The sequence below is a fragment of the Klebsiella sp. S69 genome (assembly GCF_016516145.1).
Classification (GTDB): Bacteria; Pseudomonadota; Gammaproteobacteria; order Enterobacterales; family Enterobacteriaceae; genus Klebsiella; species Klebsiella oxytoca.
Genome location: NZ_JACVUU010000001.1, coordinates 338593 through 396263 on the forward strand (window position 1 = coordinate 338593; position 57671 = coordinate 396263).

53 protein-coding genes (2 of these 53 only partly in view) are annotated in these 57671 nt (G+C 53.0%); 36 read left to right on the forward strand and 17 right to left on the reverse strand.

The window, feature by feature from the left end:
* The 3 genes from IAE27_RS29850 to IAE27_RS01685 form a co-directional block, all read left to right on the forward strand.
* A protein-coding gene (locus IAE27_RS29850) for an AP2 domain-containing protein (protein ID WP_241511166.1) crosses the window boundary here: on the forward strand, positions 1–186 show its 3' portion. 60 nt of this gene lie to the left of the window's left edge; the window shows 186 of its 246 coding nt (coding positions 61–246); its start codon lies off the left edge, out of view; its stop codon occupies positions 184–186.
* Between the two features lie 141 nt (positions 187–327).
* Complete coding sequence (locus tag IAE27_RS01680; protein WP_071829812.1) at positions 328–522, forward strand: hypothetical protein; 195 nt, start codon at positions 328–330, stop codon at positions 520–522.
* Positions 494–967, forward strand: a complete 474-nt coding sequence (locus IAE27_RS01685; RefSeq protein WP_182409925.1) for a DUF2335 domain-containing protein — start codon at positions 494–496, stop codon at positions 965–967. The genes IAE27_RS01680 and IAE27_RS01685 overlap by 29 nt, the downstream gene beginning before the upstream one ends.
* 36 nt (positions 968–1003) lie before the next feature.
* On the opposite strand, the gene IAE27_RS01690 is transcribed toward IAE27_RS01685, so the two are convergent.
* Positions 1004–1471, reverse strand: a complete 468-nt coding sequence (locus IAE27_RS01690; protein ID WP_227685209.1) for a hypothetical protein — start codon at positions 1469–1471, stop codon at positions 1004–1006.
* A 153-nt stretch (positions 1472–1624) separates the two neighbouring features.
* Here IAE27_RS01690 and IAE27_RS01695 point away from each other — a divergent pair, with 153 nt between their 5' ends.
* The 3 genes from IAE27_RS01695 (at position 1625) to IAE27_RS01705 (ending at position 5928) form a co-directional block, all read left to right on the forward strand.
* Positions 1625–2371 carry a hypothetical protein gene (locus IAE27_RS01695; RefSeq protein ID WP_128335116.1) on the forward strand — a complete coding sequence of 249 codons (747 nt, stop codon included), beginning with the start codon at positions 1625–1627 and terminating at the stop codon, positions 2369–2371.
* Between the two features lie 72 nt (positions 2372–2443).
* Positions 2444–5722, forward strand: a complete 3279-nt coding sequence (locus IAE27_RS01700) for a tape measure protein (protein ID WP_200091634.1) — start codon at positions 2444–2446, stop codon at positions 5720–5722.
* Positions 5723–5760: 38 nt separating this feature from the next.
* Positions 5761–5928, forward strand: coding sequence for a hypothetical protein (locus tag IAE27_RS01705; protein ID WP_155553320.1), 168 nt, complete (start codon positions 5761–5763; stop codon positions 5926–5928).
* Here IAE27_RS01705 and IAE27_RS01710 read toward each other — a convergent pair.
* On the reverse strand, positions 5925–6095 hold the full coding sequence (locus IAE27_RS01710; protein ID WP_004146378.1) for a hypothetical protein: 171 nt from the start codon (positions 6093–6095) through the stop codon (positions 5925–5927). The genes IAE27_RS01705 and IAE27_RS01710 overlap by 4 nt on opposite strands.
* 112 nt (positions 6096–6207) lie before the next feature.
* Between IAE27_RS01710 and IAE27_RS01715 the strand changes: the two genes are divergently transcribed.
* From IAE27_RS01715 to IAE27_RS01755, 10 genes are all read left to right on the forward strand, one after another.
* Positions 6208–6684, forward strand: a complete 477-nt coding sequence (locus IAE27_RS01715; protein WP_200091636.1) for a hypothetical protein — start codon at positions 6208–6210, stop codon at positions 6682–6684.
* Positions 6684–7154, forward strand: coding sequence for a hypothetical protein (locus IAE27_RS01720; protein WP_115239872.1), 471 nt, complete (start codon positions 6684–6686; stop codon positions 7152–7154). Before IAE27_RS01715 ends, IAE27_RS01720 begins: the two co-directional genes overlap by 1 nt.
* Positions 7151–7546, forward strand: coding sequence for an NlpC/P60 family protein (locus IAE27_RS01725; protein ID WP_115239871.1), 396 nt, complete (start codon positions 7151–7153; stop codon positions 7544–7546). Before IAE27_RS01720 ends, IAE27_RS01725 begins: the two co-directional genes overlap by 4 nt.
* Positions 7533–10010, forward strand: a complete 2478-nt coding sequence (locus tag IAE27_RS01730) for a host specificity factor TipJ family phage tail protein (protein ID WP_200091638.1) — start codon at positions 7533–7535, stop codon at positions 10008–10010. Before IAE27_RS01725 ends, IAE27_RS01730 begins: the two co-directional genes overlap by 14 nt.
* Positions 10011–10094: 84 nt before the next feature.
* Positions 10095–12455 (forward strand): tail fiber domain-containing protein, encoded by a 2361-nt coding sequence (locus IAE27_RS01735; RefSeq protein ID WP_200091640.1) that lies wholly within the window; start codon positions 10095–10097, stop codon positions 12453–12455.
* 179 nt (positions 12456–12634) lie between these two features.
* A complete protein-coding gene (locus IAE27_RS01740; RefSeq protein ID WP_064351664.1) occupies positions 12635–12898 on the forward strand; it encodes a hypothetical protein in 264 nt (87 codons plus the stop codon).
* A 70-nt stretch (positions 12899–12968) separates the two neighbouring features.
* On the forward strand, positions 12969–13208 hold the full coding sequence (locus IAE27_RS29535) for a hypothetical protein (protein ID WP_227630149.1): 240 nt from the start codon (positions 12969–12971) through the stop codon (positions 13206–13208).
* Positions 13208–13525: a hypothetical protein gene (locus IAE27_RS01745; RefSeq protein ID WP_200091668.1), complete on the forward strand. Its 318-nt coding sequence runs from the start codon at positions 13208–13210 to the stop codon at positions 13523–13525. The genes IAE27_RS29535 and IAE27_RS01745 overlap by 1 nt, the downstream gene beginning before the upstream one ends.
* A gap of 614 nt (positions 13526–14139) precedes the next feature.
* Complete coding sequence (locus IAE27_RS01750; protein WP_004111080.1) at positions 14140–14622, forward strand: hypothetical protein; 483 nt, start codon at positions 14140–14142, stop codon at positions 14620–14622.
* 198 nt (positions 14623–14820) lie between these two features.
* Positions 14821–15117, forward strand: a complete 297-nt coding sequence (locus IAE27_RS01755; protein ID WP_072031392.1) for a hypothetical protein — start codon at positions 14821–14823, stop codon at positions 15115–15117.
* A 115-nt stretch (positions 15118–15232) separates the two neighbouring features.
* Here IAE27_RS01755 and IAE27_RS01760 read toward each other — a convergent pair whose 3' ends face one another.
* Entirely contained in the window at positions 15233–17407 is a 2175-nt protein-coding gene (locus tag IAE27_RS01760) for an extracellular solute-binding protein (protein WP_154022504.1), read from the reverse strand.
* A 333-nt stretch (positions 17408–17740) separates the two neighbouring features.
* Here IAE27_RS01760 and IAE27_RS01765 point away from each other — a divergent pair, with 333 nt between their 5' ends.
* From IAE27_RS01765 to IAE27_RS01775, 3 genes are read left to right on the forward strand one after another with little or no spacing between them, the layout of a single operon-like run.
* The gene (locus IAE27_RS01765; protein ID WP_023320474.1) at positions 17741–18565 is read left to right on the forward strand and encodes an MBL fold metallo-hydrolase; all 825 of its coding nucleotides are present in this window, start codon (positions 17741–17743) and stop codon (positions 18563–18565) included.
* Between the two features lie 12 nt (positions 18566–18577).
* Positions 18578–19813 (forward strand): MFS transporter, encoded by a 1236-nt coding sequence (locus tag IAE27_RS01770; protein WP_049127595.1) that lies wholly within the window; start codon positions 18578–18580, stop codon positions 19811–19813.
* Positions 19814–19844: 31 nt separating this feature from the next.
* The gene (locus IAE27_RS01775; RefSeq protein ID WP_004111083.1) at positions 19845–20558 is read left to right on the forward strand and encodes an MgtC/SapB family protein; all 714 of its coding nucleotides are present in this window, start codon (positions 19845–19847) and stop codon (positions 20556–20558) included.
* Between the two features lie 363 nt (positions 20559–20921).
* On the opposite strand, the gene IAE27_RS01780 is transcribed toward IAE27_RS01775, so the two are convergent.
* Complete coding sequence (locus IAE27_RS01780) at positions 20922–21242, reverse strand: hypothetical protein (protein ID WP_004099830.1); 321 nt, start codon at positions 21240–21242, stop codon at positions 20922–20924.
* 639 nt (positions 21243–21881) lie between these two features.
* Between IAE27_RS01780 and IAE27_RS01785 the strand changes: the two genes are divergently transcribed.
* Together IAE27_RS01785 and IAE27_RS01790 are read left to right on the forward strand one after the other, a co-directional pair.
* A complete protein-coding gene (locus tag IAE27_RS01785) occupies positions 21882–22655 on the forward strand; it encodes a winged helix-turn-helix domain-containing protein (RefSeq protein WP_108704115.1) in 774 nt (257 codons plus the stop codon).
* A complete protein-coding gene (locus IAE27_RS01790) occupies positions 22648–23139 on the forward strand; it encodes a hypothetical protein (RefSeq protein WP_004099834.1) in 492 nt (163 codons plus the stop codon). The genes IAE27_RS01785 and IAE27_RS01790 overlap by 8 nt, the downstream gene beginning before the upstream one ends.
* 66 nt (positions 23140–23205) lie before the next feature.
* Here the strand turns inward: IAE27_RS01790 and IAE27_RS01795 are convergent, their stop codons facing one another.
* The 3 genes from IAE27_RS01795 to IAE27_RS01805 all read right to left on the reverse strand — a co-directional run bounded on the left by IAE27_RS01795 (position 23206) and on the right by IAE27_RS01805 (position 26747).
* Positions 23206–25182 (reverse strand): glycosyl hydrolase family 28 protein, encoded by a 1977-nt coding sequence (locus IAE27_RS01795; RefSeq protein ID WP_064396927.1) that lies wholly within the window; start codon positions 25180–25182, stop codon positions 23206–23208.
* A gap of 185 nt (positions 25183–25367) precedes the next feature.
* The gene (locus tag IAE27_RS01800) at positions 25368–26195 is read right to left on the reverse strand and encodes an MBL fold metallo-hydrolase (protein ID WP_004099837.1); all 828 of its coding nucleotides are present in this window, start codon (positions 26193–26195) and stop codon (positions 25368–25370) included.
* Between the two features lie 9 nt (positions 26196–26204).
* The gene (locus IAE27_RS01805) at positions 26205–26747 is read right to left on the reverse strand and encodes a hypothetical protein (RefSeq protein WP_064371862.1); all 543 of its coding nucleotides are present in this window, start codon (positions 26745–26747) and stop codon (positions 26205–26207) included.
* A 137-nt stretch (positions 26748–26884) separates the two neighbouring features.
* On the opposite strand from IAE27_RS01805, the gene IAE27_RS01810 reads away from it, so the two are divergent.
* Positions 26885–27760 (forward strand): LysR substrate-binding domain-containing protein, encoded by an 876-nt coding sequence (locus IAE27_RS01810; RefSeq protein WP_070557233.1) that lies wholly within the window; start codon positions 26885–26887, stop codon positions 27758–27760.
* A 26-nt stretch (positions 27761–27786) separates the two neighbouring features.
* On the opposite strand, the gene IAE27_RS01815 is transcribed toward IAE27_RS01810, so the two are convergent.
* Positions 27787–28653, reverse strand: coding sequence for a GNAT family N-acetyltransferase (locus IAE27_RS01815; protein ID WP_049593431.1), 867 nt, complete (start codon positions 28651–28653; stop codon positions 27787–27789).
* A 355-nt stretch (positions 28654–29008) separates the two neighbouring features.
* Between IAE27_RS01815 and cadC the strand changes: the two genes are divergently transcribed.
* From cadC to IAE27_RS01845, 6 genes are all read left to right on the forward strand, one after another.
* Positions 29009–30541, forward strand: a complete 1533-nt coding sequence (cadC, locus tag IAE27_RS01820; RefSeq protein WP_016808755.1) for a lysine decarboxylation/transport transcriptional activator CadC — start codon at positions 29009–29011, stop codon at positions 30539–30541.
* Between the two features lie 364 nt (positions 30542–30905).
* On the forward strand, positions 30906–32243 hold the full coding sequence (cadB, locus tag IAE27_RS01825) for a cadaverine/lysine antiporter (protein ID WP_004099844.1): 1338 nt from the start codon (positions 30906–30908) through the stop codon (positions 32241–32243).
* 81 nt (positions 32244–32324) lie between these two features.
* A complete protein-coding gene (cadA, locus tag IAE27_RS01830) occupies positions 32325–34472 on the forward strand; it encodes a lysine decarboxylase CadA (protein WP_004099846.1) in 2148 nt (715 codons plus the stop codon).
* Positions 34473–34532: 60 nt separating this feature from the next.
* A complete protein-coding gene (gene dtpD, locus IAE27_RS01835; RefSeq protein WP_004099848.1) occupies positions 34533–36008 on the forward strand; it encodes a dipeptide permease DtpD in 1476 nt (491 codons plus the stop codon).
* A 374-nt stretch (positions 36009–36382) separates the two neighbouring features.
* The gene (lysS, locus tag IAE27_RS01840) at positions 36383–37900 is read left to right on the forward strand and encodes a lysine--tRNA ligase (RefSeq protein ID WP_004099849.1); all 1518 of its coding nucleotides are present in this window, start codon (positions 36383–36385) and stop codon (positions 37898–37900) included.
* Between the two features lie 334 nt (positions 37901–38234).
* Positions 38235–38648, forward strand: a complete 414-nt coding sequence (locus IAE27_RS01845) for a hypothetical protein (RefSeq protein ID WP_016808759.1) — start codon at positions 38235–38237, stop codon at positions 38646–38648.
* 162 nt (positions 38649–38810) lie between these two features.
* Here IAE27_RS01845 and IAE27_RS01850 read toward each other — a convergent pair whose 3' ends face one another.
* On the reverse strand, positions 38811–39683 hold the full coding sequence (locus tag IAE27_RS01850; protein ID WP_063864552.1) for an extended-spectrum class A beta-lactamase OXY-2-6: 873 nt from the start codon (positions 39681–39683) through the stop codon (positions 38811–38813).
* A 161-nt stretch (positions 39684–39844) separates the two neighbouring features.
* Here IAE27_RS01850 and IAE27_RS01855 point away from each other — a divergent pair, with 161 nt between their 5' ends.
* Positions 39845–40876 carry a Gfo/Idh/MocA family protein gene (locus IAE27_RS01855; protein WP_004111092.1) on the forward strand — a complete coding sequence of 344 codons (1032 nt, stop codon included), beginning with the start codon at positions 39845–39847 and terminating at the stop codon, positions 40874–40876.
* 43 nt (positions 40877–40919) lie between these two features.
* Here IAE27_RS01855 and IAE27_RS01860 read toward each other — a convergent pair whose 3' ends face one another.
* Entirely contained in the window at positions 40920–41927 is a 1008-nt protein-coding gene (locus IAE27_RS01860; RefSeq protein ID WP_200091643.1) for a Gfo/Idh/MocA family oxidoreductase, read from the reverse strand.
* 103 nt (positions 41928–42030) lie between these two features.
* On the opposite strand from IAE27_RS01860, the gene IAE27_RS01865 reads away from it, so the two are divergent.
* The 4 genes from IAE27_RS01865 (at position 42031) to IAE27_RS01880 (ending at position 46974) form a co-directional block, all read left to right on the forward strand.
* On the forward strand, positions 42031–43050 hold the full coding sequence (locus tag IAE27_RS01865) for a LacI family DNA-binding transcriptional regulator (RefSeq protein WP_004099857.1): 1020 nt from the start codon (positions 42031–42033) through the stop codon (positions 43048–43050).
* A gap of 449 nt (positions 43051–43499) precedes the next feature.
* Positions 43500–44423: a sugar ABC transporter substrate-binding protein gene (locus IAE27_RS01870; RefSeq protein WP_004099858.1), complete on the forward strand. Its 924-nt coding sequence runs from the start codon at positions 43500–43502 to the stop codon at positions 44421–44423.
* Positions 44424–44447: 24 nt separating this feature from the next.
* Positions 44448–45932, forward strand: coding sequence for a sugar ABC transporter ATP-binding protein (locus IAE27_RS01875; RefSeq protein ID WP_135800047.1), 1485 nt, complete (start codon positions 44448–44450; stop codon positions 45930–45932).
* Positions 45933–45951: 19 nt separating this feature from the next.
* The gene (locus tag IAE27_RS01880; RefSeq protein ID WP_024273870.1) at positions 45952–46974 is read left to right on the forward strand and encodes an ABC transporter permease; all 1023 of its coding nucleotides are present in this window, start codon (positions 45952–45954) and stop codon (positions 46972–46974) included.
* Between the two features lie 45 nt (positions 46975–47019).
* Here IAE27_RS01880 and IAE27_RS01885 read toward each other — a convergent pair whose 3' ends face one another.
* Genes IAE27_RS01885 through IAE27_RS01915 form a run of 7 tightly spaced genes read right to left on the reverse strand, consistent with a single transcriptional unit; the run spans position 47020 to position 53489 of the window.
* Positions 47020–48264 (reverse strand): Zn-dependent hydrolase, encoded by a 1245-nt coding sequence (locus IAE27_RS01885; protein ID WP_004111098.1) that lies wholly within the window; start codon positions 48262–48264, stop codon positions 47020–47022.
* Positions 48261–48743, reverse strand: coding sequence for an L-2-amino-thiazoline-4-carboxylic acid hydrolase (locus IAE27_RS01890; RefSeq protein ID WP_004099867.1), 483 nt, complete (start codon positions 48741–48743; stop codon positions 48261–48263). The genes IAE27_RS01885 and IAE27_RS01890 overlap by 4 nt, the downstream gene beginning before the upstream one ends.
* A gap of 17 nt (positions 48744–48760) precedes the next feature.
* Complete coding sequence (locus IAE27_RS01895) at positions 48761–49918, reverse strand: branched-chain amino acid ABC transporter substrate-binding protein (RefSeq protein ID WP_023320490.1); 1158 nt, start codon at positions 49916–49918, stop codon at positions 48761–48763.
* 27 nt (positions 49919–49945) lie between these two features.
* Positions 49946–50665 carry an ABC transporter ATP-binding protein gene (locus IAE27_RS01900; protein WP_004111101.1) on the reverse strand — a complete coding sequence of 240 codons (720 nt, stop codon included), beginning with the start codon at positions 50663–50665 and terminating at the stop codon, positions 49946–49948.
* Positions 50658–51425: an ABC transporter ATP-binding protein gene (locus tag IAE27_RS01905; protein WP_016809094.1), complete on the reverse strand. Its 768-nt coding sequence runs from the start codon at positions 51423–51425 to the stop codon at positions 50658–50660. The genes IAE27_RS01900 and IAE27_RS01905 overlap by 8 nt, the downstream gene beginning before the upstream one ends.
* Positions 51422–52528 carry a branched-chain amino acid ABC transporter permease gene (locus IAE27_RS01910; protein WP_004111103.1) on the reverse strand — a complete coding sequence of 369 codons (1107 nt, stop codon included), beginning with the start codon at positions 52526–52528 and terminating at the stop codon, positions 51422–51424. The genes IAE27_RS01905 and IAE27_RS01910 overlap by 4 nt, the downstream gene beginning before the upstream one ends.
* A 10-nt stretch (positions 52529–52538) precedes the next feature.
* Positions 52539–53489 carry a branched-chain amino acid ABC transporter permease gene (locus IAE27_RS01915; protein WP_032705050.1) on the reverse strand — a complete coding sequence of 317 codons (951 nt, stop codon included), beginning with the start codon at positions 53487–53489 and terminating at the stop codon, positions 52539–52541.
* Positions 53490–53660: 171 nt separating this feature from the next.
* On the opposite strand from IAE27_RS01915, the gene IAE27_RS01920 reads away from it, so the two are divergent.
* The 3 genes from IAE27_RS01920 to IAE27_RS01930 form a co-directional block, all read left to right on the forward strand.
* Complete coding sequence (locus IAE27_RS01920; protein ID WP_023329391.1) at positions 53661–54590, forward strand: LysR substrate-binding domain-containing protein; 930 nt, start codon at positions 53661–53663, stop codon at positions 54588–54590.
* A gap of 210 nt (positions 54591–54800) precedes the next feature.
* A complete protein-coding gene (locus IAE27_RS01925) occupies positions 54801–56681 on the forward strand; it encodes a beta-glucoside-specific PTS transporter subunit IIABC (RefSeq protein ID WP_105889854.1) in 1881 nt (626 codons plus the stop codon).
* A protein-coding gene (locus tag IAE27_RS01930) for a glycoside hydrolase family 1 protein (RefSeq protein WP_108704113.1) crosses the window boundary here: on the forward strand, positions 56678–57671 show its 5' portion. 431 nt of this gene lie beyond the right edge of the window; the window shows 994 of its 1425 coding nt (coding positions 1–994); its start codon is at positions 56678–56680; the stop codon falls past the right edge of the window. The genes IAE27_RS01925 and IAE27_RS01930 overlap by 4 nt, the downstream gene beginning before the upstream one ends.

Consider the following 57671-nt stretch of genomic DNA (forward strand, 5'->3'; position numbering starts at 1 on the left):
TCACGGGAAGCAAAATGGATGGCAGTTGTTGCGCATAATAAGAAAAACATCCGTTTAGGTATGTTCGATTGCCCAATACAGGCGGCTCTTGCATACAATGCAGGCGCGCTGAAGTATCACGGCTCGTATGCGCAAAAGAAGGTTGACATAAACATCAAAGCGATTGAGCTTGCAAGGTCTGAATAACTTAAAAGATAGCCCGCTAAGGTGGGCTTCGTACATGCTGTCAGGCTGATATCAAGCTGATATTGCTAACCTGTAGACGCTGGCTGTATACTCATTTGACAAAGGTAAGCACTTGTAGCCCATTCAACTATCGGAGGAAGCATGAAAGCAACAGTACGCCGCTACTTACGCGCTGCCGGAAGCATTCTTGATATCGCTCCGTCAGCCAGATACACAAGGAACGTCAAAAAAACCAGCGATATGCAGGAAATCGAGAAAGATTTCTATCGCATAGGTGGTGATTTCAGGCGTTCACTTGCAATAGCAAATGCCGCAAAGCAAGAGCCAACAAGCTAGCCATCAGTCAGCCGTAACCAAGGCTGAGAGCATAAATAAGCAGCTCACCTCTAATCCCGAGGTGCTCGATGCTTTTCTTCGCAGTGAAAGTTTTCAGACAATAATAACCCAACAGACAATGCATGCTGGGCCGCTGCCTTCACCTAAAACACTCGAAGAGTATGATGCTGTTTTGCATGGTGGCGCAGAGAGAATTTTTGCAATGGCAGAAAAGGAACAGGCAGCCAGGCACAAGTACAACCAGGATGCACTGGACGGCGAAATTAACCTCGATCGCCGCGGTCAATGGATGGGTTTTTCTATCGCCATAATTATTCTTGTCATGGCTGCCGTGTTTGCATGGAAAGGGAATACTACTTTTGCAGGAACGCTGGTTGCCATAGACCTCATAGGCCTTGTGTCGGTTTTTGTTATCGGAAGACGCCAAGGTAAGAAAGATGAGTAAACCCGCTTCGGCGGGTTTTTGCTTTCTGGTACAACTTCATTGCCCGACTAGCTTTGATAACCCGGCGGTAGTAGCAGCTTGCACCACAGTTTTAAGCACTTCAGTAGACATTTCGCCGAGAGTCGACTTGGCCTTGGCCTTCTGCTCATCACTCATGTTTGAAATAGCGATGAGGTCTTCTAGCACTACGACAGCATCACGATGAAATTTTATGGTCTGCACGTTAAGGATTGCAGAAAGTCCGCCGTCCTGTTGAATGAAGTCAATGCCCTTCGCAGTGATCATGATTGCTCCGGGATTTATACTATAGCCGCTAAGATGATGCCGTAACCCGCTGTGAATCAGCTCGTGTTCTTCAAGGTAAAGCAGGTTTGCTACAAAGGTATCATCACTATCAAACATTGATTTCAACTCTACATATGCATTGTTCTGCAGATGGTTTGGGTAAGCGTTAAACAGTATCTGGAGAAGCTCTTTTTGCTTTTCCCTTTCAAGTTTGATCATCTTCAATCCCGTTAGTGTTTTTTGCTCAGGTACAAGAAAAGTCTACTATAGCTTGAATTTTGCTATAGGAAATAGCGTTCGAATGGTTGGGTTTTGTCGTATCGCTTCCCCTCTGCTACGATTGCCGCATCATTTACTGATGGGGATAGGGATATGAAAAAGGTGATTTTAGCGGCGTTAATTGGACTTTCAGGCGTGGCTCATGCCGAATGGAAGCACGAAGTTACTCAAGACAAAATGGGGAGAGGTAGCGATGAGATCGCTACCGTCGTAAGTAGCAATGCTTTATCTCTTCAGCCTCCTTATGAGGGAAAACAAAATGCAACGTTTTCATTGCGAAGTCTTAGAGGTGAAAATAATGAATTTGTTGTTGCAGTAGAAAAGGGACAAATAATTTGCGAACAAGATGGATGCGGATTATTAGTTAGAGTGGATGATGAAAAAGCATTTCGGCTTATTGGATCTCATCCTAAAGATGGAAGCTCAGATATGGTCGTTGGTTCAATTAATACAGAAGATTTAAGAAAAATAAAAAAGGCAAAATCAATTTTAATTGAATTGACTATTTACCAGAATGGCGAGCATGTACTTGAGTTTGATAGTAAAGATAATCCATTCGTCGGCAGGAAAACTTATCTTATCTCTGAGATTAGAGAGATGATTGATTCTGGAAAACCACCAAAGCGAACAAAAACATCAGAAGTTCCTATGGATATGCCTAAATTTGATATATGCAAAAAAGTAGCAAATAAAAGCTCTGAGGATGGGAAAATCACCGTCACAGAGGTGAACAAAAAGGATGAATTCACTACTGCTACGTATGGTGAAGATTCTGTTACGACGCTTGCGTGTAAGAGAGGTAGCAAAACGTCTATGCTTTCATTTTTTAGATATGATTAACTACCTACAAAGTATTTATAGGTCACATAAACCTCGCTCTGGCGGGGTTTTTTATTGCCCGGAGAAAAGTAAATGGCTGAGAGCGCTGGCGGAATTTATTACGACATTGAGATGGATGTACAAGGGCTTCTCGTTGCACAGCAGCGCGTTAATCAGCGCCTGGATATGATGGAGCGTGGTTTCGACGGCACTACACGCGCCGTGAACAACACTGAGCGTTCTATGTCCAGCCTGTCAGGCGTGGCTGTTGCTTTGGCTGCCGCTCTTTCTGTGAAGCAGGTTTCCGAATATGCAGATGCCTGGGCAACTGTAAATAACAAGCTGGCTAACTCACTGCGGCCTAACGAGCAACTTGCTGATGTAACAGAGCGCGTATTCAACATTACGCAGCAAACTCGCAGTAGTTTAGATGCAACGGCATCCCTCTACGCAAGACTAGAAAGGGCAACCAGGCAGTACGGGACCAGCGCAGATGATCTGGCGAAGTTAACCACAATCATAAACCAAGGGTTCGTTGTATCAGGTGCCACGGCGCAAGAGGCCGAGAACGCGATCATTCAGTTGTCGCAGGGCCTTGCTTCTGGAGCTTTACGCGGTGAGGAATTCAACTCTGTAAACGAACAGGGTAACCGTCTTATTGTCGCTCTTGCCGACTCCATGGGAGTTAGTATTGGCGAAATGCGGAACATGGCTGCGCAGGGCAAGTTAACAACCGACGTGGTTGTTAATGGGCTTCTATCCCAAGGATCAGTAATCGGGAAAGAGTTCGCCAATACTACGACGACGATAAGCCAGGCACTGCAGGTTGCTGGTAACAACGTAACTAAATTCTTTGGCGAAAACTCTACCGTAAAAACTGGTGCCGCTATTTTTAATGATGCAGTTGTGACTGCAAGTGAGAACATAGGCGTTCTGAGCGCTTCATTAACTGCTGCAGCGGCAATTATGGGAAGCCGCTATGTCGGCGCATTGACAATGTCTGCCGCCTCTCAGGTCCAGTCTGCCTTGGCGGCCCAGCGTCAGGCCACTGCCAATGCCCAGGCCGCTCAGTCTGCGCTAATTGCCGCCAATTCAGTGAAGAGAAAGGCGGTTGCAGACAAAGAGGCAGCTTTGTCTTCCCTCGCCTTAGCGCAGGCAGAATATAATGTGGCCAAGGGTAGCGCAGCTGAAATGCTTGCGCTGGATGCATTAGTTGCAGCCAAATCAAGAGCAAGTGCGGCATCATTGTCTTTGGCGCAGGCAGAAACTGCACAGGCCGCAGCATCTTCACGAGCAGCAGCTGCAGCAAGTGCTGCCTCGGTAGGTATAGGACTTGCTCGCGGTGCTCTTTCTTTGATCGGCGGCCCTGCTGGTGCGGCTATGTTGGCGGCATCTGCTATTTTCTACTTCTGGCAGAAGGCACAACAAGCCAGAGAAGAAGCAATCCGCTTTGCTGACAGTCTGGATAAAGTTAATGCCTCAATGAAGGCAATGAATAATACCCAGCTCAGGGGTACAATTGCCGATGCCAATAAGTCTATTCAGGCGCAAGAGGAAGATGTAAGGGATCTTGAAGATAGCATTAAGAAACTTAAAAGTGAGATTGATGACTACACCGCAAGAGGGAAGCAATTCGGAACAACAATAGAGCAAGGCAACGGATTACTAAAAATCGCATCAGATAAAACTGATGAGCTGAATCAAAAATCGCGTGATCTGGCGAACGCGCAGGATAAGTTAGCAAGAACTCAGGATACCGCAGCGGAAGCTAACAGGACCCTAACAAACAACATGCTCACCTCAATGGGGGTGCATGATGGGCTGATTCAAAAGGGTTGGTCACTTGAGCAGGCGCAGAGCGCGGTTGCGAAGGCTTTCGGCAACACTGCTGATGAAATAAACCGAGCAAACCAGGCTGGACAAAACTTCAACCCAAAAGCGCTGCAGGTTTCTCCTCCTACCGCTGATGGCGACAAAGTAATTCTTAACCTCGAAGAGCAGAACGAGTTACTGAAAATTCAGGATGAACGCCAAAGAGCAGTAACAAAAGCCAGGATGCAGGCGGCAAAGGTTACTGATAACCCAAATCAGATATCAAAAGCTGGCGATCTGGCGGGGGAAAACTTTGATCTGCAAAAATCTGAAGAGGCGCGCAAGGAGGCGCAAAGGAAGAGTGAGCAGCAGGATAAGCGTTCTGCCACCGCTGCAGAATCGGTAGCGCAGAAGCTCGATAAGCTACGAGCAGCACAGGATCTATCCACGGAGTCTGCCGAAAAGCGCCGCATCCAGGAAGCTGGCTTGCGTGCCGAGCAATCACTTGGAAGCGGAGCAACGCAGAAGCAACTGAATGAGGCAAGAGCGCTTGGTGAAGCAAATGAACGTGCCGCGCTATCCATTCAGAAGCGCAAAGAGGCTGAGCAGGGACAGAAGTACGCCAAGCAGGAGATAGCTTCCGCGCAAACTACTGTTGACCCTTCAACTGGACAGGCAGTTGATCCACTGGCACAGATTAATTTGCAGGAGCAACAAAAACTTGAGGCCCTAGCTAAGTACCAGGAAATTGATAAGCAAAACACCCAACTGTACGAGGACGCTAAAACTGCAATCATGCAGCAGGCCTCATACCAACGTCAGGCCATCCTTCTGCAGGAGCAACAGACCTATCAGCAGAATGTGAGTTCGCTTTTAGGAGAATCGTCGAATTTTGCTGGCTCCCTGGCGGATGCGATAGGTCAAGCAGCAGGGAAGTCGAGTGCGGCATATCAAGCGCTTTTCGCTATTAGTAAAGGGTTTGCGATTGCACAGGCGTCCTTGAATCTTCAGACCGCTATCAGTAATGCCATGGCTATCCCGTGGCCCGCCAATATTCCTGCTATAGCGCAAGCATTGTCTGCTGGCACGCAGATAGTTAGCGCCATAAGCGGAATAAACTATAGTGGCGGCCGTAAAAATGGTGGACCTGTATCTCCCGGTAATATTTATCCTGTCGGTGAAGACAACCTTCCGGAATTCGTGCAGACCAATAAGGGTCTTTTCATGATACCCGGTGATGATGGCCGGGTATTCAGCAATAAAGACGTTACTAGCGGATCACCCAGCATCAAGAAGGCCTCAACTGGCAGTGAATATGTATCAAGCTCGAAGGGCAGCGCATCGCAGAGTGACTCCGGTGGCGGCAAGCAGATTCAGGTTAATGTTCAGTTTTACGACCAAACCTCCGGCGGGCAGCATTCATTTGAGGCGCAGGCTATGCAGGAAGGTAATGTGGTGACGGTTGATGCGTTCTTAAACGATCTTGACCGTGGTGGACCGATGACATCTGGTATCAAAGACCGGTTCGGGCTTTCTGTAAAAGCCAACGGCGCATACTAAATCAACCCGCTTCGGCGGGTTCTTTAATGGGAGGGAATATGAAATTTTGTGAATTACCGGAGCGAGTACAGGTACAGGCAGCTGAAAGGCTTTCTGATGAACTACAGGGGATTGTGGCGTGGAAAGAAGAAGAGAGAACGGACAAAGCGAAGGCGATCGCCAAATCCGTTCGTGAAAGCTTTATTGCATTATGTGCCGATGATTAGCTCTTCTTCTCGTCGTCTTTGAAATGCTCGACAGCTTCATCATAGAACGACAACAGTCCTGAAATATTTGATGAATAAACCGGCACACGCTGGGCCCGTACAAGCTCAATTATCAGTGCATATGCAGCTTCTTCAGGGGAATCTTTTGGATTTACAAGACCAGACATAAAACCTCCTTTGTTGTAGTGATTTTATCAGCCTACCCTGGCTCATGGGTACTTTATATCCTGATATTCGAACAGTGCCGCAGCTGCGGCTTTTTTAACGCCCGGAGGACACGTGGCTACAGTTCAATACCCTCCGTTCCTGCCGCTTCCCCAGCGCGCCGATCAGAACATGACGCAGGATACAGCCTGGCAGACGACGCAGACGGCTGTCGGCCCTGCGATATTTACCCCGATCACAACCGACCTGAAAGCGACCTGGACACTGCAATGGATATTCACTCTCGCGCAGGCCGAGCGCTTTAAGTCATGGCTGCGCTCGCCGACCTATTGCGACCGCGGGCGCAACTGGTTCCAGATGCCAATCGACCTTGGGGATACACAAGGCGTACAGCAACAGACGCTTCACTTCGTCAGTATGCCGGTGCAGACCAGCAAAAACGGCAGCGTTGTAACCTGGACGGCGACGGTTATCAGCAACGGTATCGAGGATATGACCGAGGACTACGACAACTGGATTGTTGAGGCGCAGCCTGGTTATGGCTACTGGCTGGATTATCTGGTGACAGAAGTTATGCCGAGGGCCGACTGATGCCGACATTGAGAGAGTGGAAGGAGCGCCGGCCGGCGAGCGACATCAAACAGACGGTGGAGTTTTATCATCCTGCGTTTGGTTATTACCGGGTTGTGAACAACCTGTTCCGCCCTGCGACGTTTGGCGGAAACTCGTTCGAGCCTGCGCGGTTCAGCGTGACCGAGCCGGCGCAGGACGGAACGGCAGTTATATCAATGACAATAACGTTTGTCGCCGCGACGGAGCACGTCAGACAGACGCTTAAAAGCTGGCGTGGGGCTGCGCGCATGACGCCGATTCAGTGCCTTTACCAGCAGTGGAATGCGATCGGTGACGCATCATCGCTGAAAGACTGGACGCTTTACGTGAACGACATTTCAGCCGATGCCAGCAACGTCACCGTGACCGCCAGCAAGACGAATCCACTAACACTAGCCAACTCCATCATTTACACAACGAAAGACTATCCCGGGCTGATCACCGTATGACACAGAGTGAATTTATCGGGCTTGTTAACGGCAAGCCCTGGGCTAACCGCGCCTGCAGTTTTGAGCAGATGGACTGTTGGGGCCTGGTGGTTCTCTATTACCGGCATGTGCTGGGGCTGGAGCTGCACCACATCGCCGGCTACGAATCGGGCGAGGAGTTCATCACCTGCTACGAACATGAGCACGTCCACTGGCGGAGTGTGCCGGTGGCGATCACTGGATGCATCGCCGTTTTTTACCGTGGCGAAGTTCCGGCGCATGTCGGTGTGATGATCAGCCCGGTTAAGTGCCTGCATGCCCGCGGCGAATTCGGTTTCGTACGCTGCGACAGCCCGCTAGCGCTTCTTAAGGTTTACAGCAGCGTGGAGTACATGGTCCATGGTTCGATATGAGTTACAGAGGCTTCCTGGCGCGCCGCTGCAGCGGGGGAAGGTAGATTCTGGCACCACACTGATTAGCCTGCTGGATTCTCTACAGTTACACCGCGATCTGGTCGTTAAACTGAATGGCCGCGCGCTGCCGGACGACTACGATATCAGTCGGCCACTATGTACCGGTGACGTCGTGGCTGTGTTCGATCAGCCGGAGGGTGGGGTCGGAAAACTGGTAACGACGATATTACGTCCGGTCTCGAAAATCCTGTCCGGTGCGCTGAAGGTGTTCGGACTGTCAAACAAGCCGAGTGCCTCTGTATCGGTTGCGACGGGAGAATCGCCGAATAATGACTTAACTGGCCAGACGAACCGCGCGCGACTCTATAAGGGGCGTCCGAACATTTACGGCCAGTGCCGCGTATTTCCTGACCTGATTCAGGAGGCGCTTTTCGAGTTCGTCGACAATAACAAACAGCTTACGGAATGGTTCGAGGTCGGTTACGGCCGGTACACCATTTCCTCGATCCGCTACTCGGAATCGAACCTCGGCAGCCTGGCGGGCGCCAGTTCAGCGATTTATAACCCGGGTGACGTGATCGGCACGATTGAAGTCGGCTATCAGTTCGATGACGTCGATAACGAGACAGTCCCCGGCCTGAACGAAAGTCAGGACTTCCCGGCCCAGACAGCGACCACGACGGCGCCGACATCGGTGGCGATCGAAAGTAATCAGCTCAAGGCTGTTGTTCTGTCGAACGACGATAACTTTGCCTACTTTGCAGCACTGGCGGTGCCGCACCCGGTTACGTTCGTCATCAATGCCACATGGAACGACGGCGGCACAAGCGTTACTCGAAACATCACCGGCGCCGGGAATATCATCTCATCAGAGAGCTTCATCGGCGAAGACACGCTTTCGTACACGACGTTTTATATCGGCGAACTGTCGGGAGAAATTACGTCGCTGCCGGGTGACGCGGTTATCAACCCTACACTGTTCACGCTTAATGATCAGACTCCGCTTGTTATCGGACCATCTGTGTCGCCTATCGTCTCCACTCAGGTGTGGGTGCATGTGCTTGTTCAGCTCGGCGCGACCGCCGGCACAACGCAATACCGGATTAGCTTCTGGATGGTTGATGACGATAACAACCAGGTGCCTGGGACGTCAGAACAGTACGATTATTTCTTCGACAACGATTTTCAAGTCACCACACGTTACTTCCGCACGACGCATAAATTCACACCGGAGGCCGGGGCCGGGCGCTATGCGGTGACCATCGAGCGCCTGGACAACAGCAACGATGCGAACGTAGTGACGCTGATGGCGATCCACGCAGTGAATGTACGGGAAAACGTCGTTTATCCGGAAGACACGATCGCCCGTATCACGATTAAGGGGCCGAACGACAGCAACTCAAACCGCGAGCAGAAGTACAACATGCTGGCGCAGCGGCATACCATCAGCTACGACCGGGCGACCGGCGCGGTCGATTACATGCTGCGGCCGAGTCGTTCGTTTGCCGACGCTATCCTGCACGAGTGGGTTGTCGTGAGTAAGCAGGACGTAGCCAGTATTGACGTCGCGGCTTTGTATGCCATTGCTGATTCGCTTCCGGATACTCAGCTTGGGTATTTCGATTACACTTTTTCTGATGAGAAACAGCCGCTGGGTGAGCGCATAGCGACGATCGCTAATGTGGCCCGTGTAGACGGCAACAACATCGGAGATGTTCTGACGTTCTGGCGTGATGAGAAAGTGACAAATCCTGATGCTGTCTTCGCCCGCTCAAACATGTTCTGGGACGAGTACAAAGTCGCCTGGCAAATGTCTCTCCCCGGTGGTTATGACGGCGTGGCGCTGGACTACGTAGACCCGCTGACGAACAAAAAGGCGTACATATACCTGCAGATCGACAGCAGCGGTATCACTGAGGTTGAGGATGCCACGGTTAACGCGATGCAGATCAGCCTGGGCGGCTGCCGCAACTCCACTCAGGCTAATGACCGGGCGTGGCTAGAAGCGAGAAAGCTCCTTTACTCGCGCCTGACCATGACGGTGAAAGTGCTGGAAGAAACCCAGGTGGTGCGCGGTACGGTTGTTCAGTGTCCTGATATGTACGACAACTCACAGCAGACCGGCTATATCACCGGTCGTATTGGCGATGTGTTCTCGACGTCAGAGCGCATCGATTTTTCTCTCGGCGATATGTGGGTGGTTATGACTGACAGTCTGGGGAATTATCGCGGTCGCTGGAGGGCTTATCCGGTAAGCGGCAAAGCCAAGGCATTCCAGGCTGCAGCTGATACCTTCGATCTCAACATTTATGACCGCTCTACGGTACAAAACCCAAGCCGGTATTTCATCGCTACCGATTCAGAACTGAACTCCACGATCTGGCGCGTGGACAGTGCTAAACCCAACGGTGACGACACTCAAACCCTCTCACTCACTGAGTATTCAGACTCAATTTATCCGTAACACACAGCATTAACTACCAACTATCGCGCACAACACCAGATGAATTTCTGAGGTGTTCGCGCGTCTATATAGGGCAACATGCACATGGCAGAAGTTCCATTACCAACACCGACACAGGCTCCTGTTCCAAGTACTGACATTCGTAACGCTGTATTTGCAGGCGCAAAGATTGACGAAGAAGTAACCGGCTCTGGCGAATACTACACTGATCGCCTTGGTGTAAAGCATCTGACTAATACCGGTAGAAATAATCAATTCAATACAGCTCAGCAGGAAAGAGAAAGCCGATTCAATGCGTTTATCCAAAACTCGGGTTATGAAGTAATCGGTGATTACACTGCCGGTCCGTTGACGCTCACCGAGTATAACCAGATCATTCGTTATAACAACGAGTTGTATAAACTAACCGCAGCAACAGATATCCCGTTTACCACGACTGGTAATACTGACGAAACATGGATCAGTACTGACGCTGCGCATTTTGTATCTGTCGGTGATGCCGCTCTTCGTCAAGAATTGGGTTCAAGCGCGCCGGGGAATGGAGGGTCTATTATTGCTCTTGAGCAGGGCGGAACAGTCCAGGACGCAATATTCCATATTACTCCAGGCATGTTTGGCTACACTCCAGACTTCAATATTACATCTCAAACTGGCACAGATAATGGCCCAGCCTTGAGACAGGCGATTGCAAAAGCTATAGCTCTTGGATGCCAAATTGTTGAGATCCCCGCAGGCTTTGCATTGATTGATGTCTCATTGGAGGATGTTAATTTAGGTGGGCAAGGGTTTAAAGGATACCAGGGAGTTAAGCTCGTAGGGGCAGGACAAAGAAATACGAGGCTTTTCTTTCGCGGTCCTGCTGGGAGCGTTGGCATATCCAATATTGGTGGAAGTGGTTCAATATCTCAAAAATCACTACACGGTATAGGCCTATCTACAACCAATGATTCAGTAAGGAATATTAATCTGTACCTTCTGGATGGATGCTGCTTTTCCCACAACTCGGATTTATGGCTGCTTAATGGTGCAAGCGGCATTAAATATAGCAATAGTGGAACCTCGGGCAGCTTTACTGAGTTTAATACCTTTACAAATAGTAGGGTGCAAAACTGTGCCGATAATATTCTTTTTGAAGTCAACGGGGGCGATAATAGTTTCCATGGCAATTCATTTACCAATGTACAGAACCAAGTTTTAGCCGGGTCAACATTTGGGAATGGGGTCAGGGTTTATGGAATCACATCTCCAGCTTACCTTTATAACCAAACGTGGGACATGAAGTTTTTCGGTGGCACCAACTGCAGAGCGTACAAGCTAACTAATTGTAATACAGATAATCTTAGTGGAAACCTATCATTTGAAGGCAACTTAATTTGTGAAACGACCGACGCCTCTTTTTTTGAATTTAAAGGTAACTTTTCTGGAATAAGCACCCTTACATTTAATGTGGCAACCCCTACTACTGTAAGGGCTGCAAATTTCATATTTAACAATGTGCTAGATGATTTTAGTTCATTTAGTAATACAGCGCTGTCATCTTATAGCCCTAGACTGTTCAATCCGCAATTAGCAGACACGACTGATAATGGAGTCACCGCTTCTGTTTGGAGAGTGAGAAATGCAGTTGGCGATGGGTTGCTTTTTAATGTTTTCAACGGTAGTCCAGGTTGGTTTTTCTCGACAACTCAGGCCAATCAAAGAACCCAGGCTGCGACACCAAAATATTCATTAGGTCCTGATGGCAATAGCTTCACTGGTTATTCATCAACACTTTATCTTAACCCGATAAATTCGACATATGGATTGCAATTATCATCAGCTGATTCTCGATTTGCCCCCAGAACAGATAATACATTATCTTGTGGCGCAGGGGCGTTTAGGTGGACTCAGGTTTTTGCAGTTAATAGCACAATAGGAACGTCAGATAAAAGGAAAAAAACCAACCTTCGCCAGATTGATACTAAAGAAATTTCAGCGTTTTACGAAATTGGACAACTTGACTCGGTGTGGCAGTGGTTAGAAAAATATCAAACAGAGGGGGATGAAGCAAGGTTGCATTCTGGTCCGACAGTGCAAGATGCCATTGAAATCATGACGCGCTATGGTCTTGTATGGAGCGATTATTCCTGCTTTGTACATATAGAGCAAGACGCCAGTCCAGAAGAGGTAGAGACATGGGGCGATATCTATGAGATTATTCCTGATCAGTCAGCTATCTATGAGGATGATGGTGTCACGCTTCGTCAAGCAGAAGAAAAAGGCGGGCTAAAGCTAAAGACACCTGCAGGTAGTCGGGTCATCAAAGATGCACAGCCAGCTATGAGTGAATATGCATTTAGAAAAGAAGAGTTATTATTCTGGATTACAAGGGCGATTATTGCCAACCAAGATATATTATCAAAGAGACTTGATGCACTTGAGAAGATATCGCAATTGAATAAATAATGATATTCAATCAAAAATTATCAACACTTGCAACGCATTATGTATAATTGCTTTTCCATTGTAATTATTTGATACATAATCATTAGAGATGGATGCCCAAAGTGTTGTTCATCTCAAATAACGCATTTCTGCAAAATCAAAAATGCTTTGTAGCTTTATTTAAATGAAGGAAAATATCGATGATGGATTTAGGTGAAGTTGAATATGTCGTAGAAGATTCGATGTGGTTCATCAAATATAGGCATGTCATCACAGGAGGGCGCTATGATTCCCAAGAAACAGCGCAGTATGCCGCTGAGACGCTTACTGTTGATGATATGGATATTTTATGGATGGATAAGGTTATAAAAAACCCCAGCAAGAAAGGTGCTGAAGTCCTCATTTCCCGGCAAGATATAGATGAGTTTTTGTCAACCCGGCCCGTATATTCCAAAAGTGAATAAATGACAACTTGACGTGTTTAGCCCCTCAATAATACTGTATGTATAACCAGTATTATTGAGGGTATGGATCATGCTCAGACAATCAGACATCAACAACGCGTTTCGTGAATCGATTCTTCGGAATTCGAAGGGCTACCAGTACCTGCACACCAGGGATTTCGTATCTTCGCTGCAGCGGCGCGGCATCCACTTCTCAGAGCCCGAGGCAAATCGCTGGATAGAGCGCTATCAAAACTGCTTTGCTGACAAGACTCCGGACCATAGCGAGAACCGTTTGTGGATATTGAGAAACATGGGGAGGGTCATGTAATGGGCTTTCCATCTCCGGCCACAGATTATGTAGAAAGCACCCTGACAGTGAACTCTCTGTGCAATATCGGAGCAAACTCTCAAGTTATCAGCACAGATAGTGGCTTTGCTGTTCTTGATTTGTCTCTGAAAGCTAAGCAGGGGAGCACTGTCCTGATAAGGCACGCTGGGTTTATGGAGTTTGCAAAAATCTTAGGCAGGGCATTTATCACGATGGAGGGAGAAGCTATCGAAGGGGAAGCGCTGGATGAAGTGGGGGTGATCGGAGTTGTCACGTATACGATTCACGACGTGATGCAGGATAGCAGTCCTGTGTGATGTGTCGTAAATGTGGCGTAACTGAATGGTGCAATAAGGACAAGGACGCCTTACAACGACACGTAAAGACACAAAACCGGATGCGAACGCGGAAAACATATGTGTTTACAGTGTGTTATTTAACGCTCTACTTTCTTCTAAGCCGTAGGTCACAGGTTCGAACCCTGTAGGGCGTACCATTTTTTTCGTTAAGCATCCTCTGCCCAATCCTCTTCCCTTACCTTTTTACTCCCTGGAATGAGTCCTTTTCTATCACTGGCTTTATCGAAACCGACGCAGGTGTAAACGAATCAGGGCGGTGCAGAGGACTTTTACAGGCTTATTTCATGCAGGCGAATAGGGGCTCATAGCCCTCAATCCACCAAAGAAAGGATCGGCAGAGCCAAATGAGAGATAATACCAACTCATTAATGGTGGCGAATTGCATCGATTGGCTACAGCAGTAGGTCTTTCGTTGATTGAGGGATGCGCAGTAATATAAGCAGGTACAGTCTAAAATATTTGAGTTAGTATATTCGCCATTGAATCACATAACATGCCGGGTCGGATGAAATATATGAAACTATGAGGATGCTATAGCATTCAATCATGGAACATGCCGCTAAGGACAGAATATGAAGATAACTGAAGATAATCTCAATGAAATAATTGATTTGCTGAATGATTTAATTTGCGATGAAAATTTGTTAACACGCACGGAACGCCTTGATTTGGTCCGGGCTGTTGCCGCCATCGGGGCGATGAAAGCACGTGTTGCTATAGTGTCTTCACAAAAATCTTCGTCGATAAAAAAGAGTGGAGAAAAGAAAGAAAAGGTTATTGATCCACGGTTTCCAAACGCTGGCATACCCTGGAATGACAATGATGAGTCCATGCTACGGGAAGTATTAGAGCCTATTCCGGAGGAGGAGATAGGAGAGCATCTCTTCTGGCTGGCTGAAAAGCTTGGGCGCACTCCTTATAGTGTAGCTTGTAAGATAGCTCAGATAAAAAAATTACCTGCAGAATGGAAAGATAGCTTCCGTAAAATTTCCGATCGGATTCGCGATTCGAAAATGACGATTGGCGAATATATTCAAGCTAAAGGCCATGAATAGGCGCGGAATAAGATTCGAGCTGAGGCACTTTTTAGTACAGGATCTGCGTGCAAGCTGCAGGCAGATCGACTGCATAACGATTTCTTGTGACGTTACCAAAAATACTTTCAGAGATATTCGGCACTATTGAGAAAGATCAATATGCTGTTTCTTGCTGCCGCGTAATTTGAGATGTCCTCTCTCACAAGAGCAATCATTATGGCCGTTAAACGACCCGTTACCGCCGTGTTAGCGTTGCTGTGCACTTTTATCGTCGGCGCTGCTGCTGCTAAAACACCGCAATTAACTGATGATCAAGTTAAGCAGCAAATTATTGAGGCTTCTATCGCTTCTTACCCCGGTGTTTGCGCTTGTCCGTTTAATCGGGCGAGAAACGGCAGCGCCTGCGGCAGGCGCAGTGCCTGGAGTAAAGCAGGAGGCTATGCGCCAGTATGTTATAAGAAAGAAGTCACTCAAGAGATGATTAAACGCTGGCGTCAATCTCAACAAATATAGAGATTTATCTCCGCTGGAAACGCAACGGTAGTTTGCGCTGGAATCTGGTTTCAGAGAGTCCAGCAACACGCAGACTCTCTGGAAAAAGGGCAGAGGCACGCTCGCTTTCCTGGCCTCAGGCGCCGGTTTCATTTTTTATTCGCCTGTTAATGTATTCCACGGCCTGAGAGACATCCATAATCCCATTTATCGCGTTCGTCACGCCCTGGCCGATAATAATTTCTGCCTGGCGCAGGTTGAAAGGCTTACCCTGCGTACCCTGCGACTCTCTTATCCCGACCACGCCCTTTTCATTCAATAAATTAAACCATGGATAGAGGTTAAGGACGTTCTGATCGTGACAAACCCCTGACCAGGCGCAGTTTCCTCCGAGCAGAACCAGATGACGCGCAATTTCATCGGAATAAAGCCAGTTGAAGAACTGCTCAACCTGCTTTTTCTTTTTGCTGTAGCGGGACATCCCAATGGATCCCCCTCCCAACTGTGGAAGCTGTCCCGGGACTGAAGCATAGCCAATAGTGGGGGCGATAGGGCTATGCGCGACGTCATTGAACAAATTGAGATACATGATCAACATGGCGAGGTTGCCGCGCTCAAACTGCTTAACGGCGTCACTCCACCATTCTCCTGAGAGATTCACGGCGACGGAAAGCTGTTGCAGGTACTGTTCAAGCGCCGTAGCGGCAAGTGAAGTCTCCAGTTGAACCGGTTCGCCTTCGCGAACCAGACGTCCGCCGAGCGCGTAGTAACGCAGCAGATATTCCGTGGCGATAAGCCCTGAGCTGCCTAAGGTCACCGCCGTGCCCATCGGGCGCAGTCTGTTATCCGGCTGATGCTGGCGGCTGAAGAAAGCCGCTAACTCATCAAATTGCGCAAAGTTTTCGGGTAGCGTTAACTCTTTGCCCGTCGTTTCGTAGAACATCCGTTTTATCGTCGCATCTTCAAAGAGATCGCGTCGGTAAAACAGGAGCTGCATACTGGCATCAAAGGGGATGGCCCACGCGGTGCCATTCACCATGCTGAAGTGCTGTCGAATCTGGTCAGAAAAATGAGTCAGCAGCTGCGGCAGCGCAGGGGAAATCGACTCCAGCGGCAATAACGCTTTTTCTGCAAACCAGGGAAAACAGGCCATATCGATGCGCAGGAGATCGTAATAGGGATGCAGATGAAGATGGGAAAGAATTTCAAACACTTCATCATAAGGATAAACCGCAAGATTTACCTTGATACCGGTCTGACGATAAAAGTGAGGTAACAGCTTTTTCAGCGCATCGGTTGAGGGGCTGGGCAAAATTAACATATTCAGCGTCGCCTCGGTCTCAGGCGGCTGGACGGATTGGCCATCTAATGAAAATCCGCTATTTGTCAGAATTCGATGCGTTACCTGTTTTTTAGGCTGGCGAATATGGGAAGCGATGGCGGTACCCAGGCGACCATAGTCCATCTGGTAGTTTGTGACGCCGTCGAAGGCTGCCGGAAGATTATCACTCAACTGCAGTATTGGCGGACAGGACTGCGCGCTACCAAACCAGGCTGCCTGCGTCACGGCTCGCGTTTTATCACTATCCTGAGTGATGAGAATATCGGGGGGAACGCCGCGGAAAAAATCAAACGCTACGGTGTTAGACTCGCCCGCCTGCGAGGATAAAACGGTGAGCTTAGTCTGCGGACTGACTGTCCGGCAGGTCTCCTGTATCGCCTGAATAAAACATGCGCTATGAGCATATTCAAGGGGTTCGCAGAAGATACCGATATGGCCCGGCCGCTGCGCGAGCGCTCTTCTCGCAAGGTGTTCACCCGCAGTGACGTAATCGAGGCTGAAATAGTTGTCAGCTCCGGCAGGTTGCCGGTAGGCAAAAAGGATCTGTTCCGCGGGCAGCTTGAGCATTTCATAATAAGGTTGGCTATTGCTCAGGCAGCTGACGGTAACAATGGTCTGGTAAGATTTTGCCGCCAGCGTTTGCAGAATCTCCAGTTCCAGGTTGGGCAGATCGTTGGTCAGGTAAAGATCCAGCGGTTCGCTTAATGATGGCTGACAGACCTGATGTAAGCCCCGGTAAAGCTGGTAATACTGCTCCGCATTAATGTCTGGCAGCAGCAGCGCCACCCCCTGGCTTTTACTGGCTCTTAACGATTGCGCCTGCGCATTTAACTGATAGCCCACTTCCTTAGCCGCTCGTTGAACCGCTTCAATCTTCTCAACGCTGACATTTCCTCTGCCATTAAGTACGTTCGAGACAGTGCCGTGTGACACACCGGCTAGCTTTGCTATGTCTTTGATTGTTGGCATATTTTAATCCTTACCCTCATGCGTTGATGCTAGCACGGCATACCGCTGAAAACTATCGTTGCCGGTGGTATTTGAACGTTACAAAATTATTTTGTGTGATTTATAGACATTAAAAATATTAATCTTTTCCGGCTTGAGACGAGTAACGATGTAGTAAAAATGACAATTTGTTGAAATTTAAGATAAATACAATAAGTTTTTGAAGGGGATCACTTCTGGGAAAAAAGATCGTTGTTCCTGTTAAATGGCAGAATCATAATTGACACGTTCCAATTACGTTTGATTACATATCTGATGATAAAAACAGCAACCTGTTAGTGATAAGAGGAAATCATGAAGATCCATTTTCTGGGAACGGCAGCGTCTGAAGGGATACCTAACCCGTTTTGCCGCTGCGAGCACTGTCAGCAAGCCCGTATACGTAAGGGAAAAGACATTCGTACACACTCTTCCGCGATTATTGATGATCAACTGTTGATTGACGTCGCGCCGGAATTTAGCCAGCAGCTGCTGCGCGACGGCATGGACGCAACTGAAATCAGGTCGCTTCTGTTTACCCATACTCATCCCGATCATTTCAACGTCGGCGATCTTTTCAGCCGAATGGAGGGTTACGGATTTGAGATTACCCATCCGCTGAATATCTTTGGTAACGATCGTGCGATTAACGGTGCGGCAGAGGTTTTGCCGGGCTATAGCGCAGAGCGCTTTGCCTTTCATTGCCTGGTGCCCTTCGTCACCGTAGAAACCCGTGGTTATCGGATAACCCCGCTGCTGGCCAACCATGCTAAATGGGAGCTTTGCTATACCTGGTTTATCGAAAAAGAGGGCCAGTCAATATTTTACGGTCATGACTCTGGCTGGTTTCCTGAGCTCACCTGGCAGTGGCTGGAAGGCAAAAAAATCGATCTGGCCGTTCTGGAGTGTACTTACGGCTTTAATGGAGAAAATCGTACCAATAACCATATGAGTCTGGAAACGGTGTTCGCTGCCAGAGACAGACTGGCGGAACTGGGCTGCCTGAAGAAAACAAGTCAACTTATCGTCTCGCATATTTCACACAGCGGCGGTCTCCTGCACGATGAGCTAGTAGCAGCATGCGATAAAGAGAACATTCTTGTCGCCTGGGATGGGCTTAACCTGAGCATTAACCAATAAAGGATATGCAATATGGACCTTAATAAAACACCACGCCTGTTAATTATGATGTTCATACAGTACTTTATGCAGGGCGCCTGGAATATGACCATGGGGCTGGTATTAAGTACCTATGGAATGGCGACCATAATCGGCTCATCCTATGCCTTGCTCGGATTAGCGACAATTATTTCACCGTTATTTATTGGTATGGTGGCCGATCGCTTCTTTGCGTCACAAAAGGTCATGGCGATCCTGCACTTAGTCAATGCTGGCGTTCTGCTGTTTGTTCCGCAATTTATTGAAGCGCAAAATACCGGCATGACGCTGACCATGATTTTCCTGGTCGGTCTGCTGTTTTATCCGACAACGGCGCTGGCTAACAGTATCAGTTTCAGCCATATCAATGGGGTTAAATATTTCCCATTCATCCGCGTTTTTGGCACCTTCGGCTTTATGGCAATCGGCTTTATCATTGGTGAAATGGGCTATTCCGGCAACACCGTTACCTGGTATATTGCGGCAGCTTCCGGCGTCGTCCTGGGCTTATATTGCTTCACATTGCCGAATACGCCGCCAAAAGCAAAAGGAAACGCTTTTGCGCTGCGCGATCTGTTATGTCTCGATGCTCTGGCACTCTTCAAAGATCGTAGCTTCAGCGTGCTGATGCTGAGTATCTTTGTCTTAATGATCCCCAAAACCGCATATTCCGCCTATATTCCGGTCTTTTTGAAAGCGCTGGGGTTCGATAATGCCGCATCAATGATGCAGATCGGGATTGCCTGCGAAGTGATTTTCATGTTCCTGCTGTCGTTCTTCTTACTAAAAGCCGGCTTTAAAATCACGTTGATGCTGGGGGCCGTTTGCTGGATCATCCGCACGCTGTTGTTTGCTCATGCCTCGCTGGATGCCAACATGATGTTTGTGCTGATTGGCCTGATGTTACAGGGATTCTGCTGGGACTTTTTCTTTACCGTCGGCGATATTTATGTTGACCGCAAAGCCGCGCCAGAGATCAAAGCGCAGGCGCAAAGCTTGAGGTTTATCGTCTCCAACGGCGTCGGGCTGCTGTTTGCTTCTACCGTTTGCGGGCAGATTTTTAACAGTACCGTGACAGAGCAAGGGCCGGAAGCGTTACCGCAATGGGAAACATTCTGGTTAGTTTCAGCCGGTGTCGCCGCGGTAGTGAGCGTCTTCTTCCTGATTTTCTTCCGCGACGATTTGTCAAAACGCAAAACGGATCTCGCATTGAAGAAAGCGAACTCCTGATTGATAACGGATCTTTCATTAAGGTAATGATATGAATAATCTGGCCGCCACGATCGTCGATCACGGATGGTTTCCGTTATTGACCATCGTCAAAATCAGCATTGCGTTTATTCTGGGAGGCATCATTGGCCTGGAAAGAGAATCGAAAGGGAAACCTGTCGGATTCAAAACCTGCGTCATTTTGTCTGTCGCCAGCTGTGTGTTAACCATCGTTTCAATACAGTCGGCGGAATACTATGCTGAAATTTCGACGAACATTCGTAGCGATCCGATGCGCCTGGCGGCCCAGATTATCAGCGGCGTCGGTTTTCTTGGGGCGGGAGTGATTCTGCATCGACACGACGATGCTATTTCAGGCCTGACGACGGCGGCCATTGTCTGGGCATCAGCCGGGGTTGGAATTACCTGCGGCGCCGGTTTTTATTTTCATGCTTTTTTCGCCACGGGTTTGTTCTTATTGGCGATAAAATTAAGCCCGTTCATTATATTCCTGCAAACTAAAAATCAGTTCCCCGGAAAAGTGAAAGTACGGGTGGTTCTTGATGAACGAGGGGCCCTTGAAAAGCTGATAAGCCGTATCCATCAGCAAAAAAATATTATCGAAAATATTACGATTAGAGACCTTAAAAAGGGAAAGATTGAGGTTAATTTGAAAATGGTTATTCGCCAGAAAATGACCTTACCTGACTTATACCACGATCTGTCTCATGTTGATCATGTCTGCGCGCTTGCCCTTGAACATTGATTAGTATAAAAATGTAAATTATGTGGCCGCTGGTTCTCTTTCACGTTGGCGGTACCAATACACCCGATATCGGGTGTATTGGTAAGCGTAATGATAGTGAAAATGAGGAATTAAAATGATTAATGCGCTAATTTAGCGTCAGCCCAGTACGTTACAATTCTCTGATGATGATCTCCTCAAGTTGTTCGATGCTTATCTTCCTGATTTGCTCACATGAGAGAGAGGGTCTGATAAGTCGGAGATGCATACTGTCGTTAACAATTATTATCAATGGTTTCTCATTGCTACTGCGAATAATATCCAGAATCGAACATATTTTCCACATTGTCATTATACCTGTAGTTGATAAAACAAGTTTTTCATTTATATCATACAGCCTTGAGTAAAATGATAGCCTATATCATCGCCGGGATGAGGAGAGGGATTCGTCCTAATATAATATCTACCAGCAACTTGGTTGAGAATTATTCTATCCTTCTTTTCCCATTTATTATTGTTTTGATTTAAAGTAAATAAAGTAGAACCATTAACTAATTGGCTTAATACCCATTGTCTGTTTCTGCAAATGCCTGGTTTAATGACGCCATCGAGTTCGTGATGAATATAAAACTCTACCAGCAGGAAATGACTGTCATTATATTTTGCGCCAGCAACCAGGAATTTGGCCCAACGATAGCTGTACATGATATGCCTCTTATTACTTATTGTTTAATCATTAAATTAAAATCTACATATTATTCGCTTTGAGTGCCGGGAAACTTCTTTTTAAAATATATAAGGAGGCAAGGATTACTGCAATGGAAGATTTACTAATCAATAATTATAAACATATCAGGCGTAAGAAATTAATTATCATTTTCTTATAACCATTGTTTTAACTTTAAAAGCGATTTTTGTGCGAGATTTAAAGTTTTTTTAAATAAATTTAATAGGTATCGGGCATGGTTAATTAATGCATGATGTAATTTTTTGTTATAGATTATTTCTAGTTCATTCAAAAGTATTGGTTGTTGTTTCATTTGGCGCAAAGAATTTGAAACGGCACACAGAATCCAATTAAATAAAAAATGGTGATAACATTTATCATGTTTTTGTTGTTACTATTGGTTTACTGCTAAAGAGTAGTTTTGTGATGTATGCGCCGTTAGCAGGGATGAGCGGGTGTCGAAGAGCGAACATCAGGGCTCCACTGATGAGCTATAAGCCTCTAAAAAGCTGGCACAACGTGTTGACAATACTTCACTTTCTCCGGGATGCTGTAGGGCCCAATAGCTCCTTGCCTTTTATCAGCATACCCTGCTATTCACAGGATGCAGATAACATATGAAGTACTTAATTGAAAGCAAATTGTTTTATAACGCTGAGTCTGGTGAGCTTATTTATATTGATATCGGTGTAACGGAGAAACACCAGTTAACCAAAACGGCTAACCATATTCTGGCTATACTGATGGCGTCACATGGGAAGGTCGTTTCTCGACAAAGTTTCTTAGAGCAAGTCTGGGAATCCCGTGGACACGAGGCATCAAATTCATCTTTAAACCAATATATTAGTATCCTCAGAAAGAAATTATCACTCCTGATAAGAAAAGATAATATTATATTGACAAGCCCCGGCGTTGGTTTTTATCTCTCGAAAGACATCAAGGTCAAACGGTATGATGACGCAAGCCAGGAAGGACTACCTTCAGAAAAATTACGTCAGCAACGATTTCGTTACCTAAAACACGGAGGCGTGGTAGCTTTGATAGCCAGTTTGATTATTGTTTTTTTTGCCAGGTATGAAGTGGCCGCAACATCGATTCTGGCTAAGAGTTCAAATAACCTGGAAGAAATCGGTAAGTGTCAAATAAGATCTTATGTTCAGATCCCTGAAAGTATGCAGGAAAAATTACTTAATATTTTGGTTAGGCACCATCCTGGGTTACTTGAACATTGCCAAAGCAGTCCAGCCAGGTTGATAATATATGCACAAAGAAACGTTTTGCAGGGTAAGTCTGGGGGGATATTTTCATCTTTTTGCCCTATGGATAGTGTAAATAAGAAAATAATTTATTGTAATAACGTTTATGTAAGTCAATGGAGGCAGCATGACTAACAACGTGCTCTACCGTTCCTGCGGTTTATTAGGCTGCGCTATCATTGTTCTGATTATTTATGTGTTGTGCTTATTCAGTAAGAAAAGCAAAATGAAAACATGTGAGGCCAATGTATACTATAATATATCATCCTTAAATGATTCATATACATTTGATGGTCATGTTTTATTTGATATGAATAATAACACTGGTTATGTTTCCTTGTCCGGAAAAATAGTCGATGGCGATGAGACTTACTATCTGTCACAGGACATCAACTTTGACTACATGGCGGTGGGTGAGGGCCGGTATAAATTATTGCCAGGTAAACAAGATACTAATAAATATGGAGATGTTCCTGATGATCTTGTAATGCCACTTTATGATATCATGGGCTTATCCGGGAAATCACCCATTTTTATCTTTGCTAAAAATCGGGATTATATAGTCTGGGGAACGCTGAATACGCCGGTTATGACCTGCGTCTTTACTTTGGATCACTGAGCGACAGATCTCTGTCGAGGCAGAAGCGCTGATAAAACCCGGCGACTGACGCCGCCGGCAACGCCATTACTTTATTGCCCCCTCAAGGATAAGTTTGTCCTTTTCTCCCCGGGTGATGCTCTGCTGATGCAGGCTGTCAGCGAGCGTCACGTCATTGACGGCGAAAAACGCCCAGGCCTGCGGTGTATTAGCGAACGTTACCTCATCAAACTGGCTGTCGCGCAGGAAGGAGATACTGGTCGCTTTGGTGTTACGGAAACTGACGTTGGAAAAACGCAGATTCTGGTGGTAGGCATCGCGAGAATAGGTCAGTCCAAATGATTCTGCCATTTCGGCTACCGTCATGCCGTCAATCAGGATGCTGTGCTTAGCCGAAGTACCATCGACGGTGACGTCCTGCACCTGAACGTCGCGGAACTGAGCGGGCTCGTCGGCAGGGGTCGTATCATTCACGTCGGCGCTGTATTTGATAGTAAAAACGAACGGCTCTTTGGCGATATCTTTCATCGCATTATGGCGGAACAGCACATCCCTTACGCCACCGCCGTAGTAAGGGCGGCTTTTCATGCGCAGGCCGACATCGGTCATATACATGACGTTATCCTCGGCGCGAACTTTTTCGATCCATGCTCCGGTATGGCTACCGGTCACCACGGCGCCGTGGCCTTTACGGAAATAGTTATTAAAGATCCACGCCCCGCTTTGCGGCTGTTGATGAAAAGTTTCCGCGCCTTTACCAAACCCGGCGGCGAAATTGACGCAATCATCCCCGGTATCAAAGAAGTTGTTGAAAACCAGCGCATTCTGGCTATTGCCGAACTCCACGCCGTCGGCGTTATTGCCGTCAAAGGTCTGGTGAACCAGGCCATTGAGCGTGATATTTTTTGACTCCAGCGCCATTACCCCGTGGAACGCGGGGTTGCGGATTGTCAGCCCGGCAAGATAGAGGTTCTGCACGCCGCGCAGAGTCATCAGGCTGGAGCGGCGATTTTTATAGGCGCTATTGCTTTCGATGCCTTCCGCAATAGCCGTTTCGGTCTGATGCTTTGCCAGAATACCGTCTGCGCCAACTTTATTGGCATTACTGGCCCGGTACTGCGGCAGTTCATTGCCCATTTCATCGATAATTGTGGCCTCGCCGCCGCTTTTGACGCCCCGGGTCCAGCCGTTGCCGTCAATCGTACCTTGACCGACGATGCGAATATTGCGAAACGTCCCGGCCGGAGACTCGCCCTTATCGTCCGCTTCCAGCACGTTAATTAATGATGGCGGGCGACGGGGCTGCGGATGATCGCTGTAGGGATAGAGGTAATAGCCTTTTTCCAGCGGATACTGGGCCGGATCGTCTGAACCCAGCAGGGTGGCGTCAGCCGCAATCTCCAGGGTCATATCGCTGTGCAGGAACAGCGCGCCGCTCTTGAATATGCCGCCGGAAATCAGCACCTTGCAGCCCTGAGGATAGTGCGAGACCGTACAGTTATCGATCGCCTGCTGCAGCGCCTGGGTATTCAGCGTAGTGCCATCACCCTTTGCACCAAAGGTTCTGGCTTCGATGACGTGCGGCGTTTTGCGGGTTTGCGCTTTAACCACCGCGCTGTCCGGAGATTCCTGACCATCGGCGTAGACCGCGCGCACCGTAAAGGCATATTCCGTATCCGGCTGCAGGTGAGTGACCGTAAAGGTACGCAAATCGATTGGCTGCTGCCAGCCATCGCTGGCAATCCGCTGATAGAAGTTATCAATATAGGGTTTGGCCGGTGAAAAATGGTTTTGATTTTCGCGCGCCAGACCCAGCCGCTCGCCCTGGCGGTAAATCGCGTAGTCCACCACCTGCTGCGTCTCTGATTCCGGCTTTTCCCAAACCAGCACCAGGCTATTTTCATCAGCAGACAGGACGGGAACCATGACGTTCTGCGGCGCGGAGGCGGGCGCTTCCGCCGGGTTATCGCGGTTTACGCCGCTGTCATTACAGCCGCCTGCGAGTCCGGCCAGGGCGATAGTCAGCGCCAGCATAGGGCGTGAAGGTCGGAAGGTATTGCGCATATATTTTCCTTAATGTCATATCTCATGGGAAAACAAAACAATAATTCATTTATAGTGAAATTCTATTTTATATTTGCTTTGGAAAATAAACGCGAGTCAGCTCAATCTTTCAGCAGATGCTAAATAAATGTGGGTTGGATAAGAGAAACGCGGCCAGAAGTAAACCTCGCTGGCCAGATTTCCTGTTACTGCGCGGCATAATCGAGACGATAGCCGCAGGAGGTCGGTAGCACATGTGCAAATCCCGAGCCGCCAAGATGCATACCGGCGACGAGCAGGTTTTCGCTTGCGGCTCGGGCGAGGAGCGATTCCCGCGTCGCTCTGGCCTGCGCGGGGTCGCTATCAAAAGCGATGGCAGCGGCGGGCCGGGCGGTCTGAACATGCGGAAAATGGACAATATCCCCCCAAATCAGCAGGCTTTGCGGAGCGGAGTCGATGCGAAACCCGCAATGGCCCGGCGTGTGTCCGGGTAGCCAAAGCGGGCGGATACCCGGGACGACCTCTCTCTCATCGAGAAAGCTAAGGCGGCGGGCCCACGCGCCCAGGGTTCGGCGGGCGAGGGCGAAGTTGCGCTGTCCCCGCTCATTTGCCCGATTCAACATACCGTCATCCTGCCAGTACTCCGCTTCCAGAGGATGCAGATGAAGACGGGCGTTGGGAAAGCATGGCGCGCCGTGAGCATCCAACAGGCCGCCAATGTGATCCGGGTGGCCGTGGGTCAGTAGTACGGTATCGATCTCTTCTGCTCCAACCCCCGCCGCTTGCAAACTCGCGGCAAGCGTGCCGCCTCCTGTACCTGCATCGACCAGAATCGTCCTTCCCTGGCCGCGAATAAGATAGGCATTAATGTCGATATCATCCGGCGCAATGATGCCGGCATGGCGCTGGATTTCCAGAGCATCATCGCTATTGATACCGGACAGCAGCGTCAGGCTGGCGGCCATACTGCCGTCGCTAAGGGCCATCACCTGAAAGTCGCCAATCTGGCGGGAGATAAAAGCGGGATTGCGCATTATGGCCTCTTAGCGTGCATCAGGTTGAATATCAAGAGAGCTGAGCAGCTGAGCGCCCATGGTCTCGTAGAGGCGGTATTTTTCCTGTCCCGCAAGCAGCCTGGCCTCCCGGCGCGGCAGAATGTAGGCCACGCGCTGCGGCGGATTGTTATCCAGCCCGGCAGCGTGCAGTATGGTCGGCGGATACCCCAGTTCTGCGTCAATGAAGTCCAGCGGCGCCGGGGTGAGTAACAGAACCTCATCCTGTGAGACCTGCGGAAATACATCGTCGTACCGATACAGGTTGCGGCGCCAGTCGCAAATATGCGCCTGCCAACGCGAAAAGTTGCCGCCGCCTTTAAGCCGATACTCTTCGCTGGCGATAACGGCTGCATCGGTAATGGTATGAATCGCCAGATAGAGCGGGCTGCGGGAGGAAAGGGCGCGAAAGCGCTGCGAGGCGCGGAAACCGCCGACGGAAACCAGCGCCGGCAGCTTGTGCTGGCTGTAAAACGTATTCCAGCTGGCTTCGCTTTCCGGATCGGCGTAACTGCACTCAACGATATATAGCATGGGCAAGCCTCTGCATGATTGAAGGGTGATATTGACGTTTAATCATCCTACGTGCTGCACTGAGCCGCCTGAAACGATATTATTTCATCCTTCAATGATCTTTTGTCATCAATTCACCGCGTAAACCGGATACCCGTATGCGAAAAAAACTCCCCAGCAGCGCCTCTCTGCAGGCCTTTGAGGCTGCCGCCAGGCACGGTAATTTTGCCCGCGCGGCGGAAGAACTGTCGCTTACCGAAGGGGCGATAAGTCGGCAAATCGCCCGCCTGGAATCGCTGTTAAACTGCAAGCTGTTTGAGCGGACGGGAAGCCGGGTGCGGCTGAACCCCAACGGCGCGCGCTATGCGCACCATGTGCGCGAGACGCTGGAGCGTCTTGAGCGAGATACGCAGTATCTGATGGGGGCTGCGGACGGCAGCCGAAGCCTGGAAATCGCCGCGCCGCCGACCTTTGCCAGCCGCTGGCTCATTCCCCGACTGGGGGATTTTCAGCGCCGGAATCCGGATATCACCCTGAATATCGCGGTCAGAACCGACCCGTTTATCCTCACCGGCAGCGGTTTTGACGCGGCGGTTCATTTCGAGCATCCCGCATGGGCAGGAATGCGCTTGCGGTTTCTGTTTGAAGAGAGACTGGTGCCGGTATGCCACGCCGGGCTACTTACGGGCGAAGATCTCGCCAGCCAGCTGAACGCGCTGCCGCGTATTCATCGACGGCAAAACCCCGACGCCTGGCCGCGCTATGCTGAAGAGTGTGGGATCGCGCTGGATCATCCGGCGCGGGGCGTGCGCTACGATCTGCATGAGATGGCAATAGCCGCCGCGCTGGCCGGGCAGGGCGTTGCGCTGGTACCGCACGTGTACGTTGAAAAAGAGCTTGAAAACGGGTTGCTGGTTGCGCCCTGGCCTTTGGCTCGCAGCCTGAGCAAGCGCTTTTGTCTGGTTAAACCGCTGGAGCCCGGGATCAATGAATCGGCGCTACAGGCGTTTGAACAGTGGCTACTGGCGCAATAAGGCCCGAACGCGGGCCCTGGTCTCGGTCAGGCGTGGGATAAAAGCGGGAACATCAGCTTATGCGCTTTGAAGATATTTTCTTTTTGTCCGTAGATAAACAGAAGATCTTCGCCTTCAATTTTTTCATACTCACCAACCCGGTTCTCTTTGGGAGTAAAGCCCAGCACGGCCTGATAGGTATTTTCATCGGCGAGCTCATTAATAATGGCCGACAAAGAACGGTCGCTGTCGCAAAAAATATCAAAACAGATCAGCGCCGGTCCGTTTTGCATCGCGATGGCGATAGCCTGATTTTTCTCGGAATAAAAGACGAAGTGCTTCATAAACGCGGAACAGTAAAACATCAATAAACCGAAGTTATTCTGTACGCGCAGCTGCGAAAAGGGATTCGATTTTTCATAATACCGCTGTAATAGCGCGACATCCTCCGGCCGATCCATATCGAGCTTGCGGAAGTCGCCCGCCGCCGGCATTACCGGCAGGATAGCCTGATGCTCCTCGGTGCGCTCGAAGCCGAATTTTGGATAAAAATCAACGGTGTTTGGGTTAGCGAACAGAAAGAAAGCATCGGCTTTATCCTGCCAGTCCGCCAGAATGGCATTCACGAGCTGACCGGCGAGGCCCTTATTACGATGATCGACATCGGTCATCACGGTACCGATTTGAATATAGCGGCGGGGTTCATCCTGCCAGACCAGATCGATAATATTGGCGGAGGCGTTAGCAATCACTTTATTGTTGCTGACGAGGGCGTAGGGAATATAGGCGTCGGTCCAGTATCCTTTGCGGTACCACTCTTTAAAGGAGAGATCGAAGGTTTTAATCGCAAGATCAATGAAGCTATTTCTTAAAACGTCATTGTGCACAATTTGCTTATCTAATTTGTAGTTCATCGTCGACATTCCTTTACGCTGCGGGTGAGGCGCTGTTTTTCGGCCATCTGTTCGGCGGTCCGATCTGTGCCGGGCGACCTAAAAATAGCATATCCCCACGGTTGGGCGACGATTGCCGTGCCTAAGCTTTGCTCAGGTCACACATTCGGCGAAAATAAGGTCAAAAAGGGCAGACTTTCGTATCCCCAGGGAACATCGCGGTGAATCAAAGAAAAGTCTTTAGCAAATGAAAGTTTGTCACGCTTCGAAAACGGAGAAGAATATATTGCGTTCATGGTCATGACCCCTATCATTAATAGGTAGGGGAAATGTGTTATCATCCCGCCTTTCCCTTTTCGTCCTGGGGCTCTTTTTTATGCAACAACCTGTTGTTCGCGTTGGAGAATGGCTGGTTACTCCCTCTGTTAACCAAATTAGCCGCAAGGGGCGTCAGCTAACTCTCGAACCGCGCTTAATCGATCTTCTGGTTTTCTTTGCCCGCCATCCTGATGAAGTACTGAGTCGGGATGAGCTTATCGACAACGTCTGGACCCGCAACGTTGTGACCAGTCACGTCGTTACGCAAAGCGTTTCTGAGCTACGTAAGTCGCTGAAAGATGGCGACGATAGCAGCATGGAATATATCGCTACCGTTCCTAAACGCGGCTATAAGCTAACGGTGCCGGTGATTTGGTGTACGGAAGAGGGGGAGGAACTGACGCCGGTTATTCCTGCAGAAACGCCGACGGTCGCCGTGGACGCGCCATCGGTTTCCCCGCAGCCTGAGGCGGCTGCGCCAGAGATGGCGCCGGTGGCGAAGCCGGAAAAACGTAAGCGGCTGAGTACCTTTATCGTCTGGGGCCTGTTTTTGCTGGCGCTCGCAAGCTGCGTGGCGCTGGTGGCATTATCCACCCTGGAGTCGCGCCCGCCGGTCACAAAAACCCGCATACTGCTCAACCCGCGGGATGTTGATATCCACCTGCTCAGCGGCAATACCTGTAACAACTGGTCATCGCAGCACTCCTATGCCATCGGCCTGGGGAGCCTGATTACCACCTCGCTGAACACGTTCTCCACCTTTATGGTGCATGATAAAACCAACTACAACATCAATGAGCCGAGCAGTTCCGGAAAAACCCTGACCATCGAGTTCGTCAACCAGCGGCACTATCGCGCGCAGCAGTGCTTTATGTCGGTCAAAGTGGTGGATAATGCCGACGGATCGACGATGATGGACAAGCGTTACTTCGTGACCAGCGACAACCAGCTGTCGATTCAAAACGACCTGCTGAGTAGCCTGTCGGACGCGCTTAAGCAGCCATGGCCGGCGCGAATGCAGGAGATGCTTAAGCAGTATCAGCCGTCGCAAAGTATCGCGCTCACGCATTTCTATCAGGCACATCAGTTATTAATGAACGGAGACGTCGATTCGCTGGGCAAAGCCAGTAGCCTGCTTGCCGATGTGAATAAGCAGTCGCCGGACTTTACCTACGCCTGGGCGGAAAAGGCGCTGGTGGACGTATTACGCCATTCCCAGCAGCCGTTAGATGATAAACAACTGGCCGATCTTTACAGCGAAATAACCCGGGTGGGTAATATGCCGGGGATTAAAGATATGGCAATATTTTATCAAATTAAAACGGTAGACATGCTGGGTAAAGGCAAAGTCGATGAAGCCTACAGCGCGATTAATTCCGGGATTGATCTGGAAATGTCGTGGATGAACTATGTGCTGCTGGGCAAAGTGTACGAAATGAAAGGACAGAACCGGGAAGCTGCCGATGCCTATCTGACGGCGTTTAATTTACGACCGGGAGAGAATACGTTTTACTGGATTGAAAACGCGGTATTCCAGACCTCCGTAACCCGAGTGGTACCGTATCTCGATAATTTCCTCGCTTCAGAATAAGTAAACCCTCATCACGGCCATGGTTTTGGCCGTGATGAGGTTAAAATTATGTTTCTCATGAGCCGCCAGATTGTTATATCTTATAACCAGTCCGGTCCCGCATGTAACACCTTTTCAACACGATTTAGAGTTCACAACTTATTGAAAAATAACTTCATTTATCTTTTCCTGATATCAACATGTCATCCTGATATGTTGCGCGAAAAAGGTCAAAATATCATTTGTCTGATGTTTGCAGTTATTTCACTTTATCTTTAGGACTTATCTCGTACTAATCCGTAATCTTGTTGGCAGTTGGTCGGGTCAATAAAAGGTTCATCATCATGATCTGTACCTCCCAAATAAACTTAGGAGAAAAGCAAACATGAGTTCTGCCAAGAAGATCGGGCTATTTGCCTGTACCGGCGTCGTCGCCGGTAATATGATGGGGAGCGGTATCGCATTATTACCTGCAAACCTCGCTAGCATCGGTGGTATTGCCATCTGGGGTTGGGTGATTTCTATTATTGGCGCGATGTCTCTGGCTTATGTTTATGCCCGACTGGCGACCAAGAACCCGCAGCAGGGCGGCCCTATTGCCTACGCCGGTGAAATATCTCCTGCGTTCGGTTTCCAGACCGGTGTGCTTTATTATCACGCCAACTGGATCGGTAATCTGGCAATCGGCATTACCGCCGTCTCTTATTTATCAACGTTCTTCCCAATTTTAAATAACCCGGTGCCGGCAGGTATTGCCTGTATTGCCATCGTATGGATATTCACCTTCGTGAATATGCTCGGCGGGACCTGGGTTAGCCGCTTGACAACCATTGGCCTGGTGCTGGTACTTATTCCGGTAGTTATGACCGCCGTGGTCGGCTGGCACTGGTTTGATGCCGCAACCTATCAGGCAAACTGGAACACCTCCAGCACTACTGACAGTCATGCGGTAATCAAAAGTATTCTGCTCTGCCTGTGGGCCTTTGTCGGGGTGGAATCCGCCGCCGTCAGTACCGGAATGGTGAAAAACCCGAAACGCACCGTGCCGCTGGCTACCATGCTGGGCACTGCGATGGCCGGTATCGTCTACATCGCAGCGACTCAGGTTATTGCGGGTATGTATCCTGCTTCTCAGATGGCCGCATCCGGTGCGCCGTTTGCAGTGAGCGCCTCCACTATTCTCGGCGGCTGGGCTGCGCCGATGGTTTCCGCCTTCACCGCCTTTGCGTGCCTGACTTCGCTCGGTTCGTGGATGATGCTGGTGGGTCAGGCCGGCGTACGTGCCGCCAATGACGGTAACTTCCCGAAAGTGTATGGCGAAGTCGACAGCAACGGGATCCCGAAAAAAGGCCTGCTGCTGGCCGCGGTGAAAATGACCGCGCTGATGGTACTGATTACCCTGATGAACTCTACCGGCGGCAAAGCTTCTGACCTGTTCGGCGAGTTGACCGGTATCGCGGTACTGCTGACTATGCTGCCTTACTTCTACTCCTGCGTTGACCTGATTCGCTTCGAAGGCATCAATGTACGCAACTTCGTCAGCCTGATTTGCTCCGTACTCGGCTGCGCGTTCTGCTTCATCGCCCTGATGGGGGCAAGCTCCTTCGAACTGGCCGGTACCTTTATCGTCAGCCTGATTATCCTGATGTTCTACGGTCGCAAAATGCACCAGCGCCAGAACAACGACAACTCAGCAGATAGCAACACCGCCAGCGCGCATTAATCAGCAACCCTATTCCTGAGGCTCCTTCCATCACCTGTCACGACGTGGCGGGAGGGGCTTTCTTTATCTGGAGATTTGACTATGAACGTTATCGCAATCATGAATCACATGGGTGTCTACTTCAAAGAAGAACCCATCCGTGAACTGCATCGCGCCCTCGAACGCCTGGACTTCCGTATTGTCTACCCGAACGACCGTGAAGACTTATTAAAACTTATCGAAAACAATGCGCGTCTGTGCGGCGTTATCTTCGACTGGGATAAATACAATCTCGAACTGTGCGAAGACATCAGCAAAATGAACGAATATATGCCGCTGTATGCCTTTGCAAATACTTACTCAACGCTGGACGTCAGTCTCAACGATCTGCGGATGCAGGTTCGCTTCTTCGAATATGCGCTGGGCGCTGCGGAAGACATTGCGAACAAAATCAAACAGAATACTGACGAGTATATCGACACCATTCTGCCGCCGCTGACCAAAGCGCTGTTTAAATACGTACGTGAAGGCAAATATACCTTCTGTACGCCAGGCCATATGGGCGGTACCGCGTTCCAGAAAAGCCCGGTCGGCAGCATCTTCTACGATTTCTTTGGTTCCAATACCATGAAATCCGATATCTCCATTTCGGTATCTGAACTTGGTTCTCTGCTGGACCACAGCGGCCCGCACAAAGAAGCGGAAGAGTACATCGCTCGCGTCTTCAACGCGGAACGCAGCTACATGGTGACGAACGGGACCTCTACCGCTAACAAAATCGTCGGGATGTACTCTGCGCCAGCAGGTAGCACCGTACTGATTGACCGTAACTGCCATAAATCGCTGACCCATCTGATGATGATGAGCGACATTACGCCAATCTACTTCCGCCCGACGCGTAACGCCTACGGTATCCTCGGCGGTATTCCGCAGAGCGAATTCCAGCATGCGACCATCGCGAAGCGCGTAAAAGAAACCCCGAACGCGACCTGGCCGGTGCACGCGGTGATCACCAACTCCACCTATGATGGTCTGCTGTACAACACGGACTACATCAAGAAAACCCTGGATGTGAAATCCATCCACTTTGACTCCGCGTGGGTGCCTTACACCAACTTCTCGCCGATTTATGAAGGCAAATGCGGGATGAGCGGCGGCCGCGTTGAAGGCAAAGTGATTTATGAAACCCAGTCCACGCACAAATTGCTGGCGGCGTTCTCTCAGGCTTCGATGATCCACGTTAAAGGCGACGTTAACGAAGAAACCTTTAACGAAGCCTACATGATGCACACCACAACGTCTCCGCACTACGGCGTGGTGGCTTCTACGGAAACCGCGGCGGCGATGATGAAAGGCAACGCCGGTAAGCGCCTGATCGACGGCTCTATCGAACGTTCTATCAAGTTCCGTAAAGAGATCAAACGTCTGAAAGGCGAGTCCGACGGCTGGTTCTTCGACGTCTGGCAGCCAGAACATATCGATGGTCCTGAATGCTGGCCGCTGCGTTCCGACAGCGCATGGCACGGTTTCAAAAACATCGACAACGAGCACATGTATCTCGACCCGATTAAAGTCACCTTGCTGACCCCGGGGATGAAGAAAGACGGCACCATGGATGAGTTCGGTATTCCGGCCAGCATCGTGGCGAAGTATCTCGACGAGCACGGTATAGTGGTCGAAAAAACCGGCCCGTACAACCTGCTGTTCCTGTTCAGTATCGGTATCGATAAAACCAAAGCGCTGAGCCTGCTGCGCGCGCTGACCGATTTCAAACGCGCGTTCGATCTGAACCTGCGGGTGAAAAACATGCTGCCGTCGCTGTATCGTGAAGATCCTGAATTCTACGAAAACATGCGCGTTCAGGAACTGGCGCAGAACATTCACAAATTGATTGAGCATCACAACCTGCCGGACCTGATGTTCCGCGCGTTCGAAGTGCTGCCGACCATGGTGATCACGCCGTACGCCGCGTTCCAGAAAGAGCTGCACGGTCAGACCGAAGAGGTGTATCTCGAAGAGATGGTGGGTCGCGTTAACGCCAACATGATCCTGCCGTATCCTCCGGGAGTGCCGCTGGTCATGCCGGGTGAAATGATCACCGAAGAGAGCCGTCCGGTGCTGGAGTTCCTGCAGATGCTGTGCGAAATCGGCGCCCACTACCCGGGCTTCGAAACCGATATCCACGGCGCCTATCGTCAGGCGGATGGTCGTTACACCGTTAAAGTGCTGAAAGAAGAAAACAACAAATAATCGATGCACAACAGGGAAGTGGCTTGCCACTTCCCTTTTTTCACGCTGCAAGGAGAACATATGAAAACACCCTCACAGCCGCGCGCGATTTATTACATCGTTGCGATCCAAATCTGGGAATATTTCAGCTTTTACGGCATGCGTGCCTTGCTTATCCTCTATCTCACCCATCAGCTCGGCTTTGATGACAGCCATGCCATCAGCCTGTTCAGCGCTTACGCCTCTCTGGTGTACGTCACTCCTATTCTCGGCGGCTGGCTTGCCGACCGCCTGCTCGGCAACCGCACGGCGGTGATTGCCGGCGCGCTGTTAATGACGCTTGGCCACGTGGTGCTGGGCGTCGAATCCACTTCCACCTGGAGCCTGTATCTCGCGCTGGCGATCATTATCTGCGGCTACGGCTTGTTCAAATCCAACATCAGCTGCCTGCTGGGCGAACTCTATGCCGTTGACGATCGGCGCCGCGATGGCGGTTTCTCGCTGCTGTACGCCGCCGGTAACGTCGGCTCCATCGCCGCGCCCATCGCCTGCGGGCTGGCGGCGCAGTGGTACGGTTGGCATATCGGCTTTGCGCTGGCGGGGATCGGCATGTTTGTCGGCCTGATGATCTTCCTCAGCGGTAGCCGCTACTTCCGTGATACCCGCGGCGTCGATAAACAGGCGCTGCGGACGGTGAAGTTTGTGCTGCCGACCTGGGGCTGGCTGGTGGTGATGCTCTGCGTTGCGCCGGTGTTCTTTACGCTGCTGCTGGAAAATAACTGGTCCGGCTATCTGCTGGCGATAGTTTGCGTGTTCGCCGCCCAGATGGTAGCCCGCATTATGGTCAAATCCCCGGAACATCGCCGCGCGCTGTGGCAGATCGTTCTGCTGATGCTGGCCGGTACCCTGTTCTGGGTTCTGGCGCAGCAGGGCGGGAGCTCGATTAGCCTGTTCATCGACCACTTTGTGAACCGCCGCTTGCTGAATATTGAAGTGCCGACCGCGCTCTTCCAGTCGGTTAACGCCGTGGCGGTGATGGCGGCGGGCGTCGTACTGGCGTGGTTGATGCGTCCGGAAGGTTCCGTTCGCTCGGCGCTGCGCGTATGGCTGAAGTTCGCCTTTGGTCTGGTGCTGATGGGCTGCGGCTTTATGCTGCTGGCGCTTAACGCACGCCACGGCGCGGCGCAAGGGCAGGCATCGATGGGCATGATGGTGGCAGGACTGGCGCTGATGGGCTTTGCCGAACTGTTTATTGACCCGGTGGCGATGGCGCAGATCACCCGCCTCAATATGCCCGGCGTTACCGGCATGCTGACCGGCATTTATATGCTGGCGACCGGCGCGGTCGCTAACTGGCTGGCGGGCGTCGTCGCCCAGCAGACCACCGAGTCGCAAATCAGCGATACGGCAATTGCCGCGTATCAGCACTTCTTTGCGCAGATGGGCGAATGGACGCTGGGCTGCGTGGCGATCATTGTCGTCGTCGCCTTCGCCGCCGCGTTCAGCGTTGGCAAACGCCGCGCGGCCGCCGGTGAGCTTCCCGGAGGCGGCGCCTAGCCTTCGGCTGGCGACAGATGCGGCTTTGCGGGAAATCTCCCCCCGGTCGCGCTGCGCTTACCGGGGCGACAAAATTGTGCTGCCTGGTAGCCCGGCTAAGGCGTTTACGCCGCGAGCCGGGGATCGGCAACCTCAACAGCGGAGCGACAAGCCGCTCCTTGCACCCTTTACTGAACAGGAGGAGGATATTCTGGCGAGCGCGGAAGCCGAAGATAAAAAAGTGTTACTGAAGCGATGGCTGAGTGAAATCAGCCGGAATTGAAGCCAGGCTCCTGAAGATTATTCTTTGGTGTCGTCACCGGGACAGACCGCGCTGGATAGTACCTGGTTCAATTATCGAAGCAAGTTTGCAAGCAGGGTTATGAGGAACCAACATGTCTGAACAACAAGCACAAGGTGCCGATGAGGCAATTGACCTTAATAATGAACTGAAAACCCGTCGTGAAAAACTGGCCGCGCTGCGCGAGCAGGGCGTGGCGTTCCCGAACGATTTTCGCCGTGACCACACTTCTGACCAGCTTCATGCGGAGTTCGATGGTAAGGAAAACGACGAGCTCACCTCTCTGAACGTCGAGGTCTCCGTGGCTGGCCGCATGATGACTCGCCGTATAATGGGTAAAGCCTCTTTCGTCACTTTACAGGACGTCGGCGGCCGCATTCAGCTGTACGTCGCGCGCGACGATCTGGCGGAAGGCGTCTACAACGAACAGTTTAAGAAATGGGATCTCGGCGACATCATCGCCGCCCGCGGCAAGCTGTTTAAAACCCAGACCGGCGAACTCTCCATTCACTGTACCGAGCTGCGCCTGCTGACCAAGGCATTGCGCCCGCTGCCGGACAAGTTTCACGGCCTGCAGGATCAGGAAGCGCGCTATCGTCAGCGCTATCTGGATCTGATTTCCAACGAAGAGTCACGCCACACCTTCAAGGTGCGTTCGCAGATCCTCGCCACCATGCGTCAGTTCATGGTTGCGCGCGGCTTTATGGAAGTGGAAACCCCGATGATGCAGGTGATCCCCGGCGGCGCTTCCGCGCGTCCGTTTATCACCCATCATAATGCGCTCGATCTGGATATGTATCTGCGCATCGCGCCGGAGCTGTATCTGAAACGGCTGGTGGTCGGCGGCTTTGAACGGGTATTCGAGATCAACCGTAACTTCCGTAACGAAGGTATTTCCGTACGTCATAACCCAGAGTTCACCATGATGGAACTCTATATGGCCTATGCGGACTATAAAGATCTGATCGAACTGACCGAGTCTCTGTTCCGCACGCTGGCGCAGACCGTGCTGGGTAAAACCGAAGTGCCGTACGGCGACCAGGTGTTCGACTTCGGCAAACCGTTTGAAAAACTGACCATGCGCGAAGCGATCAAGAAATACCGTCCGGAAACCGAGATGGCGGATCTGGATAACTTCGATGCGGCAAAAGCGCTGGCGGAATCCATCGGTATTCACGTTGAGAAGAGCTGGGGACTGGGGCGTATCGTCACCGAAATTTTCGATGAAGTCGCGGAAGCGCATCTGATCCAGCCGACCTTTATCACCGAGTATCCGGCGGAGGTTTCGCCGCTGGCGCGCCGTAACGACGTGAACCCGGAAATCACCGACCGCTTCGAGTTCTTTATCGGCGGGCGTGAAATCGGCAACGGCTTTAGCGAGCTTAACGATGCGGAAGATCAGGCGCAGCGTTTCCAGGACCAGGTCAACGCCAAAGCGGCGGGGGATGACGAAGCGATGTTCTATGACGAAGACTACGTCACCGCGCTGGAATATGGCCTGCCGCCGACCGCTGGCCTGGGCATTGGTATCGACCGCATGGTGATGCTGTTTACCAACAGCCATACCATCCGCGACGTGATCCTGTTCCCGGCAATGCGCCCGCAGAAGTGATTGCGTGGCGTGAAAGCAAAACCCCGGCCTGCCGGGGTTTTTTAGCACTTGCAAAGCGACTTTCATCCTGCACTCGCATTTCATCAAGAGTTAACCCGCTGCCTTACAGCAGGTTATAAGGAAGCAGGATTGCGATTAGGAAAACTATCGCAGCGATCTCCGAGGCTGTATTACGTACGAAATTTCCCCCTTTTCTGATGAACAGGCATAGCGATTTTTTAAAATACCGCTCCGGATTTTAAACCTTAAATACGGAACTCTATTTAGAAGTAGCTTACTCCATGCATCTTATATGCTATAACAGCGCGCATAAAAAACATAAGGTGTTAATTAAATGAAAAAAATAAAGCTAATTGTTGGCAGCGTGATCTGTGCAAGTTATTTATTAGCGTCAGTGTTATCAATGGCAAGTGATAAAATAAACAGTAATGCCGTCCATTTTGATAAAGGCAGCAGCGGTACGATAATAAAAAGTACCGTGACCGGGAACGATGTCAATGATTTTACGCTGATGGCGAAAGCGGGCCAGATGATGCATATCAGCATGACGAGCCCGTGGCCGCATCCTTATTTTAATGTTATCGCGCCTGATAATAATTCCATTTATAACGGTTCAATGAGCGGAGATACCTTTGAGCAGCGTCTGGCCGTCAGCGGTCAATATACGGTGCGGGTCTATCAGATGGGCGGCGCGCGTGATGAAGGTAAAACCAGCGGTTATGCGCTGACGTTTAAAATCACCGACTAATATTTGGCGGCTGTCTGTTCAGGCTGTCCCGGAGGCGGCGCGCTGCGCCTGTCCGGGCTACCGGCCTGCAGACGGCAATGAACCCGTAGCCCGGGCAAGGCGCGTTGAGCGCCGCCCCCGGGAGCAGAGTGCAGAGTGTTGCAGAACGGGCCTGTTCCCGGCTTAAAGCCCTTCGGTCACGATTTTTGCCGCTGCGGCTAACACCTCTTTGCGGTTTTTCGCATCCTGCTGCGGCTGGGTAAAGTAGGTGACTAATACCAGCGGAGCGTGATCTTCCGGCCAGATAACCGCAATATCATTGGTGGTGCCGTAATCTCCGGCGCCGGTTTTATCGCCGACCACCCAGCTTTCAGGCAGGCCCGCGCGAATGCTTTGCCCGCCGGTGGTATTGCCTTTCAGCCAGGTGACTAACTGGGCGCGTTGCTGTTCGCCCAGCGCATCGCCAAGCGTCAGCTTGCGTAGGCTTTCAGCCATCGCCAGCGGCGTGCTGGTATCACGCTCATCGCCCGGGATGGCGGTATTCAGCGTGGGCTCCGTACGATCGAGACGAAAGGTGGCATCGCCGATACTGCGGGCGAAGGCGGTGACTTTTTCCGGCCCGCCAAGGTAGCCGATGATCAGATTCATCGCCGTATTGTCGCTATATTGCAGCGTCGCCGCGCTTAGCTCAGCCAGCGTCATTCCGCTCTGGAGATGTTTTTCGGTAATCGGACTCCAGACCACCAAATCGGCTGCGTTAATCTCCAGCCTTTTATTTACCACCTCTTTATTGCTTTCGCTCTGTTTTAATACCGCGGCGGCGGCCATCACTTTACTGGTGCTGCACATGGCAAAACGCTCGTCGCCGCGATATAAGATTTGAGAATTATCTGCCGTGTTGATTAGCGCCACGCCCAACCTGCCGCCTGAACGCTTCTCGAGATCTGTCAGCTTCTGATGGATAGCATCGGTACTGGCCCACAGTGCGCTGCTCGCCAGCAGCAGCGGAACGGCGGCGGCTAGCATTGCAATTTTACGCCACGAACTTTTTATCATTTCTGATTCCTTGAGAGTGATAAGTCGCAGCGGACTATCTGCGACTCCCGCTATTTTGACAAGCAATTTATTGATGATGGAATTCCATCATCAATTCGATATTTGTCCTTCCAGCGCCTGCTTATAGTGTCTCGCCAGACCCATAAAAATAAGGAGCCGCTATGTTCCCGTCACAGTTACCGAAACCGCGCCATCCTGCCGCTGCGGCGATCCCCTCGCTGCGCTGGGCCATTATTGGCCCCGGCTGGATTGCCGAGCGCTTTGTGAAATCGTTAAAAGAGCTCAGCCGCCAGCGGGTGGTTGCCGTCTCCTCGCGGACGCAACAAAAGGCCGATAGCTTTGCCGCCCGCTGGGGGATTCCGCAGGCTTACGCTCAGGTGGACGAGATGCTGGCGCGGCCGGATATTGATGCGGTTTACGTTGCCACCCCGCATAACCACCACTTCCCGGACGGGCTGCGGGTTCTGCAGGCGGGCAAACATGTACTGATTGAAAAGCCGTTTGCGCTGAACCGGCGGGAAGGCGCGGCGCTAAAAGCAGAAGCCCTGAAACAGGGGAAGCTGGCGATGGAGGCGATGTGGTGCGATTACGCGCCGAAATATGACGTGATTCGCCAGCTGCTGGATGACGGCGCGCTGGGCGATCTGCATACGCTGCTCGCCGATCACGGTGAATATTTTACTCCGGATCATCGCATTTTTAATGCCGATCTTGCCGGTGGACCGATGATGGATCTCGGCAGCTATCTGACCTCATTCAGCGTGATGGTCGGCGGCGTGCCGCAGGACATTGTCGCCCGCGGGCGCCCCGCCCAAAGGGGCATCAATGGGCAAATTTCGATGCTGTTTAACTGGGAAAACGGCTTACAGGGATTGCTCAACACCACGCTATTCAGCAATACGCCGGGCGGCGCGGTGGTGGCCGGGCGCGACGCGACCCTGGTCCTTGACGGGCAATTCTATGCGCCGGGGAATTTTACCCTCGCCGCCAGCCAGGGGGGACAGGTACTGCGCTGGGAAGAGCCGCGCAACCGCTACGACCAGCTGTTTTATCAGGCCGAACATTTTGCCTGGTGCGTGGGGCAAGGGCTCACGGATTCGCCGATTCGCCCGCTGACCAGAGTTCTGGAAAACCTGAGCGTCATGGATGAAGTGCGGCGGCAGATTGGCGTAATATTTAACGAGGAGCGTTAACGGCGCGCCGTTGCCCCGTATGCCGACCGCATACGGGGCTTTTTTACGCCAGCGGTTCGACGCTGACAAATTGCCCTTGCTGCAGGGAAAGCACGGCGGCTTCGGCGATAGCCTGCGCCCGCAGCCCGTCCAGCAGCCCCGGCAGGTCCGGCTCCTCTTCTCCGCCTGACGAGCGGACAAAAGTATCCAGATGCGCGTAGTACGACTCCTCGACGCGGCTGAACCAGTCCGGATAGAGGCCGGGCTGAATGCAGCGCGCTCCCTGCCACAGCGTCACGCCGCGCGAGGCCTGACTGCCGGACTCCAGTACGCCCTCCGGGCCGAGCAGGCTGATGCGTTCATCGTAGCCGTGGCCGGTGCGCCGGGTGTTGTCCAGCTGCGCCAGCGCGCCGCCGCGCATCCGCAGCATGAGAATGGAGGTATCGACATCGCCGATCCCGGCGAGCTCCGGCAGCGCCAGCGCCTCTCCCATGGCGGCAACCGTTGTCACTTCATCGCCGGTAAGAAAACGCAGCAGATCGAAAAAGTGGATTGCCTGGTCGCGCATCTGGCCGCCGGAGCTGCGCAGATACGCCAGCGGCGGCATAACCGATGCCCGGCACACCATCTGCACCAGTTCAATTTTACCGATAACGCCAGCCTCGACCTGGCGACGCAGCTGCTGGTGGCTGGCGTCAAAGCGGCGGTTAAAGCCCACGGTCACCGGCACGCCGAGCGGCAAAACCCTGTCGACAACCTGGCGCGCACGGGCCAGCGAAAGGTCGATCGGTTTTTCGCAGTAAACGGCCTTCCCGGCGCGCGCTGCGGCCTCCAGCAGTTCCGCATGTGAAGGGGTCGAGCTGGCGATGAGCACCGCATCAATGGCATCGCTACTGATGGCCTCGGCGACGGTGGTTGCCCGCGCGGCGTAGCGGGAGGCCAGCGTTTTCGCCCGCTCGGGCTCGGCGTCCGCCACCATGGCCAGAACGGTTCGCTCATGGCGAGCGAGGTTGGCGGCGTGAACCTGGCCTATAAAACCGCTGCCTAATAACGCAAAACGAATGCAGGTCATTTTATTCTCCAGAAAGAGGGATTTAGCGTTGCCAAATTAATCTGTTTGCTACACTGACCAACACGGGCGTTTTGATGGATTTCCATCATGGGTGAGGGGAACGATGAAAAGCATTTCACTGGCGGCGCTGGCTAAACGGATCGGCGTGGGCGTGGCGACGGTTGACCGGGTGCTTAACGAACGCGGCGGCGTGTCGCCGGAAACCACGCGCCGGGTGCTGCAGGCGGCGCGTGAAGCCGGTTTAAAGCGTATTTTGCCGGAAGAACGTCGTCTGCCCTGGCAAATCGAAGTGTTCCTGAGCGCTAACGACTCGCGCTTTTTCTCTCGCCTGACGCAGGATTTCGCCGACGTGGCGGATAGCCTTGGCTATCGCCGACTGACGCTGCACCGCACGCTGGTGGCGGAATCCTCCCCGGAAAAACTGGCGAAAAGCCTTCTTCGCAGCAGTAAAAAGCGCCATGCGATAATTGTCTTCGGCAACGAACATCCGCTGGTCTATGAAGCCCTGCGCCAGTGTCGCGAAGCAAACGTACCGGTAATTACGCTGGTCACCGACCTGCCCGGCGCGCAGAGGCTTTGCCATGTGGGAATCGATCAGCAGCAGGCGGGACGTACCGCGGGCATGATGATGGGGTTGATGGCCCATCAGCCCGGGGAAGTGTTGATGCTCTGCGGTCGTCAGGATTTCAGCGCCCACCGCTCGCGGATTCAGGGATTTCGCGAGGTGATAAGCCAGCGCTTTCCGCATCTGCAGCTTGGTGAGGTGCTGGCGGGTGAGGATAACCGGCAGCGGATCGACCGTTTGCTGGAAGAAGCCCTGAACCGTAACCGCGACGCGGTGGGCATCTACAATACCGGTCTGGGCAATAGTCTGGTGGCGCAGGCGCTGGCCCGCCATCGCCGTTATGGTAAGTGCTGTTGGATTACTCATGAACGCTATAGCACCACCCGCGAACAGCTGGCGCAGGGTGGGATGGCGTTGACGGTCGATCAAAATCCTCATCAGCATGCCAGGCTGGCGGTGGAGCTGGCCCTGCGCCACCTGGAAACCGGCTATCAGCCCCATCTCTTTCGTGACGGCAAGGTCGAGTTTATCCTCTATAGCGCTGAAAACGTCGACTGAGCGCCCGCGGCCTGCCGGGCGACATCCCTTTTTACACCGTATCTCCTGTCCCGTTTTAAACCGCTGCCGCTATCGCCGCGCCGGGCGGCAAACCGTCGCCTGCCTCTCATTTTTTGCGCATTTATGCGTCAATGTTAGATGTGTGTCAAAGTTCTGTTAACACGCAGTTTTAAAATTTTCATTTCGGTTATTTACTTATAAAAGTTTCATATGTGTTGTTAATGAAATAAACGGTCTGTAATTTTCATCTCGTTATAAATGGACTGATGTTTCAGAAAATCATTTTAAAACAACTGAATTTTGTGATGGCGGTCGGCATTAAAAAATGACGTAGCGCGAAGCCTGTTTTTCCGAAACGCTGAAAAAGCAGGCGCTTAATGCACAATTAATGAAACTAATTTTTCATTTTACCTTACCTAACCGATGTACCTGTGAATAAAGGATCAACTATGAATATCAAGAAAACGGTTGTTGCCTCTTTGATAGCCTGCATGCTGCCAGCGGTCGTGATGGCGAAAGATATTTCGGTCGGTGTTTCTATGGCGCTTTTTGATGACAACTTCCTGACCATTCTGCGCACCGCCATGCAAAAAGAGATGCAAAAAGAGGGCGTGAAGTCCCAGATGGAAGATGCGAAAGGCGACGTCTCGCAGCAGCTACAGCAGGTGCAGAATTTTATTGGCCAGGGCGTCGACGCCATTATCGTTAACCCGGTCGATACCAACGCGGTCAAACCGATTATGGACCAGGCGACCAAAGCGGGCATTCCGCTGATCTTCGTTAACCGTCGTCCGCAGGCGCAGCTGACCGATAAAATGGCCTACGTCGGCTCCGACTCCGTGCTGGCGGGGCGCTTACAGATGGAAGCGCTAGCCAAAGCGATGAACGGCAAGGGCAACGTCGCCATTCTGCTCGGCGACCTGGCGAATGAATCGACCCGCGACCGGACCAAAGGGGTCGAAGAGGTGGTGGCGAAATACCCCGATATCAAAATCGTGCAGAAGCAGACCGCCAAATTTATGCGTAACGACGCCGTTGACGTAGTCAGCAACTGGATGACCAGCGGCGAAGACATTCAGGCGATCGCCTCCAATAACGATGAAATGGCCATCGGTGCGCTGCAGGCGCTGGGGAAAAACCCCAACCATATCCTGATTGCCGGGGTGGACGGAACGCCAGATGCCCTGCAAATGCTTAAAAACGGCAAGATGATCGCCACGATTTTCCAGGATGCCAAAGGGCAGGGCGAAGGCGCGGTAGATGCCGCTATTAAGCTGGCCAATGGCGAAAAAGTGGAAAAGGTCATCGACGTCCCTTACCAGCTGATCACCAAAGACAACATGGCTGAATTCATCAATCGCAACCAGAAATAGTCATTCAGGGTACGGAGGTGAAGTATGAACGCTTTTGCACTTGAAGCCGAAGGGATCAGCAAATTCTTCCCCGGCGTGAAGGCGCTCGACAACGTCTCATTACGCGTGCGTCCGGGGACGGTGCACGCGCTGATGGGCGAAAACGGCGCCGGGAAATCCACGCTGATGAAATGCCTGATCGGGATCTACCGTCCCGATCAGGGCGCGATCCGCGTCAAAGGGGAGCCGGTCCAGTTTCAGGATACGATGGACGCGCTGCGCTCCGGGATCTCGATGATCCATCAGGAGCTTAATCTGGTACCGCATATGACGGTGGCGGAAAATATCTGGCTCGGCCGCGAGCCGATGAAATACGGTTTCGTCGATCATCGCCAGCTTGCCCGGCAGACTCAGGAACTACTGAATAAACTGAATATTCGTTTATCCGCCGATCGCCTGGTAGGGGAATTAAGTATCGCCGCCCAGCAGATGGTGGAGATTGCCAAAGCGGTTTCGTGGAATGCGGATATTGTGATTATGGACGAACCGACCTCGGCATTAACCGAGAGCGAAGTGGCGCATCTGTTTACCATTATTCGCGATTTACGCCAGCAGGGAAAAGCCATTATTTATATTAGCCATAAGATGGATGAAATTTTCACCATTACCGATGAGATCAGCGTATTTCGCGACGGCACTTGGGTAGGAAGTCAACCTACCACCGAGTTTACCCGCCAGTCGCTGATTACCCGGATGGTCGGGCGGGAGCTTACCCTGCTCTTTCCCAAATTCAATAATACCATTGGCGAAGAGGTGCTGACCGTGCGCAACCTGTCGCGCAAGGGGGTCTTTCACGATATCAACTTTAGCGTGCGCCGCGGGGAGATCCTCGGCGTGGCGGGGCTGGTGGGGGCCGGGCGCAGCGAAGTGATGGAAAGCCTGTTCGGCATGGAGAAAGCCGATAGCGGCGAAGTGCTGATTGACGGTGTGCCGGTCACTATTGATTCGCCTTCAACGGCGATTGAAAAAGGGATGGCGCTGCTGACGGAAGACCGCAAAAAGTCCGGCCTGTTCCTCGTACTGTCGGTGCTGGAGAATATGAGTATCGTCAAAATGCCGGAATATATCGGTAAAACCGGTTTTGTTCAGCACCTCAAAATGGCCGAGGACTGCATGGAGCAGATCCGCCGCCTGAATATTAAAACCCCCACCATGGATCAGATTATTAATAACCTTAGCGGCGGCAATCAGCAGAAGGTGCTTATTGCCCGCTGGCTGCTGGCTCAGCCGAAAATACTCATTCTCGATGAGCCGACCCGCGGAATTGACGTCGGGGCGAAAGCGGAAATATATCATCTGATTAGCGAACTGGCCAACCGCGGCGTGGCGGTCATTATGGTTTCTTCTGAATTACCTGAAATCCTCGGGATGAGCGACCGGGTGATGGTGATGCATGAAGGTCGGATTACCGGCATCCTCGATAAAGAGGACGCCGATCAGGAAACCATTTTGTCGTTGGCATCCCATTGAGGCACAGAGAATGAGCAATATGAAAATAACGGCGACCCCGATCGATGAGAAACCCTCTTTCTTTGGGCAATTACGCCACCGGCTGCCGAAAGATACCGGCATATTTATCGTCATGCTGGTGATTGCCCTGACTTTTGAAATTGCCGGCTGGTACGTCCGCGACCAGTCCTTTTTATTAAACACCAATCGCCTGATATTAATTGTTTTACAGGTAGCGATTATCGGTATTATCGCAGTCGGGGTTACTCAGGTCATTATTACCACCGGGATTGACCTCTCCTCCGGTTCGGTGATCGCGCTCGCCGCCGTGGTGGCGGCGAGCCTCGCGCAAACCTCCGACAGCCTGTCGCCGATGTTCCCGTCGCTGGTCAATATGCCGGCGATAATCCCGATTGGCGCCGGCATCGGCGTCGGTCTTCTGTGCGGCTTAACCAACGGTTTTCTGGTGACCCGCACCGGCATCCCGCCGTTTATTGCCACCCTGGGGATGATGGTGTCGGCGCGCGGTCTGGCGCAGTATTACACTCAGGGCAACCCGATTAGCTTCTTATCCGACAGCTTCACCGCCATCGGTCAGGGCGCGATGCCGGTGATTATTTTCTTCGTCGTTGCTGCGGTCTTCCACATCGCCCTGAAGCATACCCGCTACGGTAAATACGTTTATGCTATCGGCGGCAATATGACCTCGGCGAAGGTCTCCGGTATCAACGTGAATAAATACCTGGTGATCGTCTATACCATCGCCGGGGCGCTCTCCGGCCTTGCAGGCGTAGTGCTGGCGGCGCGCGTCAGCAGCGGCCAGTCGAGCATGGGAATGTCCTACGAGCTGGATGCGATCGCCGCGGCGGTTATCGGCGGCAGCAGCCTGATGGGCGGGGTAGGGCGCATCACCGGCACTTTAATCGGCGCCATGATCCTCGGCCTGATTAAGAGCGGGTTTACCTTTGTCGGCGTTGACGCCTACGTGCAGGATATTATTAAAGGCATCATTATCGTCGCGGCGGTGACTATCGATATGCGCCGCAACCGCAAAAAGCATTGATCGGCAATAGCCCACGGCCCTGGCTGGCGTGGGCTGTATCGCGTTTTACGTCGCGCTGCGAGCGGGCAGCTCATCGGCGGCAAGGCGTAAACTGTTGAGCAGCACGTTAGCCCCTTTCTCGGCCCACGCGGGCAGAATATTTTCCGCCTCGTTATGGCTAATTCCCTTCTCGCAGGGAATGAAAATCATGCTGGCGGGCGCGACCTTGCTGATATAGCAGGTATCGTGACCGGCGCCGGAGACCATGGTTCGCGCGCTATAGCCCAGTTCGTCCGCCGCTCGCTGGCTGCGCGCCAGACACTCGCGATCAAAAGCAATGGGCGCATAATCAAAAATGCGCTCGACGTTTGCCGCCACGCCGCGCGCCGCCAGCGCTTCAGCGGCACGATGCAGCGCCCGTTCCATGGCTTCCAGCGCCGGGGATTGCGGATGACGAAATTCGACGCTGCACGCCACGCCTCCCGGTACTACGTTGCGCGATCCCGGAATGACCTGCGCCATCCCGATAGTCGCGCGCCCGTCTGGATTATGGGCGATGCCGATTTGCTCCACCGCCAGCGCCAGCTCGGCGAAGGCGGTCAGCGCGTCGCGGCGGCTGCCCATCGGCGTGGTTCCGGCGTGGGCGGAAAAGCCCTCCAGGGTGACGTTGAACCAGCGCTGGCCCATTGCCGCGTGAACGAGGCCGATATCAACGCCTTCTTCTTCCAGAATCGGCCCCTGTTCGATATGCACTTCGTAGCAGGCGTGGAGCGGGCAGGCGGCGGCAGGACGCTCCCCGCGATAGCCGATAGCCTCCAGCGCCTCGCCGACGCTGATGCCGTCGCGATCTTCGCGGGCGAGCGCGAAGGACTCGCTAAACTGCCCGGCCCAGACGCCGGACGCCAGCATCGCCGGGGCAAAGCGCGCCCCTTCTTCGTTGGTCCAGTTCACCAGCACGATATCGCGTTCGGTCGCAATGCCGCGGTCGTTCAGCGTGCGCAGCGCCTCCAGCCCGGCGAGGACGCCGTAAATGCCGTCATAGCGGCCGCCGAGCGGTTGGGAATCGACGTGCGAACCGGTCAACACCGGGGGCAGATGCGAATGTTTACCGCAGCGGCGAATAAACATATTCCCCATACTGTCGACTTCGCAGGGGAAGCCAGCTTCACGCGCCCACTGGCGCAGCAGATTGCGCGCCTGGCGGTCCTCTTCGCTAAGCGCCAGTCGGGTCACGCCGCCCGCCGGCGTGGCGCCGAGCTGCGCCATCTCGTTGAGCGTCGACCACAGACGTGCGCCGTTGACGGTTATCATGGCTTATCCTTTTTCACGCGATAGCGGAAGTCGCAGCACTTTCCACCCTGCATAATGGTGGTGGTACGGGTCAGCTCCACATCCGGGGCATAGCCGACGATAAACTTATCGTCGCGGGCGCAGGAGAGCAGATGGCCAATCTCGCCGAGGCCCATTTCGTGGTACATCTCGGCGTAGCGGCAGCGGTTCACGTTGTAGTTATACTGCTGGTCGTCGGCGTCCAGTACCTTGACCTCCAGGGCGTTATCTTTTTCCCACAGATACTGCAGCGCGACAAAGCTGCGAATATCCGCGCCGTTCGGCTCCTGGCGGGCAAAGGCTTTCCCCGCCTCAATCGCAGCGTTTTCAATCGCTTCGCCGATGACCGCCTGGGCGCGAGCCTTACCTATTTCCCGCACCAGGATGTCGTAAATCGGCTTGATTATTTCTGCTTCAATTTTGCGGCGGGCGAGAATGCCCAGCTCGTTATTATCACTCATCACATTGCCTCACTGCGTTACTTCGTTGTTGCGCCGCCGAGTACGGTTTGCGGCTGCCATTTGCCGTCGACGACTTTATAAACGGTAAAGGTTGGCGATTTCAGGTTGCCCTCTTTATCAAAGGCGATTTGTCCGGTCACGCCGGCGTAGTTAATGGCGCGCAGGGCGGGCAGATAGTCGGCGGGATCGACGGAGTCGGCTTTTTCCATCGCCGCGACCAGCACGCGGGTAGCGTCATAGGCGAACGGCGCGTGCAGTTCGATATGGGTGTGATAGCGCGACTGGTAGGCCTGCTCGAAGGCTTTACCGCCCGGCATCTGCTCAACCGGCAGTCCCGGCTCCAGCGCCACCACGCCGTCGCCCTCTTTTTGCGCCAACTGGAGGAAGGTCTGGCTAACGAAGCCGCCTGCGCCCATCAGGGTGGCGTTCATGCCCAGCTGTTTGATGCGGCGCGCCAGCGGGGCGGCCTGACTATCGACGCCGCCAAAGAAAATCAGATCGGCGTTTTTGCTGCGGATAGCGGTCAGCACGGCGCTGAAGTCGACGGTTTTGTCATCGACGTACTGGCGGTCGACGATGTTGATTCCCTGCGCTTCCAGCGACTTAATAAACTCATCCGCCAGCCCCTGGCCGAAGGCGGTACGGTCATCGATGACCGCGATGCGTTTGGCCTTCAGGGTTTGTACCGCGTACTGTCCGGCAAACTGTCCGCCGTCATCGTCGTGGCCCATCACGCGGAAGCTGGTGTCGAAACCCTGTTTGGTGTAGGCGTGCCCGGTGGCGACCGGCGCGACCTGGGCGATGCCCGCATCGTGGTAAACCCGCGCAGCGGGAATGCTGGTGCCGGTGTTCCAGTGGCCGACGACGCCCGCGACGCCGCTATCCACCAGACGCTGGGCGACGGCGACGGCGGTGCGTGGGTCGGACTGATCGTCTTCCGATTGCAGCTTGAAGGTCACCGCCTTGCCGCCGATGGTCGGGTGCTGCTTGTTGATATCGTCAATCGCCAGCTGCGCGCCGTTTTCCAGATCCTTGCCGATACGCGCGGAAGGGCCGGTGAGCGGGCCTGCCAGGCCGATAATGACGGTTTCGCTGGCCGCGGACCACGCGGCGGATGAGGCAAAACCACTGAGCAGAATAGCGGCGCTGAGCGCGCTGATTTTTACGGTTTTCATTGTTTTTCCCTGATGCTGGTTGGTGTGTTAAACGGGCATTTCGCCCAAATAAATCTGTGCAATACGATCGTCGGCCAGCAGCGTTTGCGACTGACCGCGCTCGACGATGCTGCCGCTGTCCATCACCCAGGCGCTGTCGGTCGCCTCCAGCGCCAGGCGTGCGTTCTGCTCGATCAGCAGCAGCGCGACGCCGCGCTGGCGCAGGGTGGCGATAACGCGAAAAATGTTCTCGACCATCAGCGGCGCCAGGCCCATTGACGGCTCGTCGAGGATCAGCAGGCGCGGCTGGCTGAGCAGGGCGCGGTTGAGCGCCAGCAGCTGCTGTTCACCGCCGGAGAGCAGCCCCGCCAGCTGATGCTGGCGTTCGGCGAGGCGCGGGAAATTAGCGAAGATGGCGCGCATCTCCTGTTTGACCGCCGTCGCGTCGCGTCGTAGCCAGGCGCCCATTTGCAGGTTTTCCAGCACCGTCATGCGCGCAAAGATGCCGCGTCCTTCCGGCACCATCACGAGTCCTTCGCGCAGCAGGGATTCGGCCCGACGTTTGCGTATCGGTTTGCCGTTAAACAGAATTTCGCCGCTAAAGGGTTCCAGCCCGGTAATGGCGCGGACGGTGGAGCTTTTGCCCGCGCCGTTGGCGCCGATAAGCGTGGTCTGCTCGCCCTCTTTCACGCTGAATGAGACGTCGCGCACCGCCTGGATGCCGCCGTAGTGGACGCTAAGCTGGTTAACGGTTAATAAATCAGACATGGGCGCTGCCTCCCAGCCAGGCGGCGATCACCGCCGGATCTCGGCGTACGCTATCCGGCGTGCCGCTGGTTAACGTTTTGCCGTAATCCAGCACCATCAGGCGATCGCAGATCCCCATCACCAGCTTGACGTCATGCTCAATCATCAGCAGCGTTTTGCCGTCGTCGCGAATACGCAGCAGCAGTTCGCCAAGGGCCATCTTCTCGGCGGCGTTCATCCCGGCCGCTGGTTCATCCAGCGCTAACAGTCGCGGATCGGTCGCCAGCGCGCGGGCAATCTCCAGCCGCCGCTGGTGGCCGTAGGCGAGGTCGCAGGCGCGGTAGTGGGCGAACTGCGCGATACCGGTATAATCCAGCAGGTGCCAGGCCAGCTCGCGGGTTTGCGCTTCCTCGGCGCGGGCGCGTTTATGGCGGGAGAGCGCGGCCCACAGGCCATTACGGGTGCGCACGTGGCGGCCCACCATTACGTTCTCCAGCACCGACATGTCGTTAAACAGCCGCACGTTCTGAAAAGTGCGGGCGATCCCTGCGGCGGTCACTTTCTCAATATTCTTCGGAAAATAGGCTTCGCCGCCGATAGCGAACTCGCCGCTGTCCGCCGGGTAAAGCCCGGTAATCAGATTAAAACAGGTGGTTTTTCCCGCGCCGTTGGGGCCAATCAGGCCGTAGATTTCGCCCTCGTTGATGCTCAGCGATACGTTGTCGACCGCCGTCAGACCGCCAAAACGCTTGGTCATATGGCGTACGCTTAACAGGCTCATGCTTTTGCTCCTTGATGTCGCGCGGGCCAGATGCCCTGCGGGCGCAGCAGCATGACCAGCACCAGCGCCAGACCGTAGAACAGCTGGCGCAATACTTCCGGGTCAATCAGCACTTCGCCAAACAGCGCCTGCTGTACCGGCGCCGCCTGGCTGCGCAGCAGTTCCGGCAGCGCGGTCAGCAGCACCGCGCCGAGGATCACGCCGGGGATGTGCCCCATCCCGCCCAGCACCACCATCGCCAGGACCGCAATCGACTCCTGCAGGGTAAAGGATTCCGGCGAAACAAAGCCCTGAAATGCGCCGAACAGCGCGCCCGCCACGCCGCCGAATGAGGCGCCGATAGCGAAAGCCAGCAGTTTGTAATTACGCAGGTTGATGCCCATCGCGCGGGCGACGTCTTCGTCCTCGCGGATCGCGTGCCAGGCCCGACCAATGCGTGAATGCTGTAGCCGCAGGCAGACGAAAATAATCGCCACGATCGCCAGCATCAGCAGGTAGTACCACAGCCACAGCGCCGGGACTTTAAAACCAAACCAGTGATAGACGCCGCTAAACTTGAGGCCGAACAGATTCAGCGAATCGACCCCGGAAATGCCTTTTGCGCCGTTGGTGATGTTGACCGGACGGTCGAGGTTGCGCATCAGGATGCGAATAATTTCACCGAACCCGAGGGTGACGATGGCCAGATAATCGCCGCGCAGCTTGAGCGTCGGCGCGCCCAGCACGATACCGCAGCCTGCCGCCACCAGCGCGGCGAGCGGAATAATCACCAGCCAGGAGGTGTGCAGGCCGTCCGGAAACCAGCTATTTAAAATCGGGAAGACGTCCAGCAGATGCGGCGAGGCCAGCAGCGCCGCCAGATACGCGCCGACGGCGTAAAAGGCGATAAAGCCCATATCCAGCAGGCCGGTGTAGCCGACCACAATATTCAGCCCCAGCGCCAGCATAACGTAGAGCAGGGCGAAGTCGATGACTCGCACCCAGTAGTTGCCGCCGAGCTGGCTGGCGACCATCGGCGCGACCAGCAGCGCGCAGACCAACAGGGTCATCCCGGACCAGAAGCGGCGGGAGACGACAGGCGTATCGAGTTGTGCCGTTGTCATGATTTTTCTCCTAAGCCCGGTGCGCGACGCGTTCGCCGAGCAAACCGGCCGGGCGGAAGACCAGCACCAGGATCAGCACCATAAAGGCGAAGATATCCTGGTAGTTGCTGCCGAAGACGCCGTGGGTCAGGTCCCCGAGATAGCCTGCGCCAAGAGATTCGATAAGGCCCAGCAGCAGGCCGCCGATCATCGCGCCGCGAATATTACCGATGCCGCCGAGCACCGCGGCGGTAAAGGCTTTAATGCCGGGCAGAAAGCCCATGGAGAAGCTGGCATTACCGTAGTTGCTGGCCATCATGACGCCAGCCAGCGCGGCGAATATGCCGCCGATGGCGAAAGTGAGGGCGATAATTGCGTTAGGGTTTACGCCCATTAGCGTGGCGATGCGCGGATTTTCCGCTACCGCGCGCATCCCGCGACCTAAACGGGTGTACTCCACCAGCAGCCACAGGCCAAGCATCACCGCGAAGGCCAGCGCGACGGTGACGATTCCGGTGACGGTAACGAGAGCCGGCGGATGCGCTGCGCTGCCGTGGGTCACGGCGATGGCATCCATTGACAGGATCTGCGGGAACATCAGCGGATTACGCGACCAGACGATCATTGCCACGGTTTGCAGCAGTACCGAGACGCCGATCCCGGAGATCAGCGGCGCCAGGCGCGGGGCGTTGCGCAGGCGGCGGTAGGCAAAGCGTTCGACCGCCATCGCCAGCAGGGCGCAGACCGCCATGGCCAGCAGCAGCGCCAGCCCCAGCTGCGCCAGCGGCGGCAAAGTGGGGAAATGGGCGTTCAGCGCGTGCATCCCGGAAAGCGTGGTCAACGCGCCGACCATCAGAATATCGCCGTGGGCAAAGTTAATAATGCGCAGGATGCCGTACACCATGGTGTAGCCGAGCGCGATCAGGGCGTAGATGCTGCCGAGCATGACCCCGTTGATGATTTGTTGTATGAGTGTGTCCAACTGATTGTTCCGACAAGATGCTCAAATAATAGCTACCATCCAACAAATGAATTAAATTGTAAAATACGCATATATTCTTTCTTATTATAAATGTGTGGTTAACTATCTTTATGATTTTAAATATAATTAAATAATGCATCGGATAGCGAAATGCGCTAAGAAAATCAACATATGAAAAAAACAGAACAATCAGAGGGGCCGGTTAGCTGGTCGGAGAGTACGTTGGCCAACGATCCCCCGCTGCGGGCGGTGCGCGCCTTCGAGGCGATCGCACGCCTCGGCAGCGTAACCCTGGCGGCGCAGGAGCTGGCAATATCGCCCTCGGCGGTCAGCCATCAGCTCAAAGTGCTGGAAAGCTATTTGCAGATCCCGCTCACCGAACGTCAGGGGCGACGGCTGACCCTCAGCCAGCAGGGGCGAGAGTATTACCGCTCGATCCGCGCGGCGTTTAACGTGCTGCGTCAGGCCACTGAGCACCTGGTCGATCAGGTGCAAACCCAGCAGGTGACGATCAGCCTGATCCCGCTGTTTGGCATGGGCTGGTTTATTCCCCGGCTGCCGTCATTCGTGCACGCGAATCCGCATACCGAAATCAACGTGGTTTACGCCAACCACCGCAACTATCTTAGCGACGCTTCCGATATGTCGATCCGCTTTGGCAACGGTCACTGGGTTGGCTATCAAAGCGAAAAGCTGATCTCCGGCAGAATGGTTCCGGTATGCAGTCAGGCTTTTCTCCGCCTCCATGGGCATATTGATACCCCGGAACAGCTGTTGCAGATGCCGCTGCTGCATGATGAGGAGCGCACCACGTGGAACCAGTGGTTTGTGCAGCAGGGAGTGAAGCGCCCGCCGCGATCGACCGGGCCGATGTTTGAGGATGGTCTGCTAACCCTGGCGGGCGTACAGGCCGGGCTGGGCTGTGCGCTAATGCGCGAGCCGCTGATCGCTCCCTATCTGAAGAGCGGCGAGCTGGTGAAAATCTTCGATGCGGCAATAGATGATGGCCGGGATTATTATCTCTGCGTGCGCCAGGATAGCGAGATGACCCCCAATGGCAAACTATTACAAAGCTGGCTTCGTCAGCAGGCCTTCGGCTGATATTTACTTAAGAATTTACTTAATCCAGCTCACACTTTTGTCCGGTCATCATTGAATTCATCAAAGGCCGCTTAGATAATCCGCCGAAATAACCCATTTTTATGATGGCGTGCTACTGCGAAAGCAGGCAAGACCAAAATAGAAATGCTCTCCCGCCAAGGGGAGCGTCTCTGTTTTGGTCTTTTTTTTGCCCCAACACCAGGGAACACTATGAACTATAACGAAACAGCAGACAAAATCCTCCACGCGGTGGGCGGTGCGGAGAACATCCGTATGCTCACCCATTGCGCGACCCGGCTGCGCATGGAGTTCAACGACCGCGCAAAGGTTAACGATGCGCAGATTGGCGCCCTCCCCGGCGTGATCAGCGTAGTGGAGAAGGGCGGCCAGTTCCAGATAGTTATCGGCAATGAGGTGCAGCAGGTTTATCGCCTGCTCAATAAGGCGCTGCCGGAGAAAAAAGGCCCTGCAGGCGGCGATAAAAACGCGAAGCCGGCCGGCATCGTCGCCCGGATTATCAGCGTTATTTCGACCACCTTTACCCCGGTGATCCCGGCGATTACCGGCGCGGGGATGATTAAAGCGCTGCTGGCCATTCTCAAGCTCACCGGGGTGATTAGCGAAACCAGCTCGACGTATCAGCTGCTGAATATTATTGCCGACGCCGCCTTCTTCTTCCTGCCGGTGCTGCTGGCCTACGGCGCATCGCTGAAGTTTGAATGCAACCCGATTCTGGCGATGACCCTCGCGGGCGTGCTGCTGCATCCGGGCATCGGCCAGATGCTGGCGGCCGGTAAAGCGGTGGATTTTGTCGGCATCAACGTTCTGCTTTCCGATTACGCTGGTTCGGTGCTGCCGATTATTCTGACCGTGTGGCTGATGTCGTGGGTGGAGCGCTTCGCCGAAAAAGTGTCGCCATCGATTATCAAGTTTTTCGTTAAGCCGATGCTGATTCTGCTGATTACCGCGCCGCTGGCGCTGGTGGTGGTCGGCCCAGCGGGCATTTTGCTTAACGACCTGGTGGCCGCGGGGGCGGGCGCTATCGACCGCCACGCCAGCTGGTTAATCCCGATGCTGATGGGCACCCTGCAGCCCTTCCTGATCATTACCGGCACCGCCTGGGCGATGACGCCGATCGCCACCGGTCAGCTGAGTAAAAGCGGTTACGAGATGATTAACGGCCCGGGGATGCTGGCCTCAAACGTGGCGATGGGAGCGGCGACGCTGTGCGTGGCGCTGAAAACCAAAAATAGCAACCTGCGCCAGCTGGCCTCCTCGTCGGGATTTACCGCACTGCTGGGGATCACCGAACCGGCGCTGTACGGGGTGCTGCTCAAGTTCCGCCGCGTGCTGATTGCCGCGATGATCGGCGGCGGCTGCGCCGGGGTCTATGCCGGGGTGAGCGGGCTGGTGCGCTACGCGTTTGTCTCGCCAGGCCTCGCGGCGCTGCCGGCGTTTATCGGTGAAAACCCGATGAACATCGTTCATGCGCTGGTGACCTGCGCGATTTCCATCGTGGTGACCTTTACCCTGACCTGGTTTATCGCCTTCAAAGATGTTCCTGAGGAACAAGAAGCGGTGGACGAGGCGCCGCAGCCTGCGGTGAGCGCTAAAAGCGAGGGGGAGACGGAAGTATTAAGCCCGCTGCGCGGTCAGGTGGTGGCGCTCAGTGAAGTGAATGACGACGTCTTTTCCGGCGGTCTGTTGGGCGAGGGGCTGGCGATTCGTCCCGAAGAGGGAGTACTGCGCGCGCCGTTTAGCGGCACGGTGATGATGTTCCTGCCCTCCTGCCACGCCGTTGGCCTGCAGAGCGACAGCGGGGTTGAGCTGCTGATCCATATCGGTATTGATACCGTTAATCTTAACGGCCAGCACTTTAGCTCATCGCTGAAGGTGGGGGATAGGGTGGAGGCGGGGCAGGTGCTGATCCGCTTTGATATTCCCGCCATCGAACAGGCCGGATACGACCTGATTACGCCAGTCATTGTGGTCAACGGCGATGGGCAGCACGCTCTGCGCTTTACCGACGCCGCCCGGGTGGATTACGGCGAGACGCTGATGGTGCAATCCGTTAAGGAGGCGCAGCCATGATTTATCAACAGCAGGCCCGGTTCCCGGACGGTTTTCTGTGGGGCGCGTCCACCTCAGCCTATCAGGTTGAGGGCGCGTGGAATGAAGACGGTAAAGGACCGTCGGTAGTCGACATGCTTAGCCATCCGCCGGGAACGGCGGACTTCCGCATCGCCAGCGACCACTATCATCACGTGGAGGAGGACGTCGCGCTGATGGCGCAGATGGGGCTGAAGGCCTACCGTTTTTCGGTGGCCTGGTCGCGGGTGATACCTGACGGCGATGGCCCGGTGAATCAGGATGGGCTGGCCTTTTATCACCGCCTGATCGACGCCCTGACGCGCCACGGGATCACCCCCATCGTGACGCTCTACCACTTCGACCTGCCGTGGGCGCTGGAGCTAAAAGGCGGCTGGCTGAACCGCAAAACCGGGGAGGCATTCGTGCGCTATGCCAGGCTGCTGTTCAGCGAATTTGCCGCCAAAGTTCCGCTCTGGCTGACCATCAACGAACAGAACACCATGATTCTGCATCCCGGCGCGATTGGCGTGCCCGCCGATCGTGAACTGCCGGATAAGAAGGCGCTGTACCAGCAGAATCATCATATGATGCTGGCCCAGGCGCAGATCTTCGCCCTGTGCCACCGTGAGTTCCCCGGGCTGCGCATCGGCCCGGCGATAAACACCACGTCGATGTACGCCGAAAGCTGTAAGCCGGAGGACGCCATCGCCGCGCATAACTGGGAGACGCTGCGCTGCTGGAGCTTTCTGGATGTTGCGGTGCATGGGCGCTACAACGCCCTGGCGTGGGCCTATATGCAGGATCGCGGCCTCGCGCCGGAACTGCAGCCGGAGGATGCGCTGATTTTGCAGCAGGGGAGGCCGGACTTTATCGCCATTAATTACTACTCGACCGCCACCATTGCCGCCAGCCGGGGCGACGGCGGGGACGTTGCGCCCCGCGCGGGCGATCAGCAAATTATGCTGGGCGAAGAGGGGGTTTATCGTCCGG

Coding starts and splice junctions, on each gene's coding strand:
- IAE27_RS01680 (WP_071829812.1), top strand. CDS start 328: ATGAAAGCAACAGTACGCCGCTACTTACGCGCTGCCGGAAGCATTCTT.
- IAE27_RS01685 (WP_182409925.1), top strand. CDS start 494: ATGCCGCAAAGCAAGAGCCAACAAGCTAGCCATCAGTCAGCCGTAACC.
- IAE27_RS01690 (WP_227685209.1), bottom strand. CDS start 1,471: ATGATCAAACTTGAAAGGGAAAAGCAAAAAGAGCTTCTCCAGATACTG.
- IAE27_RS01695 (WP_128335116.1), top strand. CDS start 1,625: ATGAAAAAGGTGATTTTAGCGGCGTTAATTGGACTTTCAGGCGTGGCT.
- IAE27_RS01700 (WP_200091634.1), top strand. CDS start 2,444: ATGGCTGAGAGCGCTGGCGGAATTTATTACGACATTGAGATGGATGTA.
- IAE27_RS01705 (WP_155553320.1), top strand. CDS start 5,761: ATGAAATTTTGTGAATTACCGGAGCGAGTACAGGTACAGGCAGCTGAA.
- IAE27_RS01710 (WP_004146378.1), bottom strand. CDS start 6,095: ATGTCTGGTCTTGTAAATCCAAAAGATTCCCCTGAAGAAGCTGCATAT.
- IAE27_RS01720 (WP_115239872.1), top strand. CDS start 6,684: ATGCCGACATTGAGAGAGTGGAAGGAGCGCCGGCCGGCGAGCGACATC.
- IAE27_RS01725 (WP_115239871.1), top strand. CDS start 7,151: ATGACACAGAGTGAATTTATCGGGCTTGTTAACGGCAAGCCCTGGGCT.
- IAE27_RS01730 (WP_200091638.1), top strand. CDS start 7,533: ATGGTTCGATATGAGTTACAGAGGCTTCCTGGCGCGCCGCTGCAGCGG.
- IAE27_RS01735 (WP_200091640.1), top strand. CDS start 10,095: ATGGCAGAAGTTCCATTACCAACACCGACACAGGCTCCTGTTCCAAGT.
- IAE27_RS01740 (WP_064351664.1), top strand. CDS start 12,635: ATGATGGATTTAGGTGAAGTTGAATATGTCGTAGAAGATTCGATGTGG.
- IAE27_RS29535 (WP_227630149.1), top strand. CDS start 12,969: ATGCTCAGACAATCAGACATCAACAACGCGTTTCGTGAATCGATTCTT.
- IAE27_RS01745 (WP_200091668.1), top strand. CDS start 13,208: ATGGGCTTTCCATCTCCGGCCACAGATTATGTAGAAAGCACCCTGACA.
- IAE27_RS01750 (WP_004111080.1), top strand. CDS start 14,140: ATGAAGATAACTGAAGATAATCTCAATGAAATAATTGATTTGCTGAAT.
- IAE27_RS01755 (WP_072031392.1), top strand. CDS start 14,821: ATGGCCGTTAAACGACCCGTTACCGCCGTGTTAGCGTTGCTGTGCACT.
- IAE27_RS01760 (WP_154022504.1), bottom strand. CDS start 17,407: ATGCCAACAATCAAAGACATAGCAAAGCTAGCCGGTGTGTCACACGGC.
- IAE27_RS01765 (WP_023320474.1), top strand. CDS start 17,741: ATGAAGATCCATTTTCTGGGAACGGCAGCGTCTGAAGGGATACCTAAC.
- IAE27_RS01770 (WP_049127595.1), top strand. CDS start 18,578: ATGGACCTTAATAAAACACCACGCCTGTTAATTATGATGTTCATACAG.
- IAE27_RS01775 (WP_004111083.1), top strand. CDS start 19,845: ATGAATAATCTGGCCGCCACGATCGTCGATCACGGATGGTTTCCGTTA.
- IAE27_RS01780 (WP_004099830.1), bottom strand. CDS start 21,242: ATGTACAGCTATCGTTGGGCCAAATTCCTGGTTGCTGGCGCAAAATAT.
- IAE27_RS01785 (WP_108704115.1), top strand. CDS start 21,882: ATGAAGTACTTAATTGAAAGCAAATTGTTTTATAACGCTGAGTCTGGT.
- IAE27_RS01790 (WP_004099834.1), top strand. CDS start 22,648: ATGACTAACAACGTGCTCTACCGTTCCTGCGGTTTATTAGGCTGCGCT.
- IAE27_RS01795 (WP_064396927.1), bottom strand. CDS start 25,182: ATGCGCAATACCTTCCGACCTTCACGCCCTATGCTGGCGCTGACTATC.
- IAE27_RS01800 (WP_004099837.1), bottom strand. CDS start 26,195: ATGCGCAATCCCGCTTTTATCTCCCGCCAGATTGGCGACTTTCAGGTG.
- IAE27_RS01805 (WP_064371862.1), bottom strand. CDS start 26,747: ATGCTATATATCGTTGAGTGCAGTTACGCCGATCCGGAAAGCGAAGCC.
- IAE27_RS01810 (WP_070557233.1), top strand. CDS start 26,885: ATGCGAAAAAAACTCCCCAGCAGCGCCTCTCTGCAGGCCTTTGAGGCT.
- IAE27_RS01815 (WP_049593431.1), bottom strand. CDS start 28,653: ATGAACTACAAATTAGATAAGCAAATTGTGCACAATGACGTTTTAAGA.
- cadC (WP_016808755.1), top strand. CDS start 29,009: ATGCAACAACCTGTTGTTCGCGTTGGAGAATGGCTGGTTACTCCCTCT.
- cadB (WP_004099844.1), top strand. CDS start 30,906: ATGAGTTCTGCCAAGAAGATCGGGCTATTTGCCTGTACCGGCGTCGTC.
- cadA (WP_004099846.1), top strand. CDS start 32,325: ATGAACGTTATCGCAATCATGAATCACATGGGTGTCTACTTCAAAGAA.
- dtpD (WP_004099848.1), top strand. CDS start 34,533: ATGAAAACACCCTCACAGCCGCGCGCGATTTATTACATCGTTGCGATC.
- lysS (WP_004099849.1), top strand. CDS start 36,383: ATGTCTGAACAACAAGCACAAGGTGCCGATGAGGCAATTGACCTTAAT.
- IAE27_RS01845 (WP_016808759.1), top strand. CDS start 38,235: ATGAAAAAAATAAAGCTAATTGTTGGCAGCGTGATCTGTGCAAGTTAT.
- IAE27_RS01850 (WP_063864552.1), bottom strand. CDS start 39,683: ATGATAAAAAGTTCGTGGCGTAAAATTGCAATGCTAGCCGCCGCCGTT.
- IAE27_RS01855 (WP_004111092.1), top strand. CDS start 39,845: ATGTTCCCGTCACAGTTACCGAAACCGCGCCATCCTGCCGCTGCGGCG.
- IAE27_RS01860 (WP_200091643.1), bottom strand. CDS start 41,927: ATGACCTGCATTCGTTTTGCGTTATTAGGCAGCGGTTTTATAGGCCAG.
- IAE27_RS01865 (WP_004099857.1), top strand. CDS start 42,031: ATGAAAAGCATTTCACTGGCGGCGCTGGCTAAACGGATCGGCGTGGGC.
- IAE27_RS01870 (WP_004099858.1), top strand. CDS start 43,500: ATGAATATCAAGAAAACGGTTGTTGCCTCTTTGATAGCCTGCATGCTG.
- IAE27_RS01875 (WP_135800047.1), top strand. CDS start 44,448: ATGAACGCTTTTGCACTTGAAGCCGAAGGGATCAGCAAATTCTTCCCC.
- IAE27_RS01880 (WP_024273870.1), top strand. CDS start 45,952: ATGAAAATAACGGCGACCCCGATCGATGAGAAACCCTCTTTCTTTGGG.
- IAE27_RS01885 (WP_004111098.1), bottom strand. CDS start 48,264: ATGATAACCGTCAACGGCGCACGTCTGTGGTCGACGCTCAACGAGATG.
- IAE27_RS01890 (WP_004099867.1), bottom strand. CDS start 48,743: ATGAGTGATAATAACGAGCTGGGCATTCTCGCCCGCCGCAAAATTGAA.
- IAE27_RS01895 (WP_023320490.1), bottom strand. CDS start 49,918: ATGAAAACCGTAAAAATCAGCGCGCTCAGCGCCGCTATTCTGCTCAGT.
- IAE27_RS01900 (WP_004111101.1), bottom strand. CDS start 50,665: ATGTCTGATTTATTAACCGTTAACCAGCTTAGCGTCCACTACGGCGGC.
- IAE27_RS01905 (WP_016809094.1), bottom strand. CDS start 51,425: ATGAGCCTGTTAAGCGTACGCCATATGACCAAGCGTTTTGGCGGTCTG.
- IAE27_RS01910 (WP_004111103.1), bottom strand. CDS start 52,528: ATGACAACGGCACAACTCGATACGCCTGTCGTCTCCCGCCGCTTCTGG.
- IAE27_RS01920 (WP_023329391.1), top strand. CDS start 53,661: ATGAAAAAAACAGAACAATCAGAGGGGCCGGTTAGCTGGTCGGAGAGT.
- IAE27_RS01925 (WP_105889854.1), top strand. CDS start 54,801: ATGAACTATAACGAAACAGCAGACAAAATCCTCCACGCGGTGGGCGGT.